The sequence below is a fragment of the Sphingomonas brevis genome (assembly GCF_023516505.1).
Taxonomy (GTDB): Bacteria; Pseudomonadota; Alphaproteobacteria; order Sphingomonadales; family Sphingomonadaceae; genus Sphingomicrobium; species Sphingomicrobium breve.
The window spans coordinates 610,731-666,637 of sequence record NZ_JAMGBB010000001.1 but is presented as its reverse complement, the minus strand read 5'-3'; the positions used below and the strand labels follow the sequence as shown (position 1 = coordinate 666,637).

At 62.5% G+C, this 55,907-nt stretch carries 51 protein-coding genes, 1 tRNA gene and 1 pseudogene (2 of these 53 cut by a window edge); 25 read left to right on the top strand and 28 right to left on the bottom strand.

Annotation, left to right across the window (positions count from 1 at the left end; genetic code table 11):
• Positions 1 to 1,236 carry the final stretch of a transcription-repair coupling factor gene (gene mfd, locus LZ518_RS03485; protein ID WP_249914643.1) on the top strand. The gene continues 2,262 nt to the left of window position 1, outside the view, so only the last 1,236 of its 3,498 coding nucleotides appear in the window; the start codon falls outside the window, past its left edge; the stop codon is at positions 1,234 to 1,236.
• On the opposite strand, the gene LZ518_RS03480 is transcribed toward mfd, so the two are convergent.
• Complete coding sequence (locus tag LZ518_RS03480; RefSeq protein ID WP_249914642.1) at positions 1,233 to 2,072, bottom strand: EAL domain-containing protein; 840 nt, start codon at positions 2,070 to 2,072, stop codon at positions 1,233 to 1,235. The two genes, mfd and LZ518_RS03480, sit on opposite strands and share 4 nt — an antisense overlap.
• A 160-nt stretch (positions 2,073 to 2,232) precedes the next feature.
• Here LZ518_RS03480 and LZ518_RS03475 point away from each other — a divergent pair, with 160 nt between their 5' ends.
• Positions 2,233 to 2,991 (top strand): NAD kinase, encoded by a 759-nt coding sequence (locus LZ518_RS03475; RefSeq protein ID WP_249916489.1) that lies wholly within the window; start codon positions 2,233 to 2,235, stop codon positions 2,989 to 2,991.
• A gap of 87 nt (positions 2,992 to 3,078) precedes the next feature.
• Positions 3,079 to 3,153, top strand: a tRNA-Asn gene (locus tag LZ518_RS03470).
• A gap of 157 nt (positions 3,154 to 3,310) precedes the next feature.
• Here the strand turns inward: LZ518_RS03470 and putA are convergent.
• A complete protein-coding gene (putA, locus tag LZ518_RS03465) occupies positions 3,311 to 6,421 on the bottom strand; it encodes a bifunctional proline dehydrogenase/L-glutamate gamma-semialdehyde dehydrogenase PutA (RefSeq protein WP_249914641.1) in 3,111 nt (1,036 codons plus the stop codon).
• Between the two features lie 101 nt (positions 6,422 to 6,522).
• Between putA and LZ518_RS03460 the strand changes: the two genes are divergently transcribed.
• Complete coding sequence (locus LZ518_RS03460) at positions 6,523 to 7,644, top strand: acyltransferase family protein (RefSeq protein ID WP_249914640.1); 1,122 nt, start codon at positions 6,523 to 6,525, stop codon at positions 7,642 to 7,644.
• Positions 7,645 to 7,647: 3 nt separating this feature from the next.
• Here the strand turns inward: LZ518_RS03460 and secA are convergent, their stop codons facing one another.
• Positions 7,648 to 10,401 carry a preprotein translocase subunit SecA gene (secA, locus tag LZ518_RS03455; protein ID WP_249914639.1) on the bottom strand — a complete coding sequence of 918 codons (2,754 nt, stop codon included), beginning with the start codon at positions 10,399 to 10,401 and terminating at the stop codon, positions 7,648 to 7,650.
• Between the two features lie 143 nt (positions 10,402 to 10,544).
• Here secA and LZ518_RS03450 point away from each other — a divergent pair, with 143 nt between their 5' ends.
• Positions 10,545 to 10,985 carry a GFA family protein gene (locus LZ518_RS03450; protein ID WP_249914638.1) on the top strand — a complete coding sequence of 147 codons (441 nt, stop codon included), beginning with the start codon at positions 10,545 to 10,547 and terminating at the stop codon, positions 10,983 to 10,985.
• Here the strand turns inward: LZ518_RS03450 and trxA are convergent.
• Together trxA and addA are read right to left on the bottom strand one after the other, a co-directional pair.
• Positions 10,982 to 11,311 (bottom strand): thioredoxin TrxA, encoded by a 330-nt coding sequence (gene trxA / locus LZ518_RS03445; protein ID WP_249914637.1) that lies wholly within the window; start codon positions 11,309 to 11,311, stop codon positions 10,982 to 10,984. The genes LZ518_RS03450 and trxA overlap by 4 nt on opposite strands.
• Positions 11,312 to 11,366: 55 nt before the next feature.
• On the bottom strand, positions 11,367 to 14,771 hold the full coding sequence (gene addA / locus LZ518_RS03440; protein ID WP_249914636.1) for a double-strand break repair helicase AddA: 3,405 nt from the start codon (positions 14,769 to 14,771) through the stop codon (positions 11,367 to 11,369).
• Between the two features lie 65 nt (positions 14,772 to 14,836).
• On the opposite strand from addA, the gene LZ518_RS03435 reads away from it, so the two are divergent.
• Positions 14,837 to 14,998 carry a hypothetical protein gene (locus LZ518_RS03435; protein WP_249914635.1) on the top strand — a complete coding sequence of 54 codons (162 nt, stop codon included), beginning with the start codon at positions 14,837 to 14,839 and terminating at the stop codon, positions 14,996 to 14,998.
• 1 nt (position 14,999) lies between these two features.
• Here LZ518_RS03435 and LZ518_RS03430 read toward each other — a convergent pair whose 3' ends face one another.
• The 7 genes from LZ518_RS03430 to ahcY form a co-directional block, all read right to left on the bottom strand.
• Positions 15,000 to 17,912, bottom strand: a complete 2,913-nt coding sequence (locus tag LZ518_RS03430) for a PD-(D/E)XK nuclease family protein (protein ID WP_249914634.1) — start codon at positions 17,910 to 17,912, stop codon at positions 15,000 to 15,002.
• Positions 17,905 to 18,600, bottom strand: coding sequence for a nucleotidyltransferase family protein (locus LZ518_RS03425; protein ID WP_249916488.1), 696 nt, complete (start codon positions 18,598 to 18,600; stop codon positions 17,905 to 17,907). Before LZ518_RS03425 ends, LZ518_RS03430 begins: the two co-directional genes overlap by 8 nt.
• A gap of 62 nt (positions 18,601 to 18,662) precedes the next feature.
• Positions 18,663 to 19,664 (bottom strand): aminoglycoside phosphotransferase family protein, encoded by a 1,002-nt coding sequence (locus LZ518_RS03420; protein ID WP_249914633.1) that lies wholly within the window; start codon positions 19,662 to 19,664, stop codon positions 18,663 to 18,665.
• On the bottom strand, positions 19,649 to 20,086 hold the full coding sequence (gene tsaE / locus LZ518_RS03415; protein ID WP_249914632.1) for a tRNA (adenosine(37)-N6)-threonylcarbamoyltransferase complex ATPase subunit type 1 TsaE: 438 nt from the start codon (positions 20,084 to 20,086) through the stop codon (positions 19,649 to 19,651). The genes LZ518_RS03420 and tsaE overlap by 16 nt, the downstream gene beginning before the upstream one ends.
• Positions 20,083 to 22,434, bottom strand: a complete 2,352-nt coding sequence (locus LZ518_RS03410) for a sensor histidine kinase (RefSeq protein ID WP_249914631.1) — start codon at positions 22,432 to 22,434, stop codon at positions 20,083 to 20,085. The genes tsaE and LZ518_RS03410 overlap by 4 nt, the downstream gene beginning before the upstream one ends.
• Before the next feature lie 108 nt (positions 22,435 to 22,542).
• Positions 22,543 to 25,845 carry a TonB-dependent receptor domain-containing protein gene (locus tag LZ518_RS03405; RefSeq protein ID WP_249914630.1) on the bottom strand — a complete coding sequence of 1,101 codons (3,303 nt, stop codon included), beginning with the start codon at positions 25,843 to 25,845 and terminating at the stop codon, positions 22,543 to 22,545.
• 156 nt (positions 25,846 to 26,001) lie between these two features.
• A complete protein-coding gene (ahcY, locus tag LZ518_RS03400; protein WP_249914629.1) occupies positions 26,002 to 27,411 on the bottom strand; it encodes an adenosylhomocysteinase in 1,410 nt (469 codons plus the stop codon).
• Between the two features lie 128 nt (positions 27,412 to 27,539).
• Here ahcY and LZ518_RS03395 point away from each other — a divergent pair, with 128 nt between their 5' ends.
• The gene (locus LZ518_RS03395) at positions 27,540 to 29,342 is read left to right on the top strand and encodes a sulfotransferase (protein WP_249914628.1); all 1,803 of its coding nucleotides are present in this window, start codon (positions 27,540 to 27,542) and stop codon (positions 29,340 to 29,342) included.
• Positions 29,343 to 29,352: 10 nt separating this feature from the next.
• Here the strand turns inward: LZ518_RS03395 and LZ518_RS03390 are convergent, their stop codons facing one another.
• Positions 29,353 to 29,913, bottom strand: coding sequence for a YqgE/AlgH family protein (locus tag LZ518_RS03390; protein WP_249914627.1), 561 nt, complete (start codon positions 29,911 to 29,913; stop codon positions 29,353 to 29,355).
• Between the two features lie 98 nt (positions 29,914 to 30,011).
• On the opposite strand from LZ518_RS03390, the gene LZ518_RS03385 reads away from it, so the two are divergent.
• Both LZ518_RS03385 and LZ518_RS03380 read left to right on the top strand, forming a co-directional pair.
• Positions 30,012 to 30,491: a peroxiredoxin gene (locus LZ518_RS03385; protein ID WP_249914626.1), complete on the top strand. Its 480-nt coding sequence runs from the start codon at positions 30,012 to 30,014 to the stop codon at positions 30,489 to 30,491.
• Positions 30,492 to 30,584: 93 nt separating this feature from the next.
• Complete coding sequence (locus tag LZ518_RS03380) at positions 30,585 to 30,929, top strand: hypothetical protein (RefSeq protein WP_249914625.1); 345 nt, start codon at positions 30,585 to 30,587, stop codon at positions 30,927 to 30,929.
• A 38-nt stretch (positions 30,930 to 30,967) separates the two neighbouring features.
• Here LZ518_RS03380 and LZ518_RS03375 read toward each other — a convergent pair whose 3' ends face one another.
• From LZ518_RS03375 to LZ518_RS03365, 3 genes are all read right to left on the bottom strand, one after another.
• A complete protein-coding gene (locus LZ518_RS03375; RefSeq protein ID WP_249916487.1) occupies positions 30,968 to 32,842 on the bottom strand; it encodes a M2 family metallopeptidase in 1,875 nt (624 codons plus the stop codon).
• Positions 32,843 to 32,938: 96 nt separating this feature from the next.
• Positions 32,939 to 33,694 carry an alpha/beta fold hydrolase gene (locus tag LZ518_RS03370; protein ID WP_249914624.1) on the bottom strand — a complete coding sequence of 252 codons (756 nt, stop codon included), beginning with the start codon at positions 33,692 to 33,694 and terminating at the stop codon, positions 32,939 to 32,941.
• 197 nt (positions 33,695 to 33,891) lie between these two features.
• Complete coding sequence (locus LZ518_RS03365; protein WP_249914623.1) at positions 33,892 to 35,652, bottom strand: TIR domain-containing protein; 1,761 nt, start codon at positions 35,650 to 35,652, stop codon at positions 33,892 to 33,894.
• A gap of 292 nt (positions 35,653 to 35,944) precedes the next feature.
• Here LZ518_RS03365 and LZ518_RS03360 point away from each other — a divergent pair, with 292 nt between their 5' ends.
• Positions 35,945 to 36,814 (top strand): bestrophin-like domain, encoded by an 870-nt coding sequence (locus LZ518_RS03360; protein WP_249914622.1) that lies wholly within the window; start codon positions 35,945 to 35,947, stop codon positions 36,812 to 36,814.
• An 88-nt stretch (positions 36,815 to 36,902) separates the two neighbouring features.
• Here LZ518_RS03360 and LZ518_RS03355 read toward each other — a convergent pair whose 3' ends face one another.
• From LZ518_RS03355 to trmD, 4 genes are all read right to left on the bottom strand, one after another.
• Entirely contained in the window at positions 36,903 to 37,346 is a 444-nt protein-coding gene (locus LZ518_RS03355) for a GFA family protein (RefSeq protein WP_249914621.1), read from the bottom strand.
• Positions 37,347 to 37,446: 100 nt separating this feature from the next.
• Entirely contained in the window at positions 37,447 to 38,481 is a 1,035-nt protein-coding gene (locus LZ518_RS03350; RefSeq protein ID WP_249914620.1) for an aspartate-semialdehyde dehydrogenase, read from the bottom strand.
• A gap of 131 nt (positions 38,482 to 38,612) precedes the next feature.
• Complete coding sequence (gene rplS, locus LZ518_RS03345; RefSeq protein ID WP_249914619.1) at positions 38,613 to 39,008, bottom strand: 50S ribosomal protein L19; 396 nt, start codon at positions 39,006 to 39,008, stop codon at positions 38,613 to 38,615.
• Positions 39,009 to 39,021: 13 nt separating this feature from the next.
• Positions 39,022 to 39,756 (bottom strand): tRNA (guanosine(37)-N1)-methyltransferase TrmD, encoded by a 735-nt coding sequence (gene trmD / locus LZ518_RS03340; RefSeq protein WP_249914618.1) that lies wholly within the window; start codon positions 39,754 to 39,756, stop codon positions 39,022 to 39,024.
• A gap of 57 nt (positions 39,757 to 39,813) precedes the next feature.
• On the opposite strand from trmD, the gene LZ518_RS03335 reads away from it, so the two are divergent.
• The gene (locus LZ518_RS03335; protein WP_249914617.1) at positions 39,814 to 40,731 is read left to right on the top strand and encodes an NAD(P)/FAD-dependent oxidoreductase; all 918 of its coding nucleotides are present in this window, start codon (positions 39,814 to 39,816) and stop codon (positions 40,729 to 40,731) included.
• A gap of 71 nt (positions 40,732 to 40,802) precedes the next feature.
• Here the strand turns inward: LZ518_RS03335 and rimM are convergent, their stop codons facing one another.
• The 3 genes and pseudogenes from rimM to ffh all read right to left on the bottom strand — a co-directional run bounded on the left by rimM (position 40,803) and on the right by ffh (position 43,654).
• Positions 40,803 to 41,285, bottom strand: a complete 483-nt coding sequence (gene rimM, locus LZ518_RS03330; protein ID WP_249914616.1) for a ribosome maturation factor RimM — start codon at positions 41,283 to 41,285, stop codon at positions 40,803 to 40,805.
• 428 nt (positions 41,286 to 41,713) lie between these two features.
• Positions 41,714 to 42,172: pseudogene (rpsP, locus tag LZ518_RS03325) on the bottom strand (30S ribosomal protein S16); the annotation flags it as partial.
• A 27-nt stretch (positions 42,173 to 42,199) separates the two neighbouring features.
• Entirely contained in the window at positions 42,200 to 43,654 is a 1,455-nt protein-coding gene (gene ffh / locus LZ518_RS03320) for a signal recognition particle protein (protein WP_249914615.1), read from the bottom strand.
• A 346-nt stretch (positions 43,655 to 44,000) separates the two neighbouring features.
• On the opposite strand from ffh, the gene LZ518_RS03315 reads away from it, so the two are divergent.
• Positions 44,001 to 44,264: a DUF2501 domain-containing protein gene (locus LZ518_RS03315; protein ID WP_249914614.1), complete on the top strand. Its 264-nt coding sequence runs from the start codon at positions 44,001 to 44,003 to the stop codon at positions 44,262 to 44,264.
• On the opposite strand, the gene LZ518_RS03310 is transcribed toward LZ518_RS03315, so the two are convergent.
• Both LZ518_RS03310 and LZ518_RS03305 read right to left on the bottom strand, forming a co-directional pair.
• On the bottom strand, positions 44,261 to 44,812 hold the full coding sequence (locus LZ518_RS03310) for a DUF924 family protein (RefSeq protein ID WP_249914613.1): 552 nt from the start codon (positions 44,810 to 44,812) through the stop codon (positions 44,261 to 44,263). The two genes, LZ518_RS03315 and LZ518_RS03310, sit on opposite strands and share 4 nt — an antisense overlap.
• 82 nt (positions 44,813 to 44,894) lie before the next feature.
• Positions 44,895 to 45,317, bottom strand: a complete 423-nt coding sequence (locus LZ518_RS03305) for a hypothetical protein (protein ID WP_249914612.1) — start codon at positions 45,315 to 45,317, stop codon at positions 44,895 to 44,897.
• A 141-nt stretch (positions 45,318 to 45,458) separates the two neighbouring features.
• Here LZ518_RS03305 and dapF point away from each other — a divergent pair, with 141 nt between their 5' ends.
• From dapF to LZ518_RS03275, 6 genes are read left to right on the top strand one after another with little or no spacing between them, the layout of a single operon-like run.
• The gene (gene dapF / locus LZ518_RS03300; RefSeq protein WP_249914611.1) at positions 45,459 to 46,259 is read left to right on the top strand and encodes a diaminopimelate epimerase; all 801 of its coding nucleotides are present in this window, start codon (positions 45,459 to 45,461) and stop codon (positions 46,257 to 46,259) included.
• Positions 46,259 to 47,512 (top strand): MiaB/RimO family radical SAM methylthiotransferase, encoded by a 1,254-nt coding sequence (locus LZ518_RS03295; protein WP_249914610.1) that lies wholly within the window; start codon positions 46,259 to 46,261, stop codon positions 47,510 to 47,512. Before dapF ends, LZ518_RS03295 begins: the two co-directional genes overlap by 1 nt.
• The gene (ftsY, locus tag LZ518_RS03290) at positions 47,509 to 48,423 is read left to right on the top strand and encodes a signal recognition particle-docking protein FtsY (protein ID WP_249914609.1); all 915 of its coding nucleotides are present in this window, start codon (positions 47,509 to 47,511) and stop codon (positions 48,421 to 48,423) included. Before LZ518_RS03295 ends, ftsY begins: the two co-directional genes overlap by 4 nt.
• On the top strand, positions 48,420 to 49,043 hold the full coding sequence (locus tag LZ518_RS03285; RefSeq protein ID WP_249914608.1) for a septation protein A: 624 nt from the start codon (positions 48,420 to 48,422) through the stop codon (positions 49,041 to 49,043). Before ftsY ends, LZ518_RS03285 begins: the two co-directional genes overlap by 4 nt.
• Positions 49,040 to 49,975, top strand: a complete 936-nt coding sequence (locus tag LZ518_RS03280; RefSeq protein ID WP_249914607.1) for an ABC transporter ATP-binding protein — start codon at positions 49,040 to 49,042, stop codon at positions 49,973 to 49,975. The genes LZ518_RS03285 and LZ518_RS03280 overlap by 4 nt, the downstream gene beginning before the upstream one ends.
• A complete protein-coding gene (locus tag LZ518_RS03275) occupies positions 49,972 to 50,733 on the top strand; it encodes an ABC transporter permease (protein WP_249914606.1) in 762 nt (253 codons plus the stop codon). Before LZ518_RS03280 ends, LZ518_RS03275 begins: the two co-directional genes overlap by 4 nt.
• Here the strand turns inward: LZ518_RS03275 and LZ518_RS03270 are convergent.
• Complete coding sequence (locus LZ518_RS03270; protein ID WP_249914605.1) at positions 50,705 to 51,352, bottom strand: superoxide dismutase; 648 nt, start codon at positions 51,350 to 51,352, stop codon at positions 50,705 to 50,707. The genes LZ518_RS03275 and LZ518_RS03270 overlap by 29 nt on opposite strands.
• Before the next feature lie 159 nt (positions 51,353 to 51,511).
• Here LZ518_RS03270 and LZ518_RS03265 point away from each other — a divergent pair, with 159 nt between their 5' ends.
• On the top strand, positions 51,512 to 52,081 hold the full coding sequence (locus tag LZ518_RS03265) for a urate hydroxylase PuuD (RefSeq protein ID WP_249916486.1): 570 nt from the start codon (positions 51,512 to 51,514) through the stop codon (positions 52,079 to 52,081).
• Positions 52,082 to 52,104: 23 nt separating this feature from the next.
• Here the strand turns inward: LZ518_RS03265 and LZ518_RS03260 are convergent, their stop codons facing one another.
• Both LZ518_RS03260 and pspF read right to left on the bottom strand, forming a co-directional pair.
• Entirely contained in the window at positions 52,105 to 52,656 is a 552-nt protein-coding gene (locus LZ518_RS03260; protein WP_249914604.1) for a tetratricopeptide repeat protein, read from the bottom strand.
• Positions 52,657 to 52,713: 57 nt separating this feature from the next.
• Complete coding sequence (pspF, locus tag LZ518_RS03255) at positions 52,714 to 53,760, bottom strand: phage shock protein operon transcriptional activator (RefSeq protein ID WP_249914603.1); 1,047 nt, start codon at positions 53,758 to 53,760, stop codon at positions 52,714 to 52,716.
• A gap of 157 nt (positions 53,761 to 53,917) precedes the next feature.
• Here pspF and pspA point away from each other — a divergent pair, with 157 nt between their 5' ends.
• The 6 genes in view from pspA to LZ518_RS03225 are tightly spaced (at most 24 nt apart) and all read left to right on the top strand, a layout consistent with a single transcriptional unit that may run on beyond the window.
• Positions 53,918 to 54,586, top strand: coding sequence for a phage shock protein PspA (gene pspA, locus LZ518_RS03250; RefSeq protein WP_249914602.1), 669 nt, complete (start codon positions 53,918 to 53,920; stop codon positions 54,584 to 54,586).
• Positions 54,587 to 54,862 carry an envelope stress response membrane protein PspB gene (pspB, locus tag LZ518_RS03245; protein WP_249914601.1) on the top strand — a complete coding sequence of 92 codons (276 nt, stop codon included), beginning with the start codon at positions 54,587 to 54,589 and terminating at the stop codon, positions 54,860 to 54,862.
• Positions 54,859 to 55,248, top strand: a complete 390-nt coding sequence (pspC, locus tag LZ518_RS03240; protein ID WP_249914600.1) for an envelope stress response membrane protein PspC — start codon at positions 54,859 to 54,861, stop codon at positions 55,246 to 55,248. The genes pspB and pspC overlap by 4 nt, the downstream gene beginning before the upstream one ends.
• A gap of 24 nt (positions 55,249 to 55,272) precedes the next feature.
• Positions 55,273 to 55,617, top strand: coding sequence for a hypothetical protein (locus LZ518_RS03235; protein ID WP_249914599.1), 345 nt, complete (start codon positions 55,273 to 55,275; stop codon positions 55,615 to 55,617).
• The gene (locus LZ518_RS03230; RefSeq protein WP_431358208.1) at positions 55,614 to 55,898 is read left to right on the top strand and encodes a hypothetical protein; all 285 of its coding nucleotides are present in this window, start codon (positions 55,614 to 55,616) and stop codon (positions 55,896 to 55,898) included. The genes LZ518_RS03235 and LZ518_RS03230 overlap by 4 nt, the downstream gene beginning before the upstream one ends.
• A protein-coding gene (locus LZ518_RS03225) for a hypothetical protein (RefSeq protein WP_249914598.1) crosses the window boundary here: on the top strand, positions 55,895 to 55,907 show its start. The gene runs 233 nt beyond the window's last position; only the first 13 of its 246 coding nucleotides appear in the window; its start codon is at positions 55,895 to 55,897; its stop codon lies off the right edge, out of view. The genes LZ518_RS03230 and LZ518_RS03225 overlap by 4 nt, the downstream gene beginning before the upstream one ends.

Below are 55,907 nucleotides of genomic sequence, written 5' to 3'. Positions count from 1 at the left end.
TTGAAAGAAGATGTGCACGTCCTCACGCTGACCGCGACACCGATCCCCCGGACCTTGCAGATGGCGATGTCGGGCCTGCGCGAACTGTCGGTCATCCAGACCCCTCCGGTCGACCGCCTGGCGGTCAGGACTTATGTGGCACCCTGGGACGCCGTGGTGATGCGCGAGGCTCTGCTGCGCGAGCATTATCGCGGCGGCCAGAGCTTCCTGGTCGCGCCGCGGATCGCCGATTTGCCCGAGCTGGAGGAATGGCTGCGCGAAGAGGTCCCCGAAGTGAAGGCGGTCACCGCCCACGGGCAAATGGGCGCGGGCGAGGTCGAGGAGCGGATCAGCGCCTTTTACGACCGGAAATATGACGTGTTGCTGTCGACGAGCATCGTCGAGAGCGGGCTCGATATCCCGTCGGCCAATACGCTGATTGTCCATCGCGCCGACCGATTTGGCCTGGCGCAGCTCTACCAGCTGCGAGGCCGCGTCGGCCGCGCGAAGACCCGGGCTTATGCCTATTTGACGACGCCGCCTGACCGGGCGTTGACCGAAGGCGCTGACAAGAGGCTGCAGGTGCTGGCCAATCTCGACAGCTTGGGTGCCGGCTTCCAGCTGGCCAGCCACGACCTGGACATTCGCGGAGCAGGCAATTTGCTTGGCGACGAGCAGTCGGGACACATCAAGGAGGTCGGCTTCGAGCTGTATCAGTCCATGCTGGAGGATGCGATCCTCGAGCAGAAAGCGGGCGCGACGGAGCGGCGCCGCGAGGAATTCACTCCTCAGATCAGTGTCGAGGCGCCGATCCTTATCCCGGAACATTATGTGCCCGACCTTGACCTTCGCATGGGCCTATACCGCCGGCTAGGCGAGCTTGAGGACCGGCAGGGTGTCGAGGCATTCGCGGCGGAGCTGATCGACCGTTTCGGCAAGCTGCCCGAGGAAACTCAGAACTTGCTGCAAATCGTTGAAACCAAGATCAATTGCAGAAAAGCGATGATCGCCAAGCTGGACGTTGGTGCGAAGGGCGCGGTGATCACTTTCGCCCCATCTGGGTTCCCCGATTTGCCCGGGTTGCTCGATTATGTCGCGAAACTGAAGGGCGCGGCTAGACTAAGACCTGATAGCAAGCTGGTAATCAGCCGCGAATGGCCGACCGGCGAATCCCGGCTGCAGGGCGCGCTGCAAATTTCGCGCGGGCTGATGCGGGTGCTAGCGGTGAGTGAGAAGAAGGAACTGGAGCCGGCCTAAGCGGCCGCGGTGCGGGCTGCCGCGGCGACAAAGCGGGTCAATTCCGCTTCGTCGAGCGGCTGGGCGCCCAAAAAGCCCTGGTAAAGGTCGCAGCCCCATTCCTCCAGCAGGTGGAGCTGGGCGATGTTTTCGACGCCCTCGACGATCACCTTGAGGTTCAACTCCTCGGCAAGACGGATCATCGCCTTGACGACGATCCGGTCGCGGGTGCCGCCGACGATGTGGTTGATCAGGCCGCGGTCGATCTTGATCGTGTCGATTGGGAGCGACGTCAAATAAGCCAGGCTGGAGTAGCCGGTACCGAAATCGTCTATGGCGATGCGAACGCCTGCGGCGCGCAAGCGAGACAGCCTGCCAGCGACTTCGAGGCTGTCGGCCATCAGGCTGCTTTCGACAATTTCGACCGTAACTTGTCCCGGCGTGAGGCCGGCTTGGGCGATCTCGCCAAGCAGCCATTGCTCATAACCCGGACGGTCGAGATCGCGCGGGAGGAGGTTGATTGACAACCTCAGCTCGGCGAGCAGGCCGGTCCAGGCGCCGGCGGTACGCAGCGCCTTACGCTGGATCGCCCGTGAGAGGCGCTCGGCGAGACCGGCGGCTTCGGCACGGGCGAACAGTTCCTCGGGACTTTCGGCACCGCTCCAGCGGGCCAGGGCCTCAACGCCGAGGATTCGGCCGCTGGCCGGCTCGATCTGCGGCTGGAAGCGAAGTTCGATGCGATCGCGGCGGATGGCCTGTTCGAGCGCATGGTCGTGCAATGGCGAAGCGGGCGCCGAAATCTTGCGATCCGACACCCGCTTGCCCCCGAACCCTGGCCATTTGAGCCAATTACGCATTCGGCTGGCTTACCCGTGGCCCGTAGGCCGACCAAGGTGTCTGTCGGGCACGTTCCCATTCGGGACAGTGGCACTTTCCCGCCAATCCTCTATTTTGATCCCTGTGAACGTCGCCCGCCCCTCACCCGCTACGCCCGAGCGCGACCTCGCAGCGCATGGCATTGGGCTTGTTGCCTCCCCCGGCGAAGCGGCCAAATCGGCCGAAACAATGCTCCGCCGCCGATATCGCTGGGCCGATGCGGACAAAGCGGAGACACTGGTCGCGCTGGGCGGCGACGGCTTCATGCTGCAGACGCTGCACGCCATGCTCGAGGACGGCGAGGCACGCCCGGTGTTCGGCATGAACCGGGGGACCTTCGGCTTCTTGATGAACGATTGGCGGTTGGACCGGCTGTTCGAGCGAATCCAGGCCGCCAAGCATATCCGCGTCGCCCCGCTAACAATGGAAGCGACCAATATCCGGGGCGACACCTGGGTCCATCCGGCGATCAACGAAGTGTCGCTTCTGCGCGAAACGCGTCAGTCGGCCAAGATCGAGATCAGCGTCAACGGGCGGGTAGTGATGCCGGAGCTTGTCGCCGATGGCGTGCTGGTGGCAACGCCGGCGGGCTCGACCGCCTATAATCTTTCCGCCCATGGCCCAATCCTGCCGCTGGCGGCGAAGATGCTGGCACTGACCTCGATCAGCCCATTCCGGCCAAGACGCTGGTCGGGCGCGATCCTGCCCGATGATGTCGCGATCAGGCTGAAAGTGCTGGAAGCCGACAAGAGGCCGGTGGCGGCGGTCGCCGACCAATTCGAGGTTCGCGAGGTCTGCACGGTTGATATTACGCTCGACCGGGAGCGGTCCCTGACCCTGCTGTTCGACCCCGAACATGCCCTCGACGAGCGCATTGCCATGGAGCAATTCGCCCACTAACCGGGCATTCACATATTTGGTGCTAAAAGCGCGCCTTAGGCGCTTGCAACCCGCGAACAGCGCGTTATAGGCGGCATCGCTTCGTGTTCCCCGATAGCTCAGCGGTAGAGTAGGTGACTGTTAATCACTTGGTCGTTGGTTCGAATCCAACTCGGGGAGCCATCTTCCAGCATCCAAAAGAACGAAGCGGCCAGGCGTTAGCCCGACCGCTTCGGCGAAGTGCGTTCATGTCCCGGGGGACCACCCCGCAGCTTCATCAACAGCAGCAATCCGGCAACGGCACCATAGCCTTGTTTGGCATGTGTCAGCGCGGGACAGCCTATCCCTCAATCGCGGCCATCAGCGACGCATTGCCGCCGGCCGCGGTGGTATCGATGCAGGTCACTCGCTCAGTCGCGAAACGCGGTACATAGTGCGGGCCGCCGGCCTTGGGCCCGGTCCCCGACAGCCCTTCCCCGCCGAATGGCTGGCTTTCGACCACCGCGCCGATCTGGTTGCGGTTGACATAGAGATTGCCGACGCGGGCATGGGCCTCGACATATTGGCGCGTGGTGTCGATCCGGCTCTGGAGGCCGAGCGTCAGGCCGTATCCGGTGGCGTTGATCTGTTCGATTACCTTGTCGAGCGTACCCGACTTCCAGCGGACGACATGAAGGATCGGGCCGAAATGCTCGCGGTCGAGATCCTTGAGGCCCTTTATCTCGTACATCGACGGAACGACGAAATGCCCACGCATTGCTTCTTCCGGAAGCGGCACTTCAGCCAGCAGGCGGCCCTTGGTCTTCAATTGCGCGAGATGGCTATCCAGTGCAGCCTTGGCCTCGGTGTCGATCACCGGGCCGACGTCGGTGGTAAGATCCTCGGGATTTCCGACGGCCAGCGCCTGCATTGCGCCGGCAATCATCTCCAGCATCGTATCCGCGACGTCGTCCTGCATGAACAGCACCCGCAACGCGGAGCAACGCTGACCGGCGCTCTGGAACGCCGAGGCAACGACATCGCGCGTGACCTGCTCCGGCAGTGCGGAGCTATCGACGATCATCGCATTTTGACCGCCCGTCTCGGCGATCAACGGAACGATCGGGCCGTCACGTGTCGCAAGACTGCGGTTGATCGCGCGGGCGGTATCGGTCGAGCCGGTGAAGGCGACGCCGCCAATTAGCGGGTGGCTTGTCAGTGCCGCGCCGGTCCGGCCGTCGCCGGGCGCCATTTGGACTACCGCCTTGGGGATTCCGGCGGCGTGCATCAGCTCGATCGCGCGGGCACCAATCAATGGGGTCTGCTCTGCCGGCTTGGCGATGGCGGCATTGCCGGCCGCCAGCGCCGCAGCGACCGGGCCGATGAAGATCGCCAGCGGGAAATTCCAGGGCGAAATACAGGCGAACACCCCGCGGCCATGGAGCCGCAGTTCGTTCAATTCGCCAGTCGGGCCGGGAAGCGCGGTGACATTGCCGCACAGGCGCACCGCTTCGCTGGCGTAATAGCGGAGGAAGTCGACTGCTTCACGGACCTCCAGCACTGCATCGGGAAGGGTTTTGCCGGCCTCCCTGATGCAGAGCGAGAAAAGCTCTTCAGAATGCCGTTCGAACAGGTCGGCGGCGCGGTTGAGCAATTTGGCGCGACCGTTGCCGCCAAGCTGATCCCACCCGATCTGCGCGGCAAGCCCGGCGCGGACCATGCGGTCGACATCGCCTTCGCTGGCATAGGTGACTCCGCCCACCACCTGGGAGGTGTCATAAGGCGCATAGATCGGAAACTTTTTGCCGCTTCCGCCGCCGGTTGGAGCTGCCGACCAATGCTTGCTGCCGAGCTTGGCCAGCCTCTTCATCAATGGTTCGCGAACCAGCGGGTCGCTTAGATCGACGCCGGCGCTGTTGACCCGGTCCTTCCCGAAGATGGCATTTGGCAGCGGTATCGCCGCGTTGCGTTTGGGGCTCAGCTTCTCCAGCTCGGAGACGGCATCGCGCACCAGTTCATCGACCGGGATTTCATCATCGGCGATGCGATTGACGAAGCTGGAATTGGCGCCGTTCTCCAGAAGCCGGCGGACCAGGTAGGCCAGCAGCTCCTTGTGGCTTCCGACCGGGGCATAGATGCGGACCGGAGTCGGCTTTTCTCCAATAGCTTGTTCGAGCTTGGCCAGCTCCTCATAGAGCCCCTCGCCCATGCCATGCAGCCGCTGGAATTCGAACTGCGCTGCGCCGGCGAGCGCCTTCACTGCGCCGATGGTGTTGGCATTGTGGGTGGCGAATGCCGGGTAAATGCAATCGCTCGCCGCCAGCAGCCGCTTGGCGCAGGCGAGATAAGATACGTCGGTCGCGACCTTGCGGGTGAAAACAGGGTAGTCGTTGAGGCCGGCGACCTGGGCGACCTTGATCTCGCTGTCCCAATAAGCGCCCTTGACCAGGCGGACCATCAGCTTGCGGCCATGCTTGCGGGCCAGCTCGACCGTCCAGTCGACCAAGGGCACCGCGCGCTTGGAATAGGCCTGAATGGCAAGGCCGAACCCGCCCCAGCCGTTTGCAAACAGCGTATCGTCGGCGGCCAGCGCCTCGATCAAATCCATCGATAGTTCGAGACGGTCGGCTTCCTCGGCGTCGATGGTGAAGTGCACGTCGGCCTTGGCGGCCCTAAGCGCCAGGTCGCGAATGACCGGCAGAATGGCTGCCTTGGCCTCCTCGGCATGGCCCCATTCGTAACGCGGATGGAGCGCGCTGAGCTTAACCGAGATACCCGGAGCCGCGCGGAAGCCGCCCTTGGCAACCTTGGCAATGGTATCGAGCGCGCCTGCATAGGCCCTGGCGTAGCGGGCGGCGTCGTCATGGGTCTTGGCCGCCTCTCCCAGCATGTCGAAGCTGTGGCTCCAACCCCTGGCCTGTTCCGGCGTGGCCCTTTTAAGCGCTTCGTCGATCGTTCGGCCGAACACGAATTGCTTGCCGAGAATCTTCATTGCCTGGCTTACGGCAGTGCGGATCACCGGTTCACCGAGGCGGCCGACAGCACGGCCAAGCGCCGAACGCCAATTTTCCGACTTGTCGTTGGCCTCTTCCAGCACCTTGCCAGTCAGCAAAAGCGAAAAGGTCGCCGCATTGACAAAGGTCGAGCGACTGTCGCCGAGCTTCTCCGCCCAGTCGGGGCCGGACAGCTTGTCGGCGATAAGGTCGTCGGCGGTTTCCGCGTCAGGAATGCGCAACAACGCCTCGGCGAGGCACATCAGTGCAATGCCCTCGTCGGAACCCAGATCATAGGCCTGCAGGAACGCATCCAGCCCAGCCGCCTTATGGCTGCGGACTGCCTTGACGAGAGCGCGGGCAATGGCGCTGGCTTCGCCCTGCTGGCTGGCGCCCAATTTGGCCTGCTGCAGCCGTTCCTGAACCACCTCCTCTTCCATGGGGCGGTACGCAAGGCGAAGCGTGGAGCGATCGATCATCTGGTCTTTCCGGGGAAACGCTGTTGCGCGGCCAGATAGGCGGTATGCCCTCCGCTTTCCAGCGGCCATTTTCGTAACCATTTTCCGGTAGGGCGAACGACATGGGATACGCCCGCCCGTTCGCGCTTGAACCAAGCGCACCAATCGTGCGCGAGGAACGCGCATGCGCCGAGTCCGGCAAGCTGCTCGGGCTCGAGCTGCTGCGCTTCGGATCGGCCCTGGCGGTGCTGTTCTTCCACTATCGCCACTTCGCGCATCTACACGGAATGCCTACTGTCCCGCGGGACAGCGTTCCCTTCTACGGATTGCTGTGGCCGCTTTACGAATATGGCCAGTATGGCGTGCAAATTTTTTGGGGGATCAGCGGCTACATTTTCTTCTGGAAATATGGCCCGGCCATTCATGCCAAGTCGGTCGCGGCGCGCGATTTCTTCTGGCTGCGCGTTTCCAGGCTCTATCCGCTGCACATTGCGACGCTGGGCGCAGTAATCGCGCTCGAAGCGATTCACCGGCACCTAACCGGCCAAAATTTCATCTACCGGACGGATGATGGCGGGCTGTTCGTCCGCCAGCTGTTTCTCGCCACCGATTGGGGGCCGCAGGCGCCCTTCAGCTTCAACGGTCCAATCTGGTCAATTTCAGCTGAAGTCGCGGTCTATGCTGCTTTCTTCCTGATTGTCGGCCGGTTTGCGCCGACGATGCGGCTATGTGCGTCGGTTATTCTGGCGGGATTGGCGCTTCAGCTAGCCGGAGTCGACTGGGTATCGGTCGCTTGCGCCACCTATTTCTTCGCGGGTGGACTAGCTGCGCTCTTCCGACCGAAATCGCCGTGGCCAGCAGCCGCCGCCCTGGCGTCGCTGGTAGGTCTGTGCGCCATGTCAGGCATTCTCGGGGATCGCGACAAATTACCCATGGTCCTGCTGCTGGCCGTGCCCTGCCTGCTGGTACTGACTTCGAGAGATTGGCCGCTGCTCAATCGCTGGCAAAATCCAGTACAAGCGGCCGGCAACCTCACCTACTCAAGCTATTTGCTGCACTTCCCGCTTCAATTGCTGCTGGCGATTGTCGTCGCGGCAAGCGGCGTGGTTCCGCCGCTGGCGAGCTCATGGTTCCTTGCCGCCTATCTTGGTGCAACGCTTGCAGCCGCCGTGCTCAGCTACCGTTGGTTTGAGCTTCCCGTGCAACGCTGGATCCGGCAGCGCACGCTGAAGCTTGCTGCCTGAACCTCAGCCCGCCTGGCCGTGGCAATGCTTATATTTGCGCCCTGATCCACAAGGGCAGAGCGCATTACGGCTCGCGGGGGCAACAATCGTTTCACCGTCGGCCGCTTGCTCTGGCATCGGCGGTCGCGGCGCCTGCAGCGGGGGCATGTTCGACAACAATGCTCCACCGGCATCGAAATCGGCGGTGTCGTCGTCGCCTGACAGCGGATCGATGTGGTGCGTGATGAAATCCGGGAGCACCGAAGCGCCGATCGGCATCATCGGTATGTCAGCCGGCTCCTGGATCTCGACGTATGCGCGCATCAGCGCTCGGGTGACATCCTCGCGGATCGCGACCAGCAGCCGTTCGAACAGCAGGAAGGCTTCCTGCTTATATTCGTCGATCGGTTTCTTCTGGGCATAGCTCCGCAGGTGAATGACCTGCCGGAGGGCATCGAGCGTCGCCAGATGCTCCTTCCAGTGATGGTCGAGGGTCTGGATCAGCAGGTTCTTTTCGACCTGGACCCATTGGTCAGCGGTCAGCGCGCCTTTCTTGGCCGCCATCTTGTCGTCGGCCAGCTGCTGCAGCCTTTCGATGACAATCGTCTGCTCGACAGCTTCCTCCTGAAGCCAGCTGTCGAGCGGCGGGTCGAGGTCAAGCACCTCGCCGACATTCTCCTTGAGGCTGTCGACGTCCCATTGCTCGGGATAAGTACCCTCGGGACAGCTCGCCATGACTAGCCCGACGATCGTTTCGACACGGAAATCTTCGACCACGTCCGAAACATGGTCGGCATCCATGATCTCCGCGCGCTGCTCGTAGATCACCTTGCGCTGATCATTCATGACATCGTCGAATTCGACGACTTGCTTGCGGATGTCGTAGTTGCGCGCTTCGACCTTTTTCTGCGCGGTCTCAATCGCCTTCGAGATCCAGGGGGAAATGATCGCTTCGCCGTCCTCCAGATTTTTGTTCATGAGGCGAGCAAAGGCGGTCTGCGGTCCGAAGATGCGCAGCAAATCGTCGTCGAGGCTCAAGTAAAAGCGTGACAGGCCGGGGTCGCCCTGGCGCCCGGAACGGCCACGGAGCTGGTTGTCGATACGGCGGCTTTCGTGGCGCTCAGTGCCGAGAACGAACAGGCCGCCGGCGTCCAGCACCTGCTGCTTTTCGGCCTCGATTTCCGCGGAAATGCGTTCGATCGCCTTGTCGCGCTCGGGCCCTTCGGGGACTTCCTTAAGCTCGTCCTCGACGCGAAATTCCAGGTTGCCGCCCAATTTAATGTCGGTTCCGCGGCCGGCCATGTTGGTAGCGATGGTGACCATGCCGATCCGGCCGGCCTGTGCGACGATATGCGCTTCGCTTTCGTGGAAGCGGGCATTGAGGACCGAGTGCTGGATCTTTTCCTGCTCCAGGAATTCCGACAGCATTTCGGACTTTTCGATCGATACGGTGCCGACCAGGACCGGCTGACCAGTTTCCTGGCGAATACGGATTTCCTTGGCGATTGCCCCGAACTTGTCGTTGATGTTCTTGTAGAATTCGTCGTCCACGTCGCGGCGCTGAACCGGGACGTTGGTCGGGATCGAAACCACATTCATCCGGTAAATGTCGAAGAACTCCGGCGCCTCGGTCGCCGCCGTGCCGGTCATTCCCGACAGCTTCGGATACATGCGGAAATAATTCTGGAAGGTGATCGAGGCGAGCGTCTGGTTCTCCGGCTCGATCTGTACGCCTTCCTTCGCCTCGACGGCCTGGTGAAGGCCATCGGACCAGCGTCGTCCGTCCATCATGCGACCGGTGAACTCGTCGATGATGACGATCTTCCCGTCCTTCTCGATATAATCGATGTCCCGCTTGAACATCTTGTTGGCCTTGAGGGCCTGGTTAAGGTGATGGACGACCTGCGTGTTGGCGATGTCGTAGAGGTTGGTCCCTTCGATCAGGCCCGCGGCTTCAAGCATCCGCTCGGCCTTTTCGGTGCCGTCTTCGGTCAGGACGATGCTTTTCTGCTTTTCGTCCTTCTCGTAATCGCCCTCGACGAACTGCTTCACGATCGCGTCGACGCCCATGTAGAGCTCCGATTTGTCGTCGGTCGGACCAGAGATGATCAGCGGAGTGCGGGCCTCGTCGATCAGGATCGAATCGACCTCATCGACGATCGCATAATGGAAGGGCCGCTGAACCATCTGCTCGCGCGAAAATTTCATATTGTCGCGCAGGTAGTCGAACCCGAGTTCGTTATTCGTGGCGTAGGTGATGTCCGCAAGATAGGCTTCGCGGCGCTCGGGATCGGTCAGGTTCGGCACAATGACGCCGACCGTCATTCCCAGGAATTTATAGACCTGGCCCATCCACTCGGCGTCGCGCTTGGCCAGATAATCGTTGACCGTGACGACATGGACGCCCTTGCCGGCGAGCGCGTTGAGGTAAACCGAAAGGGTCGCAACCAGCGTCTTGCCTTCGCCAGTCCGCATCTCGGCGATCTCGCCGCGGTGCAGCGCGATGCCACCGATCATCTGCACGTCATAGTGGCGCTGCCCGAGCGTGCGCTTGGCCGCCTCGCGGACGGTTGCAAAGGCTTCGGGCAGCAGATCGTCAAGCTTGGTGCCGTCTGCCAGCCGCTGGCGGAAGAGCTCGGTCTGGCCGCGAAGCTCTTCGTCGGTCATCGCCGCGATGGTCGGCTCGAAGCCGTTGATCGTCTCCACAGTCCTGCCGAGCTTGGCAACGTAACGGTCGTTGGCCGAACCGAAAATTCTCTTGGCCACAGTGGCGAGCATGGGACGAACTATTCCTCAAATGGCCCGGGTCAGAAGGGCAGGAAAAAGGGTCGCCCGCGCGCGGGCGATGGTGCGGCGCGATGTAGGGAGCGCACCCGCCCTAGTCAATTGACCGGCCGTAAGGGGCGGCCTAGCGGGTCCCGATGGACGATTGTACTGGCGGATGCCTCTGCGGGACGGTTCGATTCCGGCTGGCGAGCGAACCCTATGATGCCGGCTGGTGCCACTGCCGCACCTGCCAGCTCAACAGCGGATCGCCTGCGATGGTGTTCGCGACCGTCTCGCTAGCGGATTATCGGTTCGACCAGGGTGAAGCTGCCGTCCGGCGTGTCGCTTCCAGCAGCTTTGGTCACCGGGCATTTTGCGGCGAATGCGGCACTCCCCTGTACACCCACGTCAAGCATCAGCCCGACACGATCGATTTCAGCGTTGCGACGCTGGACGAACCGGGACGCGTGCGTCCCGGCTTCCACATTTTCTGGACGAGCAGGCTCCCCTGGATCGAAATTGACGACCGCCTGCCAAAATATGACCGGTTCAGGCCGGATACGGTTGGCCTCGATGGAACCGAGCCCCCGGCTTAGCCGAGTTCGCCCTCAAGCCATTGCTGAATATGGCTGCGCGGCGCGGCGCCAACCTTTTGAGCGACCGCTTCGCCATTCTTGAACAGCAGCATGGTCGGGATACCGCGAACGCCATATTTGCCCGGCGTGTCAGGATTCTCGTCAATGTTGATTTTTGCCACCGTGACCTTGTCGCCAAGCTCCGCGGCAATTTCCTCGAGCGCGGGAGCGATCATCCGGCAGGGACCACACCATTCCGCCCAGAAATCGACGAGTACGGGCTTGTCGGCACTGAGCACATCCGCCTGGAAGCTCTGGTCGGTAACGGTCTTCGTATTCTGGCCCATTTGGGACTCCTTGGATTGCGATTTGCAACCTATGTGGGGAGAGACTCGGCGAACCTCAACCCGGCAGCCTAATCAGCTGCGGCCCGGCTGTGTAGAGCAATGACGCCTCGATCCGCCGGCCCGGGAAAATAATCTTAAGTGCGTCGACATAGGCGTCCATTTGGGCGCGGTGACCGGACGGAACTGCTTCAATGCCAGCTGGAATGGACCGGCCGGTCTTGAAGTCGATCACGCGCACCAGTTCCGGTCCGATGCAAAGCCGATCGACGGTACCCGCAACGACGCGGCCATCGGCGAGTGTTGCGGCTATTGGCGCTTCAGCCAGCGAGTCCGGGCCGAACAAGTCGGCGAATTGGGGATCGCCCACCAGGGCGCAGGCCGCGTCAACGACTTCATTACGTGCGTCGGGCTCGATCCCAACTCGTTCCAGCCAGCGCAGCGCCAGCGATCGGCGATCGTGGGGCGCGACAGCCGGTAATCGCTCGAACAGCGAATGAAGCAATGTCCCTCGCCGGGCAGCGGCGCGCAGTTCGGGCCCGGGAGGAGGCGCACTGTCGCGATCCTCGGCGATCTGGGATGGCGCCAACGGTCGCGGCGGACGCGCTTCCGGCGGCGCTGGCCGCCGTAACAGCTCGGGTACCGCGATCGGCTCCAACGTCGGTTTTGCGGTCTTGCGAGAAATCAGGGCTTTGGCGTCGCCCTCCCAAACCAGGCTGCTGCCCCATCCCTCGACCTCGACCGGCTCCGCTCCGAGCGACTGCATCGCCCGCGACGCCGCGGAGTGCCAACTGCCTTGCGGCACATCTTTTTTCGATTTGACTCCGGCGATCACCAATCGCTCTGCCGCCCGGGTCAGGCCGACATATGCGAGGCGCCAATGCTCTTCCTGGCCGACACGCTTGGCCTCATCGATCAACGCCCGAAAGACCGGCGCGCATTCTTCCTTGCGCGGGCGGATTACCGGGATGGCGCCGACATTTTCGACCGGCACATCGACAATCGGCGAGGTTCCGCCAACCCGGTCCGGATCATGGGTCGCATCGGCGAGTATGACCAGCGGCGCCTCCAGCCCTTTCGCACCGTGAACGGTCATCACTCGCACCGCATTTGAAGGTGCAGCGGGGTCGCGCTTCACTTCGACTTCGCCCTGGCTGAACCAGGCCATGAAGCGGTCGAGCGAGGCGATCTCTTCCTGTTCGAAAAGCATGGCGCTCGACACCAGTTCCTCGATCGGGTCGCGCGCCGCTTCGCCGAGCCGCTTCAACAGCTTTCGCCGACCATCGAGCGGGCCGGAAAGGACAGTTTCGAGGAATTGCGCAGGCGTGACATAGTCCGCCATCGCCAGCCAGTTCGACAGGATGGCGTGGGCTTCCGCCCAATGAGGCTGTTGATCGCGCCGCGCAGCGAGCTCCGTCCATAATTTGCGGGTTCGGCCATGCGCCAGGCCAAAGAGCTGGTCCTGATTCCAGCCGATCAAGGGTGAAACCAGCAGACTGGCGAGGTTGAGATCGTCCAGCGGCTGGACCGCGAAGCCAACCGCAGCCAGCAGATCCTTGACCGCAAGCGGCTTGTGGAGATGCAGCCGATCGATTCCGGCAACGGGAACGCGCTGGGCGTAAAGTCTAGCTACGATCAGCGATGCCAGCTCCGTCCTGCTGCGGACCAGGATCATGATGTCGCCGGGCGAAAGCGGTCGGCCGGTGGTTGCGAGAATAGGCGCTTCTGCAAGCCAGCGCTGGACTTGGCGGGCAATGGCGTCGGCATAGCGGCGCGTCGGCTCGTCGATCCAGCCTTCTTCGCCTTCCTCGAGATCGTCGTCCTCCACGGCAGGGTCGAAGGCGGGCCAGATTTCAACGCGGCCTGGACGATTGGCATGGTGCGCCCGGTGAATATTGGGCCGCTCGCTGAGTCCCATTTCGGAATGGCCCACTTCACCGATCAATGCGTCGACCAGCTGGAGTATCGGGGGCGACGAACGGAAGCTGGCGTCAATCGACAGGTCGCGAAATTCGCGGGCACGAAACTCGGCCTCATCCGCCGCCGCAGTCACTTCGCCGACCCGCCTGGCAACCGTCAGCCTGAACCGCTCGAATTCCCTTGGGTCAGTCCCCTGAAAGCTGAATATTGCCTGCTTGTAATCGCCGACCATAAACAGGGTTCGCCTGCGCCCTTCGGCTTCCGGGCTACCGGAAAAGAATTCCTCGGCCAGCGCGCCGACGATTTCCCACTGGTCGCGGTTGGTATCCTGCGCCTCGTCAACCAGGATGTGGTCGGTGCGCTGGTCGAGCTTGTAACTGACCCATTCGCCCATCCCCGGCTGCCCAAACAAACGGCGAGTCCAGGCAATCAGGTCGTCGAAATCGGCGACCCCGGCGGCGCGCTTGGCCTGCACATAGGCGCGAGCGAAGGCCTGCCCCGCCCGCAGCCCGGCGGCCTGAATTCTGGCAAGTTCCGCGGCACTCACCAGCGTGCGGAGCGATACCCACCAGTCAGCGAAATCGAGCGCCAACTGGTCATATTGCGGGTCGGCTGCCAATTGCTTCGGCTTCACCGCGCAAGGCTCGCCTTTTGCCGTAACCAAGCCGGACCCAAGCCCCGCGAGAAGCGACGATCGCTGTCCCGGCGAATTTAGGAATGCCGTCAGATTGGCGGCGATCCTGTCGCCAGTGGAGGTCGCCCATAGCCTGTTGGCCGCAATCAAACGCTCGAACAGGTCCAAATCGATTTCGTCATCGCTGAGCCGTTGAGCTACCTCGGCCTCTGCATCGCCGCCGTCGATCCCGATCATTGCCATCAGGCGCGCTTCAATCGTCGAGGGTTCGCTTAGCGCTTCCACGGCTTCGTGGGCGCGGGCACAGGCCATCAAATAATTTTCGGCACCCCCTTCGCCGAGGCGGAGGCTTAGCGCCGAAACATCGTCGAGCAGCCGTCGGTCGCCGCCTGCTTCCGCCTGTTCGAGAAGTGACGCCAACGTCCGGCGAACCAGCTCCTGTTCCGCCCTCCCTTCGATCGGGCGAAAGCCGGGCGTAATTTGAGCTTCCACTGGAAAGGACGCGAGCAGCGACTGCGCAAAGCTATGGATGGTCTGGATGCGCAATCCCCCGCCCGGCGCTTCGAGCACTTCGGCGAACAGGCGGCGGGCGCGGTCGAGGGCCGGCGGACTATTGTCTTCGCCCAGCGCAAGCAAATCGTTGCGCAGCGCTTCGGGCGGGATCCGGACCCACTGCGCCAGTCGCTCGCTGATCCGGTTCGCCATCTCGGCCGCGCCGGCCTTGGTGAAAGTGAGGCAGAGGATCGACGATGGCGCCGTCCCGCGCAGCAACAGGCGCAGAACGCGCGCTGTCAAGACGTGGGTCTTGCCCGTTCCGGCCGAAGCCGACAGTGCAGCATGCACCAGCGGATCCGACGCCGCGGCCTGGGCACCTTCAAGCGGATGAAAAGCCCTAAGTCTGCTCTTCATGCGGCGCTTCCCTTGGCCGTCCGAAGCGCATAGTGACGAAGCCGACTGGCTAACGAGAGGATGGCATGAGCGACGACGACAGGCGCGATGAAGAGCGGCGTGCGAAGCTGGTAAAGGCGGGTGTCGCGGTCGGAATCGGATCGGCGGCGATAGTTGCTGCCTTGCTCTATGCCTCCAAGGTCAAAAAGCCCAAGCGCGGCGGATCGCACGGCGAAGGGTCGGACTGAGCTATTCACGGCCGTACCATTCCTCCAGCCGCATCAGCTGGTCGTAATCCTCATAGGGCGCATAAGCGGGGTTGAGCTTGGCCTCGAAGGGCTCGTCGCCAATTAGCCACCTCGCAACTGCGTCGGCGAAATGGGCATAGGCTCGCGCAACGAACGCTTCGGGACCCTCGTCCTTGTCGGGTGAACGCCGATAGCCAATCCGGCCCTTACTATCCTTGGCCAGCGACCAATATTCATGCGCGCCGGCTTCGCCCTTGATGTCGCCAAAGCCCCCATCGCGGGCAATCAACGACAACAGGCCGAGCTGTAGCGCGAAACCTTCTGCAACTGCTTTTTTTGCCGGTGCCTGACCGGTTTTGTAATCGACGATCGCAAACTTGCCGTCAGCCAGCCTGTCGATCCGGTCGACCCGGCCATGCAGAGTGACGCCCGCAATCTCCGCCTCGCCCTTTTGCTCGGCAAGGATCGGCGACCGTCCTTCGATTCGATCACGCTCGGACTCCGCTGCGACCCATTCGATCGCTTCCATCAATCGCGGCGACCAGAGCGCGCGAAGCATGGGATGAATTGCTTCGTCGCCGATCATTGCTTCTGCGCGAGCCTTGAGCTTGGCGGGGTCGCACTTGTCCTGATCGAACCAGGCTTCCAGCACTTCATGAACGGCGGTGCCCTTCCAGGCAGCGCTATGCTCGGCATCGACCGGATCGAGCCGGGGCAGTTTGAGTATGGCCTTGGCATAGAAGGCAAAGGGATCTGCCTTGAGCCGATCGAGATCGGTTACGGCAATCCGCTTTGGCCGGACCTCGATTGGCGGCTGTGGCGCGGGACGCGGCGCGGGTTCGATGACCGCGCTGGCATCCAGCGCCAACGCAAGCCGTTCCAACCGCTGGTCGCGGGTCATTCCGCCCGTCATCGCCTGCAGTCGCAACCACAATCGTGAAGCGATGGTCGGCGAGCGGCCATCGCGCCGGGCCCTGGTCAGCAAAACCTTGGGCGCGCCTAGTGCACTCGCGAAATCATGGGCCGCGAGACCAGTGCGGAACTCGACGCCGGCCAAGCCCAGCGTGCGTCGAATTTGCGGCGCGAGCCAGGGATCGGGGCTGGGAACTGACGGCCATGACCCCTCGTTCATCCCGCCCAGGATCATCAAATTTGCTTTTTGCAACCGCGCTTCGAGCAGACCCCAGATGAAGATGCGCGGATGGCCGCCATAGGGACGCCGAACCGGCAGCTTGTCCATCATGTTGCGCAAGAGCGGAATTACGTCATCGGGCGAGATGGTCAGCAGCGACGCATCTTCCGAAAGTTCGACCTCTGACAACAACTCGGCCGCCAAGCGTCCATCGGGCCCACGCCACGCGGCATCACTCGCCAGTGGCTCGACTGCCGCTCGAAGCAGGGACGCGAACTGGGAGAGTGTCGCCCCCAGCGGCGCATCGAGATGTGCGACCTTCCCGCGAAGCTGGTTCCAGGTCCGACTGGCACCCTCCTCGCTAAAATACTCATCGAGACCGTCGAGACCGGGCCGTGGGCGAGGTCCCCTTAGCCCGAGGTCCAGCGCCCGGACCTCGTCGAGCCAATCCCGCCTTCTCTCTCCCTCCCCGCCGACCAGCGGATGCTTGAGCAGTGCTAGCAATGGCACCGGCGCAAGGCGCTCGGCGACCGCCGCGGCAATCGCCAACAGCAAGGTACCGGCCGCCGTGTGGGAGAGCGGCCGGCCGGCGCTGTCGTCAGCCTCGATACCCCACCGCGCCAGATGAGCGGAGACGCGCGCGGCAAGGCCGCGATCCGGCGTCACCAGAGCGGCGGTTGCGCCAGGTTCGTCAATTGCCTCGCGCAAGGCAATCGCAATAGCCTGGGCTTCACTGGCTGGATCAGGCAGTTCGGCAATGCGGATACCCGTCAGCCGCCTTTCAGCGGTCGCAAGCTGCGTCCATTTCTCGCTAAATCTGGGTGCGACCAATGCAGCCGCAACGGCATGCGAACGTGCCGCCGGCGAAGTCGCGCGCCCGCCTCCTTGCCATGGCTTCACCTCGTCTCGTGCTACGCCAATGCGGTCGAGAAGCCGTTTCAAATGAAATTGCGGATGGCTCTCCTCGCCGCGGCCATCCTCACCGGGACCAAGCGCTTCCCATTCCTTCTTGGGCATCAGCCGATCATCCGCCAAAGCCGGAAGCGCGACCGCACCATTTTCCAACCGGGCAACACGGCCGACCAGTGCCGCAATCGCCGGTGCGGAGGTTGTGATGCCCGCTGCAATTGTGAAACCGTCAGGGGACCTTGCCGCCCATCTCTCGGCCAATGCGTGAAGCAGCCGGCTCCTCCGCTCGGCAAGGTCGATCACGCCGCGGTCGGCAAGCATCGCGGGCCAACGATCCAATATCGCCCGGAACCGCTCGATCGACCTGAGCCAGTGTTCCGCCAGGTCGGGCGTTTCGCTGACGGCATCTACCAGGCGAGTTGCCGGAATCTCTTCAATCGCCAGCGCATCCATCGTTCGCGCCAGTTCGTCAGCCAGGCGCACTGCTTCGGCCGCGCTTTCACCCGCCGCGCGAAGCAGGCGAGCAAGCAGCAATTGCCGTTCGAGCGGATCAATCGCCGGCGGAATGTCGTCGGCCAGTTCAAGCGGATCGAGTGCGCCGCCAATCCTCTCGCCAAGATCGGGATCGCCGATCGCAATCAGGCGCGGCAGGACCAATCCGCCGCCGCTGGCGCGAACAAATGCCTCCGTGACGGTTCGAACTGCACGATTGTTCGGCAACAGGATACGGCCCTTGGCCAGCGATTGCGGCTCACGGCCAAGCGCATTGATCAGCCCGATAGCGAGCGCGTCCGCAAAGCTGCGATGAGCCGGGATCGAATAGACGAGCGGGTCGGACGGATGCCGGCGCTGGAACAGCCGGCCTTCAGCCATCTTGCAGGGCACGCTCCGTGGACTTGATCGCAGCGGGGTTGCCAACATCGAACCACAGCCCCTGGTGAACCGCGCCGAAGCAACGACCCTCCGCGATTGCCCGATCCCACAAAATGTTGGTCGAGAATGGCCCGGCGGGCGCGCCTTTGAGCAGGCGCTTCGAGACCATTTGAATTCCGGTAAAAACGAATGGAGCGACCTTGCCCTTGGCGCGCCGCGTCAGCCGCCCGTCGGCCGCCATGTGAAAATCGCCCGGTCCGCGATGATTGCCGGCCCGCGCCTGCGGAACCACCAGCAGCAGCGCGTCCATATCCCGATCGCGCCACAGAGAAGCGAGCAGGTGAAGAGTATCGGCCGGGCCGTCGACCCAATAATTGTCGCTGTTGACCACCAGGAACGGATCGGCGCCGATCATCGACTCGGCTTGGACCATCCCCCCACCGGTCTCGAGCAGCTGTTTGCGCTCGTCGCTGATTTTGACGTCCATGTCGCCGGCTCGGGCCTTCAAATGGGCTTCCAACGCGTCGGGCAGGTAGTGGACGTTGACCACGACCTTGTGGATGCCCGCGGCGCGCAGCCGATCGAGCGCATGGTCGATCAACGCCTTACCTGCGACCTCGACCAGCGGCTTGGGTCGGGTAGCCGTCAGCGGACGCATACGCTTGCCGAGGCCGGCAGCCATGACCATCGCGGTGTCGGGAACCGCAGCCTCTATTTCAGGGCGGAGGGCCAGGGCGCGCGCTTTGCGATTCACGCCGCTGCCTGCCAGACATCGGCGCGGAAGGATGCCGGGATCTGTGCATCGAACCAGGCTTTGACCGGTTCAAGGCCCGGCTGTGCCAGGTCGCGCTCCAACAAGCCCCACATGCGAGGCTGAAACTGCCTGTAGCGATCTTTGCCGTCCCGCTTCCACAGCCGGCAGAAGACCCCAAGGATGCGCGTATTGCGCTGAGCGGCGAGCGTCCAATAGGCCCGCTCGAACGCATCGCCGACGCCGGTTTTCTGCTGATAACGGTCGATCATCGCACGCTCCAACGCGGGCGAAACGTCGCGCCGCGCGTCTTCAAGGACCGACACCAGATCATAAGCCGGGTGACCGGCCAAGGCATCCTGGAAATCAAGCAAGCCGAACCGTCCAATGCCACCTCTCCCGTCGAGCAACATGACATTCTCGGCATGATAGTCGCGCAGGACGGTTACGGGACCAAGACCATCAGCAGCAACGGGTTGCAGCACGGTGCGCCACGCCTCATCCCATTGGTCTACGTCGATCGACTCAAGTCCAACTGCTGGCGCATACCAATCGGGAAACAGGCGAAGTTCTGTCAGCCATTCCTTCAGCCCGTGCGGCGGCAGCCCGGCCATCGGCGGATGGTCGTGCAGATGGACAAGGACATCGACCGCCGTTTCATAAAGGTCGCGCTCGACCGCTGGATCGGCATCGAGAGTCTCGCGCATCCGGGCATCACCGAAATCGTCGAGCAGCAGCAGCCCCTGATCAAGGTCGGCGGCAAGGATCCTCGGCGCCGCCAGGCCGACACCCCCCAGCCAGTTGGCGATCGCCACGAACGGCCGCGGATCCTCGTGCGGTGGCGGAGCATCCATCAACACCGCCCGGCGGTCGCCGGCCAGGACGCGGAAGTATCGGCGGAAGCTGGCGTCGCCGGCCAGCGGCAGGATCTGTGCTTCGCTCCAACCATGGCGGGCGAGAAATTCAGGTGCAGAATCAGGCGGGATCATCGGAGAGGCCATCGCCCTTCCCATGCCTCCGGGACCTCGGCTGTCAAGGCGCGTGCGCCGTCTTCCAGCGCTTCGAGGGACAGGGCGAGCGCCCGAGGCCATGTCCCGTGACCGGCGTGCTCGGGCCATTCGATCAACAACGCCCCTTCGGCACCGACATCGTCGAGACCGAGTTCCTCCAGGTCCGACGGGTCATCAATCCGGTAAAGATCGACGTGCCAGACGGGAGGATCCAGTTCTTCATAAGGCTGGACGATCGCGAAGCTTGGGCTTGGCACTTCGCCGCGATAGCCGAGTCCCGCCAGCAAGCCGCGAACCATCGTCGTTTTCCCCGCGGACAGCGGACCCGACAGCGTCACGACGTCGCCAGGCCGCAACGCGGTCGCCAGCTTGCGCCCGAAGGCGAGCATGGCCTTTTCGTCCTTGATCCTCATTGTGGCGCACGGGGAATAGTGAGGGTCACGCTGGTCCCCTTCCCAAGCGCCGATTCCAGTTCGATGGTCCCGCCGTGCGCTTCGATGAATTGGCGCGTCAGCGGGAGCCCGAGACCCAGTGCGGCATCGCCGCGAGTGGCGCCCGAGCGATGGAAGCGAGCAAATGCCTGGGCCTGGTCTTCCTTGGCAATGCCCGGGCCGTCGTCGACAATGGTGACGACCGCCTGGTCGTCGTCGCCGCTGGCCTTCAGCCAGACGTGGCCGCCATCCTGGGTGTAAGCGACAGCGTTCCGGAGGATGTGTTCAATCGACTCCCGCAGGCGCCGGGCATCGCCGATCACGCTGCCGGCACTGGGATCCAGAGTAACTTCCAGCTTCTGGCCCTTTTCACCGACGCGTGAACACAGAGCTTCGCTGGCGGCGCGGCACATTCCGGCAATATCGACCCGCTCGCGCTCCAGCACGACGCCCTGGGTGTCGCCCTGAGTCAGGTCGAGCACGTCGTTGATCAGTTTCGACAGTCGTTCGACGGATTCGAGGATCGCTCCGACATAGTCGGATGCCGCCGATGGCAGCTTGCCCGCATAGCCCGCCGCCAGCATCTCGGCGAAGCCGCCGATCGAGGTCAGCGGGGTGCGAAGTTCGTAACTCATGTTGGCGACGAAATCGGTTTTGACCCGGTCGGCTTCCTCCAAGGCAGTGGCGCGCTCGCGCAGCGCAGCCTCAATCCGGCTTGAGTCCGTGACGTCGATCATCGTGAACAGCGCATTGCCGTCGGGCAACGGCACCGCCGCGAAATCAAGGTGGCGACCGTCGGTCAACGAGACGCGGCCCGTCCCCGATTGACGGCCGCTGGTGGTCGAGCGGACCAGCTCACGCACCTGGGCCGCGGCAGTTGGATTGACCAGCCGCTTGGCCATCGCCGGGACGAGCTCATCGACACGTGGGTGTTCTGCCAGCCAGCTCTCGTCGAGGTCCCACAACTCACTGAACCGCCGGTTCCACAGGTAGAGCCGGCCGTCGGAAGCGAACACGCTGATCACTTCGAACAGATTGTCGAACGTCGCGGCGCGCACCCGAAGCAGCGTGTCGCGCGCGGTAGCCAATCGGACCTGTTCGGTGCGGTCTTCGAAGATCAGACGCAGTCCGCCGTCGGGCAGCGGCTGGGCAAGCAGTCGCAAATGGTCGCCATTCGCGAGGATCCAATCCTCCTCGATGGTTTCTTCCGCCGAAGTGAACCAGTCCCGCCTCTCCGCCTTCCACGCCGGAAAATCGCGCACTTCGGGCAGCCGGCCATTTTCGCGCATCCGATCCAGCACGCGGTCAAACTCGGGGCGTTCCAGCAGCCATTCCGGCTCTAGCTGAGCCATGATCGCGAATGGCTGGTTGAAAAAGGCTAGATGGCGCTCGCCATCGAACTGGGCTGCTCCAGCGGCCATTCGGTCGGCCAGCTCGCGCTGCGATTCCTGGTGCCGCGCCAGCTCGATGCGTGCGTCTTCCAAATCCTGAATGTCGACCGCGAAGCCGGCGACGGCGCCGGTTGCCAGCGGTACGTCGACAATCCGCAGCATCCGCCGCTCCTGACCGATCGTTGCTGGCAAAGTGCGTGAATAGGGCCGGCCCGTTTCAAGCGCCTGCTGGGCTCCAGACCGCGCGCCTTCCGGCCCGACCGCATCGATCAGCTCGCTTCCGCGCTCGATCACGTCGGCGGCATCCTGTCCCTGGACCGCGGCGACAAAGGCGGCGTTGACCAGGCCGAGCGTCAGGTCCGGGCCGCGATACCACATCGGGAAGGGCGCGCTCTCGATCAAATGGGTCAGCGCGTCGAGCGCCCCTTCAGTCTGATGTAGGCGTCGGATCAGCTTCATGCGGTCGGCTTCGGCGTCGCTGATGTCGAACAGCCAGACCAGAATGGAACCGGGCTTTGCCGGCGCCGGAGCAAGCGCCGCCCGAAGTTCGACCACCTTGTTCCGTCCGGCAAGGCGAAGCTGTCGTTGTAGCGGCGCTCCACCCAACCGCACGTCGTCGAGCGCGGTAACGAATGCATCGAAGTCTTCACGGTCGAACCCACGCCCATCGGCCGACAGATGCTCAAGCCGATCTGGTGTGGATGTCAGGCCCAGCTCGCGCGCAAGCTTGGAGTCCGCCTCGACATTGCCGTCGCCATCGATCAGCAGAGCTCGCGCCGGCGCCGCGTCGAGCAATGATCGCATGCCACGCGCCGCGCCGAGCACTGCTTGCGCGCGCCTCAGCCGCCGAGCGGAAAGGATCGCCAGCGCAGCAGCGAACGCGACCCACAGGGCGGCGATGACAATGATTGCCGCCGCTGCTTCCGCACCGACGATCATCCGACACTTCCCCCGAACATCATTGGAACGTCATAAGGCGCGTCCCGCCAAAGAAAAAGGGCGGGACACCATTGGTGCCCCGCCCCGTTTGAGTTGCCACTAATCGGCTTAGAGCTTGGCCTTGGCGCTGACGAACAGGCGACGGCCATAATAGTCGTAGTAGCTGCCCAGCAGCGGCACCTGGGCGAACGCCGCGATTGGGGCGCCGACGGTCGAGACCAGCGGCGGCTTCTTGTCGAAAATGTTCGACACGCCGACAAGGAAGGTAAAGCCCTTCGCTGCTTCAATCTCGGCCGACAGGCTGTGATAGGCCACCCGCGGCAGCTTGTAGACCGGACAGTAAGGTCCACCGCGGAGTGCATAGGCCGCGTCAGTGCCCAGACAGTTGCCCGCGGTAAGTGCCGTTCCACCGACATCTTCGAGGTTGTCGATGTCATTGGTCGCGGCGATGACCTGCAAGCCATAGGTGATGGTGAACGGTGCCTTCGCCCAGGTCAGGTTAATGTCGGTGACCCACTTGGGATCGCCGGCCTCGCCGTTGAAGTTGCCTTCAGTGCCCTGGAAGAGGACGAACTTGTCCGACAGCTGGTAGGTCGTCTGACCCAGCAGCGACAGCGTTCCCATGCTGCCCATGTCCTGACGGAACCGAAGCGTGAAATCGAGGCTCTTGTTGTGCTGAGTATCGATATTCAGGAACGGATCGTTCAGCGACACGATGTCAAAGCTGGCGTTCTGGCCCTGGTCGTCGCGGACGAACAGGTCGCACAACGGATCGTCCGGGAAGCTGTCGGACGTATAGCAGCCGTTGAGAATGTTGGCTGACCCAAGTTGGGTGACCTCATCCTTCACCTTGATGTCGATGTAGTCGACAGTCAGGCTGAATTTGCCGCCGTTCCAGAACCAGCCCTGAGGCGTGAAGATGGCGCTAACCGTCCAAGCCTTCGAGGTTTCCGGGTCAAGCAATCCGATGCCGCCGGTCGAGAAACTCTCGAAAGAGCCGCCGCCCGTGTGATTGATCGGAACGCCCGCAGCTGCGCAATTATCCCGTATTTCCTGGCTTTCCGACAGTTCCCAACGAACGCAAGGATCGGCGGACTGGGCGATGAAGCCAGATTCGTTTGCCAGGAACTGCTCGAACAAGGCAGGCGAACGGAATGACGTGCCATAGGTGCCGCGCAGGCGGAGCCAGTCGGTCGTCTGCCAATTGGCGGCCAGCTTGTAAGTCCAGTTACCCTTGTCCGAGTCCTCGGCTCCGTCGAATTCGCAGACGCCTGGCGCCGTGCAAACCGGTCCGGTGCGCTTGGCATAGGTATTGGTCACCCGGGCGGCTGCGCTCAAGGTCAGCGACTTACCGATCGAAGAATTCTCGAACACTGGAACTTCGACTTCGCCAAAGGCTTCCTTGGTGTTCTGGTAGCCCTTGGTGATGCCGGAGCTGGTGCTGGCCCACAGGTTGCCGGTCTGCGTTGCCTCGCCGGGGACATCGTTGATCGAATCCTTCCGGGCGTGCAAGCCGATTGCAACCTTTACTGGGCCAGCCGGCAGTTCGAAGACATCGCCGCCGACGGTAACTTCGCCGCTAAACTGCTTGTAAAGCGTGTTGCCCTTGTCGACTCCGAACAGGAAGGCCCGCTCCTCGGCGGTAAAGTCGCCCATGAGAACGCGCGGATCCGTGTAGTTGATGTCGATGCAGTCCGCCCCGCGAATAGCGGTTTGCGTCCCCTCGCAGAGGTCGGTCCGCCATTCCGCTACGCCGAATTCAATCGAGTCGCGGAAGATGATGTCGCGCTTATAGTCTCCGTCCGATCGGCTATATTGAAGATGGAAGTCCGCGAAGCCATTCGGCAGGACATTGTCCAAATTGGCGCGAAGGCCGACAACGCCGCGGAAATATTTGACGTCAGTGCTGGAACTGGCCGGAGCCTTGATCACCGGTTGCAGCAATCCCGGGAAGGTGAAGCCGGAGTTCAAGGGATCGCCGGCGGCAAACGGATCGCACTGTTCACCTTCGGCGTAATAACCACCCGCGCAGAAATAATATGGAAGGCCGACGACTGAATCACCCGCAAACTGGTAGAAAAACAGTTGGCGAGAACCGTCGGTCTTCGTCTTGCGTTGGTTATAAAGGCCTTCGACATAAAGGTCGACGCGATCGCTCAGCTCGTAGCCAAGTTCGCCGAACAACGTAAAGCGACGCGTGTCGGGAATGACCGAGTCACCATCGACCTGGCTATCGTAGTTTCTGGCCATTGCCAGGCCGGTGGCGTTGTAGGCGCCAACTGGGAAGAAGCCCGCAGGCGCTTGCAGATCAGCGAACGAAACCGGTGCGGCCAGCGGATTCAGAAATTCGTCGAGGCGCGAACCCGGATAGTTGAACTGAATGCTCGTAATCCTTCTACGCGTAGATCCCGGCGCCACCGGTCCGCATGGAGGATTCACTGTATTGGGATTGATTGGAACCGCTGGCCCGCACAAATTAGGCGCACCGAAAAAGTCCGTCAGGAAAATCTGGGCGTTTGGAAAAGCTCCGCAATAGGGCTCCCCGGTACGCGGATCGATTGGATCCGAGCGATTGCCAGTTGCCTCGTTAGTTACGAATTCCTCTTCGCAGCCGAGGAAGGAACGGTCACCCCGCTCCAATTCCTTGTGATGGTACCAGTTGGCGCCGAGCATGATGTTGCCGCGGTCGCCCAGCGGAAGGCCGTAGGTTGCAGATAGGCTGTACTGCTCTCCGCCACCATGTGTCGGTGCGGAAACGAAACCACGAACCTCGAACCCGCGTAGATCCTTCTTGGTGATCACGTTGACCACGCCGGCCACCGCGTCCGAACCGTAAATCGACGAGGCGCCGGTCTTCAGGATGTCGATGGTCTGGATAGCATCGACCGGGATGACGTTAAGGTCGAACGCCGAAACGCCGCCGCGAACGCCCGCGGGGCCGGCTCGGCGTCCGTTGAGCAGGACCAGGGTGCGGTTGGCGCCAAGGCCGCGCAACGAAATCGTTTGCACGCCTTCGCCGCCATTGACCACGAAGTTGGATGAAATGGTCGAGGTAATCTGGGTCGAACCGGCTGCCAGCGGGGAGCTCTGCAGCACTTCGTTCAATCCCAGCTTGCCCTCGCGGTTCTCCATCGACGGATCGATGATCGTTACGGGGTCCGGGCTGTTGCGCTCGTCGCGGCGCAGGCGCGAACCGGTGACGACAATCGTCCCCTCGCTCGCCTGGGTGCTGTCGGCGGCGGGCTGCTCAGCAGCAGTCGCGGCATCGCCAGAGTTGGCGTTGGGGTCGGCCTGTTCGGTCGCTTCCGGTGCCGGAGTATCCTGGGCCAGCGCCGCCCCAGGCGCAAAAGCCGCTGCCAATGCAAATAGCGAAGCGGTCGCCGCCAGGCGACCCGAATTGATCGAGCGCATTCCCTGTTTCCCCAAAATACCAATCCCAAGGCTGAGATTAGCGATTGGAACGCGCTCGTCGATGCTATCAGCGGTTAACTTTCGACTTTCGGATGCGCCTGTAACCTTTCAGCAACAGACGCTGAGCCGACACAACAGCTTAAGTTAACAGCCTTGTTAATAACGATAATGATCAGGCTTGAACGGGCCTTCCGGGGTCACTCCTATGTAGGCCGCCTGCTTGTCGCTGAGCTTGGTCAGCTTGACGCCCAGCTTGTCGAGATGGAGCGCCGCGACCTTCTCATCGAGGTGCTTGGGCAGGACATAGACGTCGTTCTGATAGGCGTCGGACTTGGTCCAAAGCTCGATTTGGGCAAGCACCTGGTTGGTGAAGCTGCTGCTCATCACGAAGCTCGGATGGCCGGTCGCGTTGCCGAGGTTCACCAGGCGGCCCTTGCTCAGAACGATCAGGCGCTTGCCGTCGGGGAAGGTGACTTCGTCGACCTGCGGCTTGATCTCATCCCACTTCATATTGGCCAGCGCGCCGATCTGGATCTCGCTGTCGAAGTGGCCGATGTTGCAGACGATCGCCATGTCCTTCATCTCGCGCATATGGTCGAGCGTGATGACGTCCATGTTGCCGGTGGCGGTGACGAAGATGTCGGCGCGCTTCACCGCCTCTTCCATCGTCACGACTTCATAACCCTCCATCGCCGCTTGCAGCGCGCAGATCGGGTCGACCTCGGTCACCAGCACGCGGGCACCGCCGTTGCGCAGCGACGCTGCAGAGCCCTTGCCGACATCACCAAAGCCGGCGACGGTCGCGACCTTCCCGGCCAGCATGACGTCGGTGGCGCGGCGAATGGCGTCGACCAGGCTTTCCTTGCAGCCGTAGAGGTTATCGAACTTCGACTTTGTGACGCTGTCGTTGACGTTGATGGCCGGGAACGGGAGCTTGCCCTGCTTGGCAAGGTCATACAGCCGGTGAACGCCGGTAGTGGTCTCTTCGCTGACGCCCTTGATCGTCTCGACCGTCTTGGTGAGGTAGCCCGGACGCTCGGCAAGGAAGCGCTTCAAGGTCGCGGCGAAGATTTCCTCTTCCTCATTCTGCGGCGTGAACAGGGTTTCGCCGGCTTCGACCCGCGCGCCCCATAGCGCGAACATGGTGGCGTCGCCGCCATCATCTAGGATCATGTTGCAGGTCTGATCCTGCCCCCAGTCGAATATGCGGGCGGCATAGTCCCAATACTCCTCGAGCGTCTCGCCCTTGATAGCGAACACCGGCACGCCTGACGCGGCGATGGCAGCGGCAGCATGGTCCTGGGTCGAGAAGATATTGCAGGAGGCCCACCGGACCTCGGCCCCGAGCGCGGTGAGCGTCTCGATAAGCACGGCGGTCTGGATCGTCATGTGCAGCGACCCGGTGATCCGCGCGCCTTTCAACGGCTTCGACGCGCCATATTCGCGGCGCAGTGCCATCAGGCCCGGCATTTCTGTCTCGGCGATCTCGATTTCCTTGCGGCCGAATTTGGCGAGAGAAATGTCCTTGACGATATAGTCGCGGGTCAGGGTATCGGCGGTGGCCACGTTAAAATCTCCGGTAAAGCTGCTCAGGCGCCATCGACGGCGCGGTCGGCGTGCCGTTAGCGAGGTGGCGGCTGCTTGGCAATCAGCGGGCGAGTTGTCGACATTTGAGATTGCGTTAAAGAACGGAAATGACTGAACGATCTTCCGCTGTGCAAGTTAAACCCGGTAGCTATGAAGAGGCCCTAGCCAATGGCTTTCGGCTACTAGATCTCGATCCTTCAGCAGCATTGAAGCAGGCGGAAACACTGGTTCGCGTCAAACGCGATCCGAAGACTTTCCGGCTTGCCGCGGCGGCGTATCGTAGACTGGACATGCGGGTCGACGCCGAGGCCGCCGAATTGAGCGCGATCGAGGCCAGCATTCCCGAACCTTCAATGAAGGAAATTGCAGCTGCACTTGGGGAAGGCGAAGTGGTTAAGGCTCGGCAGCTGGCTGCAGCCATAATCGACCGTGACCCAAACGACCTCCTCGCCAAGACTTTCGCGGCAGAAGCCTGCATCAATCTTTGGGACCTGGAACAGGCCGAGCAACTTCTACGATCGGTCCTGTCGCGCGCGCCAGCGTTTCTCCGAGCATCGATGCTGCTGACGACATGCCTTAATAAGCAAGTTCGGCTGCGCGAGGCGATCACCGTGATTGAAGAAGTTGCCGAGCGCAAGCCGCGCAATGTTCCGGCGCTCACTCACCTTTCTCAGTTGCTTGTTGAAGTCGGTGACAACGACAAAGCCGCGCTGGTCCACGAGCGACTGGTCGCACTGGAACCACGCAATGCCGAACGATGGGCAACGCTGGGACATCATTACCGGATCGTTGGGCGCCGCGACGACTCAATTCGGGCCCTTCGACACGCTCTCGGGTTAGATCCGTCCAACGCTTTCGCCTGGTGGAACCTCGCTAACTTCCACCCGGACGAGCTCAAGCCTGTTGACGAAGAGTCTCTCGATTTGGCGCTGACGGCGAAGGCCGGGCGGCCGGAAGAGGGCACTCTGCGTATCTCACTTGGGCTATTGGCGGACCGGCGAGGCGAACATGCGACAGCCTTTGAACATTTCGCGGCCGGCAAAAGCGTCCGACTGTCCAATCATCCCTATGATCCACAGCCCATCTCAACTTCTATCGACAGCGTGATCGAAACGTTCACTTCCGAATTCTACGGGCAGAGGCATTTGCCGAACGCATCCAATAACTCCGCGATTTTCGTCATCGGCATGCCGCGGTCCGGCACGACGATGGTAGAGCGAATTCTGGGTCGGCATTCGGCAATCGAAGGCGCAGGCGAGCTGAGGATTATGGTGAAGCTGGCCGAAGCGGTGCGACATCGAGCGGATAATGATCCCGAACACTACGCCGCATTGTTGGAAAGCATGTCGAAGACTCAATTTTCGTGGGTCGGCGAGCGATATTTGCAAGCTTCCGCGGACTGCCGCCGATCGAACAAGCCATTCTTCATCGATAAGAACAACCTAAACTGGTTGCACATTGGCCTGATCCTGCTGGCGCTGCCCAATGCCAAGATCATCGATCTCCGCCGAAATGCGCTGGACTGCTGTTGGGCGAACTTCAAAATGCTGTTTTCAGGGGGCTTCCCGGCGACCAACGATCTTCGTCACGTCGGCATTATTTACCGCGACTATGTCCGGCTGTTCGACGCCATGAAGATAGCGGCGCCCGGTCGCATCCTGTCCGTACGTTATGAGGAGGTGGTCGACGACATCGAAGGGCAGACGCAGCGAATGTTGGAGTTCCTCGGCCTGGAGTATGAGCCCGAATGCATCGACTTCCACTTGGCCACGGGGGCCGTCGCGACTCCCAGCAGCGAGCAGGTTCGCAAGCCGCTCAACCGCAAGGGAATTGGTTCGGCCGAGCGATATCGCCAGTGGCTCGGGCCGCTAATCGAGGAATTGGGCCCGCTCGCCGACGACCGCGGCTAGGCGCGCAGCGTCAGGCTGCGCCGGCTCCGCTGTCGAGCAGCCGCGGATCTATTCCTTCCGCCTTGAAGGTCGCTTCCCACCGCTCGGCCATCGGCGTTTCGAACAATATTTCCTTGCGCCCGTCGGCGGTGAACCAGCCGGGCCTGGTCATTTCCTCGTCGAGCTGGCCCTCACCCCATCCGGCATAGCCCAGCGCGATCAGATAACGGCTTGGCCCTTTTCCATCGGCAATCGCCTTCAGCACGTCGATGGTTCCGGTCAGTGCGCCAAGGCCGACGACCTGGATCGTGTCCTGCCCGCCCCAATCGTCGCTATGCAGGACAAAACCCCTGCCTGGCTCGACCGGACCGCCGTGAAGCACCGGCCCATCGGGCGCCTTGCCCGGGTCGAGACCCAATTGTTCGAGCAGGCCACGCACGCCAATTCCCGCGCGTTGGTGACCGATGCCGATACCGACCGCGCCATTCTCGTCATGGACGCACATGGCAATCACTGCACGCTCGAAGCGCGGGTCGCCGATACCAGGCATCGCCAGCAACAGCTTCCCGGACAGGAACCGCGGAGTATCCATCAGCCTGAAAATGCGCCTCAGACCGGATGGCCGCAAGTCTTGTGACCGTCATGCGCCGCGCCTATCTCGCGGCCTGACCATTCAAAGGAGATTGACCGATGCCCATCCAAGTTGGCGACCGAATTCCCGACGTCCAGTTGACGCTTGCAACGCCGGAGGGACCGGTGCCGGTCAAGAGCGGCGACTACTTCGCCGGGAAGCGGGTTGCGCTGTTCGCCGTCCCCGGCGCCTACACCCCGACCTGCTCCGCGCGCCACCTGCCCTCCTATGTCGAGAAAGCGGCGGAGCTGAAGGGCAAGGGCGTCGACGAGATTGTCGCCACCAGCGTCAATGACGCCTTCGTGATGGGCGCATGGAACCGCGAGCAGGGTAGCGAGGACATCACCATGCTGGCCGACGGCAATGGCGAATTCGCCGACGCGCTCGGCTTGACCATGGATGCCTCCAAATTCGGCATGGGCAAGCGCAGCCAGCGCTATTCGGCAATCGTCAACGATGGCGTGGTCGAGCAACTCAACGTCGAAGCTCCGGGCGAATATTCGGCCTCAAGTGCGGAGACAATGCTCGGCCAGCTCTGACGCTTCGTCGCATTTCTGTTCATTCCTGCCTTCCGAACGCAACGCCGCCATTGGCTGTGCGTTGCAGGGGAAGGGCTAGAGAAGGAGGCGAAAATGCCAGCAAGAAAAAGAGACTCCAAAGGCCGGTTCAAGGACGCGTCGTTTTTCACCGCCGCCAGGGATAACCCCGGCGCATCCGCGGCGCTGGCGGCCGGTATCGCCGGCGCCGCAGCGGCAGGTGCATTCCTGTGGTCCAGGCGCGAACAAGTGCGCGAGGCCCTGAGCAGCGGCATGGACCGGTTGAGCGAACTCAAGGCCGAGCGGTTCGACAGCGCCAAATCCCAGGAGGAGATCGCCGAGGAGGCACTGACGCTCAAGGAAACCGGAAAGAAATCCAAGGGTCCCCGCGGCCCGGTGGCCCAACAGGACATCAAGGCCGGTTTGGCGTCGGTCGAATAGTCGAAGGGGAGCGGTGGTACCGCTCCCCTCCCACTAAATTACCAACCGCACTGCTTGCCGGCGTTCTGCTTTTCCAGCCACGCCTGCAGCGGCGCGAAATATTCCAGCATCGGCTTGGCCGACATGTCGCGCGAGCCGGTGAACGCCTGAAGCGCGTCCGGCCATGGCTTGCTTAGGCCCATGCTGAGCATCGCGTTCAGCCGCTCGCCAACCTGCTTGTTGCCGTAGAAGCTGCAACGATGCAGCGGGCCCTTCCATCCCGACATGTCGCAGGCCGCCTTGTAGAATTGGAACTGAAGGATGCGCGCCAGGAAGTAGCGGGCGTAAGGCGTGTTGCCGGGAATGTGGAACTTGGCGCCCGGATCGAAATCGCTTTCGCTGCGCGCAACCGGCGGCGTGATACCCTGATACTGGCGCTTAAGATCGACCCAAGCCTGGTTGTAGTTGGCCGGGGTGATCGAACCGTCGAACACGCCCCACCGCCATTTATCGACCAGCAGTCCGAACGGCAGGAAGGCAACCTTGTCCATCGCCTGGCGGAGCAGCAACCCGGTGTCTTTGTCGGCCGACGGGACTTTCGATCGATCGAGAAGGCCGATCTGCACCAGATATTCGGGCGTGATCGACAGGGCGATGAAGTCGCCGATCGCCTCGTGGAAGCCGTCATTGGCCCCGTTCAGATAGAGATAGGGCTGCTGGTTATAGGCCCGCTGATAATAGTTGTGGCCCAGTTCGTGGTGAATGGTGACGAAGTCGTCGGCATTGACCTTGGTGCACATCTTGATGCGCAGATCGTTCTTGTTGTCGAGGTCCCAAGCCGAGGCGTGGCAGATCACGTCACGGTCGCGCGGACGGGTAATCTGGCTGCGCTGCCAGAATGACTCAGGCAGCGGTGCGAAACCGAGCGAGGAGTAGAAACCCTCGCCGATCTTGACCATCGCCACCGGGTCCTTCTTCTTGGCCTCAAGCAGCGCGCCGATGTCATAGCCGACGTCGCCCGAGCCCTTGGGCGCGACAACGTCGTAGATATTGCCCCATTCCTGGGCCCACATATTGCCGAGCAGGTCGGCGCGGATCGGGCCGCTCGCCGGCTGGATGGCATTGCCATATTTCTGATTGAGCTTGGTCCGGGTGTAGCAGTGGAGCTGGTCGTAGAGCGGCTTGGTCTCGGCCCACAGCCGATCGTACATCGCCGAAAATTCTTCCGGCGTCATGTCATACTGCGACCGCCACATGGCGCCGGAGTCGGCATAGCCGAGATCCTTGGCGCCGGCGTTGGCCAGCTCGACCAGCCGCTGATAATCCTGCCGCATCGGGCGGCCGACATTTTCGTGCCAGCTTTGCCATATCTCGGCGAGCTCCGCCGGATTGCGCAGCGTGCCCATCAACGCCTCGGCATCGTCGCCGGTAATAACCTTGCCGTTATGACGGGCGCGCCCCTTGCCGTAAGTCGATTGAAGCTTGGTCGCGAGCGTGTTCAGTTCGGCCGCTGCGCCCGGAGTTCGCGGCGCTGCCAGCACCAGTGCTCCGCGCAGGATGTTGAGCTTCCGCCCGGTGTCGAAATCCAGCCCCGGCACCTGCGCATATTTCGCCGCCTCGGTGGCGTATTTGACACCCTTTTCAGTGCCGATCGTTCCGAAATAGGCGGCCAGCGCGTCGGTATCGTCGTTGATGTAGGTGGCGTTGACCCAGGCCGCTCGTCCACCGATCACGCTAAGCTCGAACAGCTCCTTCTCGACCGCCGCGATGAAGGCGCGAGCGCCATCCGGGGTCATCGGATATTCGGTCTGGGCCGGTGACAAGGCAGCTTCGGGCGACGGCGCAGGCGCGGCGGCTGCAACCGGAGCGGCGGAAGTGGAAGCGCAGGCGGCCAGCGCCAGTGCGGCAAGCGATACGGATGCGGCAAATTTCATCATGAGGCGTCCTCGTCCCTGGAATATTCTTATGTTGTCGCGTGGAGTTAGGGTTGGAACCTGCCTGCCCCCTTCGTCAAGGGCTCTTTGCCGGCGTCAAGCGGACAGAAAGCGCGCGATCGCTTCGCCGAACTCGGGCTTGGTAATGCTGGTCATATGCGTCCCCGGCGTTTCGCGGAAGGTCGCATGGGGCAGCACATTGGCCAGCTCTTCCGCCGAGCCATTGTCGTCGTCCTCGTCGCCGCACACCACCAGGGTGGGCATGGTGAAGGCCTGCAGCCAGTCGATGAAGGCATCCTCGAAACTGTCGAGCAAGTGAGCGGCCGCGACCCGATCGACTTTCTGGCTCTTCATGAACTGGATCGACAGCCAGTGCGGATCGCCGCGCTGGACGCTGTCGAACTTGTCGATCGCCTCGACGAAGAAATTCTTGCGGCGCTCCCAGTTGCGGAGGCCTTCAAGACCGGCGCCCCCGAGGATCGCCCGGCGCGGCCGCATCCCCTCGCCGACCGCCTCGACTATGGTCCGTGACCCAAGCGAAAAGCCGCCAAGATCGAAATCGGTAAGCCCGAGCCGCGCCACCAGTTCGCGCAAATCGCGGGCCAGGATGCCCTTTGGATAATGCTCCGCTCCGTGGGGCTTGGCGCTGAGCCCATGCGCGCGATGATCGGGCATGATCACCCGGAAACCCTCCGCCGCGATACGACCCGCGGTTCCGAACTTGATCCAGTTCATCCCGGCGTCGGAATAGAGGCCATGGAGCAGGATCACCGGCCTGCCCTGCCCCAACTCGCGCCAAGCCAGCTCGACGCCGTCGGACGCGGTCCAATGATGGATGGTGACTTCAGTCATGCCGCCTCAAAAGTCACGAACGTCGCACCCACTGCGCGCGTACCCGCGAGAAACTTCACAAATGTTCACGGTGACCATGGGTTGCTGGAAATGCTCCCGAAGCCTGAAATAAGCCGTATCTGACATATTCCGGGCGCATGTCAGCCGAAGTCCTATTTTGCAATGTCCACTATGGGTGGAAAGCAGCCAGCGGTGCTTCAGCCATTGATGGAGCTCGGCAATCCTACTCGATCGCTGGCAGCGGCGAGCATCTGTTGAAACCGGGGATCATCACGTAGCGGGTCGAGGTTGCGGTCCGCTAACGCCAGGCTGATCAAGTTTCTGCCTGCCTTCGCAAACGCGGGCTCGAGCAGATCGAGCGCAGCCTCCTTGTCCTGAAAGAATGCGATCAGCGGCCACGCCAGATTGTATCGCATGTAGAGATTGTCAGGATCGAGCAGCATTGCGCGGTCGACATACTCGCGGGCGCGATCCAACTGGCCGAGCGCTGCGTAGCTTAGAGCGACAAATGCCAGCGCGGCGCCATTATCGGGATCGCGCACCAGCACCTGTTCGATCAATGGGACCATTTTTTCCGCGCTCGCGCGCACGAGTTGATGGTCGCCCCGAGCAAGATAGGCAGCAGTCAACATTCCCAAGCTATGGAAATCGGAGTCGGCCAGCTCCGTGGCTTTCCTCAACAGGCCTATCGCCTCATCAAGCTTGCCCCGCCGGTAGAAGATGCGGGCAGCCTCCTTATTCGCTTCCCAGCAATCGGGGTTGAGGCGGAGCGCCGTTTCGATTTCCGCATCCGCCTCATCATGCTGTCCGCGGAGTGCCAAATGCCAGGCCCGCGGCAGGTGCGCCTCGGCAATGGATGGATCAAGTGAGAGCGCTCGTTCGGCCGCTACCAGGCCATCGTCCATCCCCTCATTGCCGCTGTAAGCGTAGAAAAGATTGGCCTGCGCGAGGCCCATCAGCGCTAGTGCCTGAGGGTAATCCGGATCGATCTCGAGGGCTCGTTTGGTCAGGCGAATAACACGATCCTCGCGGCGTCGATCCCCGAAGTCGCCCGTGATCCAATATTTCCGCGCCATCAAATAGAGGTTGTACGCGTCGACGTTCAAGGTTCCGCGCTGCTCGATCGCGGTTCTTTCTTCAGGCAAGAGCTTCAGTCTGAGCGCGGCAACAATCGCTTTTGAAATCTCGTCTTGAATCGCGAAAATGTCGGTCAGATCGCGATCGTAACGCTCGGCCCAAACGTGGCTTCCGCTCTTCCCGTCGATCAGCTGGGCCGTAATCCTGACTCGCCCCGCAGCCTTGCGAACGCTGCCCTCCAGCACGTGGCTGACGCCAAGCTTGCGCGCGATCTCACAGACGTCGACGGCCTGTCCCTTGAAGGTGAATGCCGTATTGCGCGCAATTACGGTCAGTGCGGAAATCTTGGAAAGATCGGTCGTGATATCCTCGGATATCCCGTCGCTGAAATACTCCTGTTCCGCATCGCCGCTCATGTTTGCGAACGGCAGGACGCACACGCTGCGTTCGCCTTGGGAGGGCCCCGCGGCGAAATCGTCCGGCCGAACACTGCTTCCCGCCAGTTCGGTCACACTCGCCAGGACTTTTCGCCAGCCCGCACTTTCTGTTTCGCCCTTCCACTTGCTCAAATCCGCGCATTGAACCTGATTGAACGGCATTGGAGGGGTGGTTTGGTCGAGCGTTGCCTGGATGAGTGTGCCCAAACTTCGAGCGGCGTCGGCCTCGGCACGCACCCATTGCGACGTCGCGGACCTGGCCGACCAGAGCACGACAACAGCCTTGGCGTCCTTGAGCCGTTCCTCAATCACCTGGGCATAGGGGCGGTGGGCAGGCAACTCGTCGTCACGCCAAACAGTATACCCGTCGGCTCGAAGAGATTCTGCAACTCGCTCGGCTAGAAGCTCGTCGGGCCGCGCATAAGAGACAAAAACGTCAGCCATTGGCCCCCTTCTCGCGCTGACTATCAGGAGTCCGGCGACAAGTCATCGCGAGCCGTCGATCCAATTCGCGGCGGTGGCCGATATGGGTGGAAAGCGGTCATTGATTTAGTTCACTTGACGTCAGTGGCTATTAATCGTCGTCGAACTGACGCAAATCTGGCCGTAAGGACTCGATGGAGATCGCAGCCGCCATCACAAGCGTGGTCGAGCGGTCGCCGCAGGGAGCCGGACTTTGTTCGGTGGGCCATCGCAAGTATCGTCGTGGGCGCCAGCTGACGAAGGAGTGGAATCGATGGAGGGCGGATTCCCATCCGATTGGTTGTCCGACCTTTCTATTGTCGTGATTGGGATCGGCACCCTTGCCGTGATGCTCATTGCGGCGGGGGCAGGTCACCAAATACGCAAGATTCAGGAACGGCGCTCTCCGAAGAAAGTGCGCGAGTCCGGGGAGTCGGTCGCGCAGGAGGGATACCTGCTCGCGAGCATGCTCGGCTTGCTTGGTCTGCTTCTGGCCTTCAGTTTCGGCATGGTGTTGAACCGGTACGAAGCGCGGCGTGAGCTAGTGACCAGCGAAGCTAATGCAATTGGCACGGCATACCTGCGTGCCCAGTTGCTCGATGAGCCGCATCGTTCGCGTCTCAGCCAGCTGTTAGTAGCCTACACTAGCAACCGCATCGACCTGGCGAATGCAGGTGGCGACAGCCGCGCGCTTCTCGCAAGGAACGACCAACTCCTCACCGATATCTGGGCCGCCGTCCGCGCTTCGCGCGAATCCGCGCTCGCCCACGGCGTCACAACTGCGCTGTTGATGTCCTACAATGAAGTGATTGATCTCGACACCGAACGCAAAGTCGCCTGGGACCTGCGTGTGCCGGTCGAGGTCGGTGCCCTGTTGATCGTCTATATTGCGGTGATGGCGGCGGTCGTTGGCCACCAAGTGGATGGCCCGCGCGGCAGAAGGGCAGCAATTGTCTTTTTCATTGCTGCTGCGCTTTCGATCACTGTCATGACGGACCTCAACCGGCCGATGTCGGGACACGCTCGGGAGTCACAAAAGGCAATGCTGATGCTCCTGCAATCGCTGCGCGCGCAACCGCCGCAGATGTTCGATCGGTTCAACGCTGGTCCGAAAGGGCCGTCGGGCCAGGAGGCAGGCCTGTAAGGCGTGTTTCGCTCCTCAACAATGGCTTTAGGGGCGCTCGTAATAATGACCGCAATGGGTGGAAGGCGGCCACTGGTGGCCGGTCGCCTTATCCCGGGAATTCACCGGTTGCAGTAACCCATTTGTCGACCAGCTTTTGATATTCTTCGGTGCGATATTCTGGCAGGCCTTCGGTATTGATCCACCCGCGATGCATGCTCTCCGCGCCGAAATGATGCTTGGGCTTGAACGGTGACGGATCGTCGAATGCGGCGACGGTCAGGTCCATCTTGTCGGCGTCCTGCCTGAACAGGAAACCGAGCGAAGCGCCGCAGGTCGCGCAGAATGGGCGCGTCGCAATCGGCGAGCTGTCGTACCAGTCCGGCTCGCCGTCCCAGCGAATCTCGTCCAGCTGGGCATTGACGAACGCGATCGAGATGGAGCCGGTTGCCTTCTGGCACATGCGGCAATGGCAGAGATAAGCCTCGGTGGGTTCGACGCTGGCTTCGAACCTCACCTTCCCGCAGGCACAGCCGCCGGTCATGGATCGCATGGAAAGTTTCCTCCGTCATTGCGAGCGTAGCGAAGCAATCCAACGCCGCAACTGGATTGCCGCGTCCCCCGGACCAAGTCCGGGGTCCTCGCAATGACGATCAGGCCGCCTTCTGCAAATGGCGGCGGCCGAGCAGTTCGGCGATCTGCACCGCGTTCAGCGCGGCACCCTTGCGCAGGTTGTCGCTGACCACCCACATCGATAGGCCATATTCGACCGTCGGATCGTCGCGCACCCGGCTGACGTAGGTGGCATATTCGCCGACGCATTCCACCGGCGTGACGTAACCGCCGTCCTCGCGCTTATCGACCAGCATCACGCCCGGCGCCTCGCGCAGGATCGCCTGTGCCTGCTCGGCGCTCAGCTCCTCCTCGAACTCGACATTGATCGCCTCGGAATGGCCGACGAACACCGGAACCCGGACGCAGGTCGCTGTGACCTTGATCGATGGGTCGAGGATCTTCTTGGTCTCGACCACCATCTTCCATTCTTCCTTGGTCGAACCATCGTCGAGGAAGCTGTCGATGTGGGGGATGACGTTGAAGGCGATCTGCTTGGTGAATTTCATCGGCGAATTGGCATCGCCGACGAAAATGTTGCGGCTCTGCTCGAACAGCTCGTCCATTCCCGCCTTCCCGGCGCCCGAAACCGACTGGTAAGTGGCGACCACCACCCGCTTGATCCGCGCAACGTCATGCAGCGGCTTCAAGGCCACGACCATCTGCGCGGTCGAGCAATTGGGATTGGCGATGATGTTCTTGGCGCGATAGCCGGCGATCGCTTCCGGGTTCACTTCCGGCACGATCAGCGGCACGTCCGGATCCATCCGGTAGAGCGAGCTATTGTCGATGACGGTGCAGCCGGCCTCGGCCGCACGGGGCGCGTGCAGCCTGGACACTTCGGAGCCCGCGGCGAACAGGGCGATGTCAAAGCTTCCGAAATCGAAATGATCGATGTTCTGAACCTTGAGCTCCTTACCGCTGTCGCCGAAATCGATGATGTCGCCGGTCGATCGCGGACTTGCGACGGCTGCCACTTCGGCCAGCGGGAATTGCCGCTCCGCGAGGATGTTGAGGATCTCGCGTCCGACATTGCCGGTCGCTCCAACCACTGCAACCCGATAGCCCGATGACATTAATCAAATTCCTTCTGGGCGAAACGGCCCCTCTTGGCGAAACGACCCCTCTTGGCGAAACGACAACGGCCGGACCCTCCATGTGAGAAGGCCCGGCCGATAATCAAGCGCTTTGATGGCGCTTCGAAAGCTTAGCCTTCCTTGGTCTCCGTGCCCTTGGCAGGGCGCGTATCGCGGCGCTCGGCAATACGTGCCGACTTGCCGCGGCGGCCGCGGAGATAATAGAGCTTGGCGCGGCGCACGGCACCGCGGCGCACGACCTCGATCGAATCGATGATCGGCGAATAGAGCGGGAAGACGCGCTCGACGCCCTCGCCGAACGAAATCTTGCGGACGGTGAAGTTCGAATTCACGCCCTTGTTGGCGCGGGCGATGCACACGCCCTCGTACATCTGGACGCGGCTGCGGTCGCCTTCGACGACCTTCACACCGACGCGCAGCGTATCGCCGGGACGGAATTCGGGGATGTTCTTGCCCTCGCTGAGCGCGGCAACCGTCTCCGCCTCGAGCATCTGAATCAGGTTCATTGCTTTAACAGCCTTATTCTTCTCGCTGCGCGCCAGAGGGCGGTGCCTCCCGAGCACCCCCATGGCGCTCGATCAGGTCCGGCCGCCGTAGCCGTGTATCGTCGATCGCGCGCTGCTTTCGCCACGCCGCGATCTTCGCATGATCCCCCGATCGCAACACTTCGGGGATCGTGCGCCCTTCCCAATCAACGGGGCGGGTATAGTGCGGATATTCCAGGAGCCCTTCTTCGAAGCTCTCCTCCTCTCCGCTGGAGGCCGCGCCCATTATCCCGGGAAGCAGCCGAACGCAAGCGTCTAGCAGCACCATCGCGCCAACCTCGCCGCCCGAAAGGACATAGTCGCCGATCGACACCGGTTCGACCTTGCGCGCTTCGAAGATGCGTTCGTCAAATCCTTCGAACCGGCCGCACAGGACGATCGCGCCCTCTCCGCCCGCCAGCTCACGCACCTTTGCCTGCGTTAGAGGCGCGCCGCGCGGGGTCATCGCCAGCATCGGCCGAGGCTTAGGGTCTTCGGCGGCAACCGCATCCAGCGCGGCGGCCAATACATCGACCCGCAGCACCATGCCCGCTCCGCCGCCGGCCGGCGTGTCGTCGACCGTGCGATGCCTGTCGATGGCGTGATCGCGGATGTTGCGCGCCTCGAGGCTCCACAGCCCCTCCGCCAGCCCCCGGCCGGCCAGGCTGGTGCCGAGCGGCCCGGGGAACATCTCCGGGTAGAGTGTCAGCACGGTGGCACGGAACGTCATGGCGCTTGGGTCCTAGCCCAGCGGGAACTTGTGCGGAAGGCTCGGCATTGGGTCCCGATGGACGACAAACCTCTCGACTGCCTGGTCATCGGTGGCGGCCCGGCCGGGCTGACCGCGGCGATCTATCTCGCCCGCTTCCATCTGAACGCACTGGTCGTGGACGGCGGCAAGGGCCGCGCGGCGACCATCCCCTGCACCCGCAATCATGCCGGCTATCCTGACGGAATCTCGGGTGCCGAGCTGATCGAGCTGATGAAGGAACAGGCCCAAAAATATGGCGCGAAGATTGTCGATGGAACGGTGACGAGGCTCGAACATGTGGATCCGCTGTTCGAGGCCGAATGGGGCTCGGGGAAGGTCAGGTCGCGCTCGGTATTGCTCGCCACGGGAGTGACCAATCGCCGCCCGCCGATGGACGAGGACCTGCATGACGAAGCGCTGACGCGTGGACAAATCCGCTACTGCCCCATCTGCGACGGCTACGAGGTGACCGACAAGAAGGTCGGCGTGCTCGGCAGCGGTCACCATGGCGTTGCCGAAGCAGTGTTCCTGCGCGGCTATACCGCCGATGTAACACTGATCGCGCCGCACAAGGCGCTCGACGTGTCCGATGTCGATCGACTGGCGCTGGAAAAAGCCGGGATCGAGACTGTCGACGGACCCGCGGAGGCAGTGGCGATCGGCAAGGATTGCATCACGGTCGACACCGCGGATGGCCATTTCACCTTCGACAGCATTTATCCCGCGCTGGGCAGCGACGTTCACGGCCAATTGGCGAAAATGGTCGGCGCGCGGATGGGCGACGACGGCTGCGTCGGCGTCGACAGCCATATGCGGACCAGCGTCGAGGGCGTTTATGCGGCGGGTGACCTGGTGATCGGCCTCGACCAGATCAGCAGCGCCATGGGCCAGGGCGGCATTGCGGCAACCGCCATCCGCAACGATCTGGCGAAAGAGCAGCCGTTGCTCAGATAATTGTCATTGCGAGGAGCCGAAGGTGACGCGGCAATCCAAGCTGGATTGCTTCGCTCCGCTCGCAATGACGGTTAGGCCAGGAATTCCGGGTCGAGGACGATTTTCTCGCCCTCTAGCCGTGCAATCGGATCGCGGAACGGGATTAGCGAGCGCTTGTTGTTGGGCCGCTCGACCTCCAGCAAGTCGCCAGCGCCGAAATTCTCGACTGCGACGACGGTACCGACCGATTGGCCGGTTTCATCGACGCACGGGAGACCGACCAGGTCGGCATGATAATATTCGCCCTCTTCGAGCGGGGGCAGCAGGTCGCGGTCGATTTCGACCAGTGAGCCGCGCAACGCTTCGGCGGCGGTACGGTCGGAAATGCCCTCGAATCGGGCGATGGCGGTCTTGCCGCCGTCCTTGATGTCCTTGAGCGCCAGCTCGCGCCCGCCGACATGGAAGCGCTGATGGCGAGCGAGGCTGTCGACGCTGTCCGCGAACAGCTTGAGCCTCAGCTCGCCCTTCACCCCATGAGCCCCGGCGACCGCAGCCAGCGCCACGCGGCGGGTCATAGTTCCTCCCCACGCCATCGTGGGGAGGGGAACCAGCGAAGCTGGTGGAGGGGTGGCTGGCGCGACGTCCCTACCCCACCACCACCCTGCGGGTGGTTCCCCTCCCCGAGCTTGCTCGGGGAGGAATTCATTTACTCGGCCTTCTGCTCGGCCTCGTCAGCCGCACCCTCGGCCGGGTCCTGCGCGCTTTCACCGGTGACGGCGTCGGCTTCGTCGCCGGCATCGCTGTTCGGGGTCGCTTCATTGGCCTCGTCAGCGGCCGGAGCTTCTTCCGTTGCTTCGGCAGCAGGAGCCTCTTCAGCAGCAGCTTCTTCAGCGGCCGGAACTTCGGCCTCAACCGCCGGAGTTTCCTCGGCAACTTCCTCGGCGACGGCTTCCGCCTCGACAGTCGGCTCTTCGGTCGCGGCCTCAACCTCGGCGGCGATCATCGCTTCGGCAGTTTCCGCAGCTGACGCTTCCTGATCGGAAGCTGCTTCGGAAACTTCCTGCTTCTCCTCGACGGCCTCTTCAACCGGAGCGGCAGCGGCGGCGTTCTTCGCCTCTTCGGCCTCAACCAGCTTGTTCGCCTTTTCCTCGGCGCGCTCCTTGGCCTTTTCGCCCGGCTCCGCCTTCTGCGGATTGTTGCGCGGGGCACGCTCACGGATGCCGGCGGCATCGAGGAAGCGCATCACGCGGTCAGACGGCTGCGCGCCGACCGACAGCCAATGCGAAATACGCTCGACGTCGAGCTTCACGCGCTCCGGCGAATCCTTCGCCAGCAGCGGGTTGTAGGTACCGACCTTCTCGATGAAGCGGCCGTCACGCGCATTGCGGCTGTCGGCCACGACAACGCGATAGTAAGGGCGCTTCTTGGAGCCACCACGGGCCAGGCGAATTGCAACTGCCATATCTTTAGTCCTTCTAGTAAACTACTGTTATTTCTTTGAAAACTTATCGAAACCGGGCGGGAGGTTGAACGGAGAACTGCCGCCGGGAAGACCGGGCAGCCCGCCGGGGAGCTCGCCGCCGGGAGCAATCCCGGCCAGCGCCTTTTCCATTCCCCCACCGGAAAACATGGACGCGAGCTTGCCGAAGCCGCCGAGCTTCTTCAGCCGCTTCATCGCGTTGGACATCTCAAGGTGCATCTTGAGCAGCTTGTTGACCTCCTGGACGGTGGTCCCGCTGCCCTTGGCGATCCGAATCTTCCGCTTGGCGTTGATGATGTCGGGCCGCGACCGCTCCTTGGCGGTCATCGAGCTCATCATCGCTTCGAGCCGAACCAGCGCCTTGTCGTCGATGTTCGCCGCGCCCTTCATGCCCTTCATTCCGGGGAGCATGTTGGCCAGCGCGCCGAGCCCGCCCATCCGCTTCATCTGCTGGATCTGCATGGCAAGGTCGTCGAGGTCGAACTTGCCCTTTTCCATCTTGCGGGCGAGCGCCTCGGCATCCTCGATCTTGACCGTCTCGGCGGCCCGTTCGACGAGGCTGACGACGTCGCCCATGCCGAGGATCCGGCCGGCAACGCGGTTGGGGTGAAAGGCTTCGAGTGCGTCAATCGCTTCGCCCGTGCCGGCAAACTTGATCGGCTTCCCCGTCACCGCGCGCATCGACAGCGCCGCGCCGCCACGGGCGTCGCCGTCCATCCGGGTCAGGATCACGCCGCTGAGGTCGACTTCGCCGGCAAAACCCTTGGCGACATTGACCGCGTCCTGGCCGGTCAGGCTGTCGACCACCAGCAGGGTCTCGACCGGGTTGGAGGCGGTCGCAACCGCCTTCATCTCGGCCATCAGCTGGTCATCGACGTGAAGGCGGCCCGCCGTGTCGAGCAGCAATATGTCGTAGCCCTGGAGTTTCGCCGACTGCAGCGCGCGCTCGGTGATCTGCACCGGGGTCTGGCCGACGACGATCGGCAGCGTGTCGACATTGGCCTGGCGGCCGAGAATGGCCAGCTGCTCTTGCGCGGCCGGGCGGGCAACGTCGAGCGAGGCCATCAGCACCCGCTTCCGCTCACGCTCGGACAGCCGCTTGGCCAGCTTGGCAGTGGTCGTCGTCTTGCCCGAGCCCTGCAGGCCGACCATCATGATTACGGCCGGTGGATTGACGTCGAGGTGGAGCTCGGCAGTCTCCGATCCAAGCATCTCGACCAGCGCATCGTTGACGATCTTGACGACCATCTGGCCGGGCGTGACCGACCGGATCACCTCCTGGCCGACCGCGCGTTCGGTCACCTTGTCGACGAAATCGCGAGCGACCGGCAGGGCGACATCGGCTTCGAGCAGCGCGACGCGCACCTCGCGCATCGCCGAGCGAACGTCGTCCTCCGACAGCGCTCCGCGGCCGCGGAGCTTGTCGAATACGCCGGACAGGCGATCGCTCAGGCTATCGAACATCCAAAACTCCTCAAATCGAGAAGTCACAAAGCAAACAACGCCGGCGGGCGAAACCTCGCCGGCCAGCGTGTCCCGAGGGACTCCATCGATGTCATGTCCGTTAAGACGGGGCGGCCCCTACGGTAGGGACCCGCAAAGGTCAAGGTTGGTTGGGTCCGTCTTTCAGGATTCGTCCCGATATCTCACTGCCATGGCCGCTGTTAGCCGAGCTGCGGAGAAACCTATGGCAAACCGCACCGCAGCACCCGCGCTAATAGCCCTTTTGACCTGTGCCGTTTCGGCGGCGATCGGCCAAGGGCTTCCATCGTTTCCGGGCACAAACTCGCTGATGAAAGGCGTCCCGAACATGTCTTCGATCAGCCCGGGCAATGCGGCGGGAGTGCTTGGATATTGCGTACAGAACAAGGTTCTGAGCGGCGGCACTGCCAATTCGGCCCTGGGCGGCCTGATGAAGAAGCCCGGGATCACGTCGTCGAGCGGCTATTCCGCCGGCAAGGCCGGCAACATCATTACCGGCCAGGGCCAGAAATTTTCGCTGAACCAGGTTCCGAGCCAGGTGAAATCGCAGGCCTGTAACGCTGTGCTGAAGCAAGCGCCGAAGCTGCTCTAGAAAGTTTCGCCGCGCTCGATCGCTTCCCGCTCCTCGGGTGTTGAGACCCGGCCGAGCGCCTGGTTGCGTCCGGGGAAGCGACCGAAACGCCTGATCTGGTCGCGGTGGGCAAGCGCATATTTGTAATTGAGCGCATCGCGGCCCTGGAACTCTGCCACCGCCCGCTCCTGGTCCTCGATGCTCTCGCTGTGCTGCAGCGGCATCAGGAAGAAAGTCGGCAACGGCCTGGACAGCCTGTCGACCCAGCCCTTGTCGAGCGCCTCCTTGCACAGCTCCAGCGCCAGGCTGTCCGCTTCGAACGCCCTGGCCTTGCCCCGGAACATGTTGCGGCTGAACTGGTCGAGCAGGATAATCGCCGCGACCATCGTTTCCGGCGTGTCGCGCCAGCCCGCTGCCTTGGATCGGAGCACTTCATCGCGAACCTTGCCGAACCGCTCGGCAATGTGCCGGTCGACGCTCGCATCCTTCTTGAAATGTTGCTCCTCGGTCAGCTCGTCGCACCAGAAATGGATGACGGCTTGGGCGAGGTCGACAGGGGAAGTGGTCATCGCCTTTCCTTCGTCATTCCCGCGAAAGCGGGAACCTAGCAAAAACAAAGAAACTGGGTTCCCGCTTTCGCGGGAAAGACGACTAAGGCTTGGGCTTTCTCGGTCCGCCGGGACGGCCGCCGCCGGGACGACCACCGCCCGGTTTGCCACCCGGACCACCCGGCCCTCTCCGCCCAGGTCCCTGGCGGAAATCGCGGCGGTCGGCCGGTGTACGGCGGTCGCGCTCCGGCACCCGGTCCATCGGCCGCGATTGCTGGATCGCCTGCTTGGGCCCGACCGCATAGCCTTCCTTCAAAAGCTGGGTGAAAGCCGCGCGGACGCTCTGTGCAATCGAATCCTGTACCGCTTTGGGCAGGTCGGCAAAGGTAGTGTTGCGGTGCACGCTCTGCAGGTCGCGCAGCATGTTGTTTGGGACGCCGGCCGACGCGGCCTTCATCGCTTCCAGCGCATCGATCACCGCGGACAGCAGGACGGATTGCATGACATCGGATGCGGCTCGTTGCATTCAGATTCTCCTCGGTTCGTCATTGCGAGGAGCGCAGCGACGAAGCAATCCAGAAATAAGCGCAAAGCTGGATTGCTTCGCTCCGCTCGCAATGACGCTGCGAGGTGGACACTCTGACTACTCGTCCCTAATTCGGCGCGCGTGACGCGGCAATTCCACAAGATGCACGGGCTTGGAAACGACTTTGTCGTGATCGATGCGCGTGAACAGCCGGTGACGATGACTCCCGCGCTGGCCAAGGCGCTGGCCGACCGTCACCTCGGCATCGGCTGCGACCAGTTGATCCTGCTGGAACCCAGCACCACCGCCGATGTGAAGATGCGCATCTGGAATCATGACGGCGGCGAAGTGGAAAGCTGCGGCAATGCATCGCGCTGCGTAGTCGCCCTGACCGGCGCCAAGAGCCTGGAGACCGGCGGCGGCAAGGTAGAGGGTGGGACATTCGGAGCCGAAGTCGAGGTCAGCCTGCCCCCGCCCCACTTCGCGTGGGACGAGGTTCCGCTCACCTATCCGATGGACACCGCCCGGCTGCCGCTGGCCTGGGGGCCGCTCGAACATCCGATGGCGCTAAGCGTCGGCAATCCGCACCTGGTATTTTTCGTCGACGATGAGCGGACGATAGAACTCACCAGCCTTGGCCCGTCAATCGAGCATGACCCAGCCTTTCCCGAGCGGATCAACGTCAATGTCGCCAGCGTGCGTGACGGCGACATTCACCTCCGCACGTGGGAGCGCGGCTCGGGGCTGACCCTGGCGTGCGGCACCGGTGCCTGCGCCACCGCAGTCGCGGCGATCGCGCAGAAGAAAACCAATTCGCCGGTCAAGGTGCATATGCGAGGCGGTGTGCTGACCGTGACCTGGGCGCCGGGCGATCCGATCCGCATGCGCGGAACGGCAACGCATGTTTTCACCGGCGAAATCGACCTGGCGGCCTTCGCCTGATGACGGGGCGGACGATCACCCTCGGTTGCCGGCTCAATTTCGCCGAGAGCGAGGCGATGCGTGGCTTTGCCGGCGACGATGCGATCATCGTCAACAGCTGCGCGGTGACCAATGAAGCGGTCCGGCAGACGCGCCAGGCGATCCGCCGCGCCCATCGCGACGCGCCCGAGAAGCGCATCATCGTCACCGGCTGCGCCGCCCAGCTCGATCCGGCAAGCTTCGCGGCAATGCCCGAAGTGAGCCGGGTCGTGGGGAATGCCGAGAAGTATAAGGCGGAGTCTTTCCTATTCCCGTTCGTGTCGAGCGAAGTCGAGACACGCCCCTCGACGTCGCTCGGGGCGAACGGCGAGGGTAAGATTCTGATGACTGACGTCATGACTGCACCGGCGCCGCCGGTCGCGGCTGGCTTCCTGGCGCGGGTACGGAGTTTCGTCGCAGTCCAGACCGGCTGCGACCATCGCTGCACCTTCTGTTCGATATGGCAGGCTCGTGGGGCGAGCCGGTCGCTTCCGTACGAGGCAGTGCGCGATGCCGTGACACGGGAGCTCGAGGCTGGCGCGATGGAAATCGTCCTGACCGGCGTCGACATCACCAGCTATGCAGGGGGACTTGGTCCGCTTTGCCAGAGGCTTCTGACCGATTTGCCGAAACTGAAGCGCCTGCGCCTGTCGTCGCTCGACAGCATCGAGATTGACGATGCGCTGATGGAGCTGGTGGCGGGCGAACCCCGGCTCCTCCCCCATTTTCATCTGTCGCTGCAAGCTGGCGACGATCTGATCCTCAAGCGGATGAAGCGACGTCACAGCCGCGCGCAGGCGGTGGCAACGGTCGAGCGGCTAAAGTCGGCTCGGGGCGATGTCACCATCGGCGCCGACTTGATTGCCGGCTTCCCGACCGAGAGCGAGGAAGCCGCTCTGAACTCGCTGAAGCTGCTCGACGATTGCGACATCGTCGCCGCTCATGTCTTCCCTTTTTCGCCCCGCCCGGACACGCCGGCGGCGAGAATGCCGCAGCTGGAGCGCGAACTGGTCAAGGCACGTGCGGCTCGGCTACGGCAGGCGGCGGAAGAGCGCCGCCTGCGCTGGCTGGTTGGCCTGGCCGGCGCTCGGCAGACGGTGCTGATCGAGAATAGCGAGAAGGGTCATAGCGACGGCTTCGCGCCGGTCCGCATCGCCGGATCGAAGCGCGGCGACCTTGGCACAGCCCGGATCGTTGGCCGCGATCACGACATTTTAATCGGGATTTTTGAATGAGTTGGCTCGAACGCCTGACAGGCGGTTTCAAGAAAACGGCGGACCGCCTGGGCGAGAATATTTCGGGCCTGGTCAAAGAACAGGCGCTCGACACGGCGACTCTCGACGATATCGAGGAGGCGCTGATCGCGTCCGACCTGGGCCCCGAGGCGTCGAAGCGGATCCGGGAAGGCATTGCCGCGCGTCGGTATGAGCAGCTGGACGAGCGCGGGCTTCGCACGATCCTGGCCGAGGAGATTGAGAAGATATTGGCGCCGGTGGCCAAGCCGCTCGAAATCTGGGGATTTCCTCGCCCGCACGTCATCCTGGTGATCGGCGTCAATGGCAGCGGCAAGACCACCACGATCGGCAAGCTCGGCCACCTGCTGAAGGAACAGGATTATGGCGTGCTGCTGGCAGCCGGCGACACATTCCGTGCCGCGGCGATCGAACAGCTCAAAATCTGGGGCGACCGGATCAATGCGCCGGTCATCTCCGGCAAGGAGGGCGGCGACGCGGCCGGGATCGTCTTCGACGGCGTCAAGCAAGCCACCGCGACCGGCATCGACGCACTGATCGTCGACACTGCCGGGCGGCTGCAGAACAAGGCGCATCTGATGGAAGAACTGTCCAAGGTCCGCCGCGTGCTGGGCCGCTTGAATCCGGAAGCGCCGCATGACGTGATCCTGGTGCTCGACGCGACCACCGGCCAGAACGCCCTGAACCAGATCGAGGTATTTGCGCGCGATGCCGGGGTGACCGGCCTTGTCATGACCAAGCTGGATGGTACTGCGCGCGGCGGCGTGCTGGTCGCGGCGGCTGAGAAATTTGGAATGCCGATCCATGCGATCGGGGTTGGTGAAGGAGTGGATGATTTGCGGCCATTCGATCCGCGCGCGGTGGCGCGCGCCATTGCGGGGCTACCGGCATGAGCGAAGTTCAACCTCGCGAGCCCGCCGGAGTCGCCCGGCTGGCGATCGATATCGGCCCGCTGCTGGTATTCTTCCTTGTCAATTTCTTTGCGCCGGTCGCCGGCCCGCTCAAGATCTTCGTGGCTACCGGCGCATTCATGGCGGCGATGGTCGCGGCGCTGTGCTTTGCCGCCATTCGATATCGTTACGTCTCGCCCCTGCTGCTGTTTTCGGCGGTGATGGTGGTGGTGCTCGGCGGCCTCACCATCTGGCTGCACAATGAGACATTCATCAAGATCAAGCCGACCATCTATTACGCCCTGGTCGCCGGCCTGCTCGCCTTCGGGCTGGCGACGAAGCGGCCGCTTTTGAAGCTGGTGCTCGGGAGCACCTATCCCGGGCTCGATGAGGAAGGCTGGCGCAAGCTGACCCGCAACTGGGCGATCTTCTTTGCATTGATGGCGGTGGTCAACGAAGCGGTGTGGCGCAACTCGACCACCGACTTCTGGATCGCGTTCAAGCTGTGGGGAGCAATTCCCGCAACCCTGCTCTTTGCCGTTGCCAACGTCCCCATGTTGATGCGCCACGGACTTGCCGCCGAGGACCAGGCCAAGCCAGCGGAACCGGGACCGATCGAATGAGCGAAGCGATCATCCGCATCGAGGGACTCAAAAAGGCCTATGCCAATGGCGTCGTGGCGCTGAAGGGCGTCGACCTCGATATCCGGCGCGGCGAGATACTCGCCCTGCTCGGGCCGAACGGCGCCGGCAAGACGACGCTGATCAACATCGTCTGCGGAATCGTCACGGCGACCGGCGGCGAAGTGCGGGTCGAGGGCCAGAATTGGCTGCAGGACTTCCGGCGCGTCCGAACCCGTATCGGCCTGGTGCCCCAGGAACTGACCACCGATGCGTTTGAAAGCGTTTGGGCCACGGTCAGCTTCTCTCGCGGCCTGTTCGGCAAGCCTCGGGACGACGGGAAAATCGAAGAGATCCTCAAGCGGCTCACCCTGTGGGACAAGCGCAAGTCGGAGATGCGCGAACTGTCCGGAGGAATGAAGCGCCGGGTGATGATCGCCAAGGCGCTGGCCCATGAACCCGACATATTGTTCCTCGACGAGCCGACCGCGGGCGTCGACGTCGAGCTGAGGCGTGACATGTGGGAATTGGTGCGCAAGCTTCGCGCCGACGGCACCACGATCATCCTTACGACCCACTATATCGAAGAGGCCGAGGAAATGGCCGACCGGGTCGGCGTGATCCGCAAGGGCGAACTGGTCGCGCTGGGCGACAAGAAAGCGCTGATGGCGCAGATGGGCCAGCGGACGCTCAAGATCACGCTCGACGATGAGCTAAAGGAAATCCCCGAAGGCCTCGCCGAATGGGGCCTGGCGCTCGAGGATGAGGGCCATGCGCTCTGTTATCGGTTCGACAGCCATGCCGACCACACGGGCATTCCCGGGCTGATGCGGCGACTGGACGAGCTCCACATCGGCTACAAGGACCTCGCCACGCACCAGTCGAGCCTCGAGGATATCTTCGTCAGCCTGGTCCATGAGGAAAAAGCGGCATGAATGTCCACGGCGTCAAGGCGATCTATCGCTTCGAAATGGCGCGCTGGGGCCGCACCCTGTGGCAGAGCCTCGTCACGCCGGTCATCACCACCGCGCTCTATTTTCTGGTGTTCGGCTCGGCGATCGGCAGCCGGATGAGCGACATGGCCGGAATTCCGTTCGGCAGCTTCATCGTACCCGGCCTCATCCTGCTGTCGGTGCTGACCCAGGCGCTGATGAACGCCAGCTTCGGCATTTTCTTCCCCAAGTTCACCGGCACCATCTACGAGATTTTGTCGGCTCCGCTGTCGCCGCTGGAAACCGTGACGGCTTACGTCGGCGCCGCGGCGACCAAGGCGGTGATCCTGGCGATCGTCACGCTCGCCACCGCCACTTTGTTTGTCGACGTATGGGTCGCCCATCCGCTGCTGATGCTGCTGTTCCTGGTCGCGATCGCGGTCGGATTCTGCCTGTTGGGTTTCGCGATCGGCATTTGGGCCAAGAATTTCGAGCAATTACAGGTAATTCCGCTGCTCGTGGTGACTCCCCTCACCTTCCTCGGCGGGGTCTTCTATTCGATCGGATCGATTGCCGAGCCATGGCGCACGGTCACGCTTTTGAACCCCGTACTTTATCTCGTGGCGGGCTATCGCTGGACCTTCTTCGGGGTCAGCGACGTGCCGCTATGGGCAAGCGTCGCGATGATGGCGGCGGTGATCCTCGTCCCGCTCGCGGCGATCATCTGGATCTTCAAGTCAGGTTATCGGCTGAAATCCTAGCGTTCTGATCTGCCCGGGATGTGCCCTGGCCGTCGAGGTTCTCCGCGACGAAATCCCAGCTGATAATGTGTTCGAGCACTGATTTCACATAGCGCGGCCGTTCGTTTCGGTAATCGATGTAGTAGGCGTGCTCCCACACATCGACGGTCAGAAGCGGGGTCATTCCATGGGCAACCGGGGTGTCCGCATCGTGGAGCGAGGTCACCTCCAGCTTGCCGTTGTTGAGCACCAGCCAGCCCCAACCGCTGGCGAAATGGTTGACGCTTTCTGCCGCAAGCTTGTCGAGCAAGGCCTGCTCGCCGCCGAAATCGGCGGCAATCATGTCGCGCAGCTTGCCCGACGGGCGGGTTGAGCCGGCCGGCGCCAGGCACTGCCAGAAGAAGCTGTGATTCCAGATCTGGGCGGAGTTGTTGAACAACTTCTTGTCGTGGCGCTCATGGGCGGCGCGGATCACCTCGACCAGCGATGCGCCTTCAAGGTCAGTGTCGCCGAGCAGCTCATTGACCTTGGTGACATAGGCCCGGTGGTGCTTGCCATGGTGATAGTCGAGCGTTTCGGCGGACATATGAGGCGCGAGGACCTGTGTGTCGAACGGCAGGTCAGGAAGGGTGAAAGCCATGATCGTCTCCCGGCAGACTCAAAGAGGAAGCCCCATCTCCCAACGCGGCTCAGCGCATCCTGCTCCCCAATCTGCCGTCAATATCTTGCCCCCTGGCCCTACACGGTCGTAACAGCAGCACATTGAAGCGGCGCAATCCGCCAACCCGAGGGGGAAATGATGGGGAAGATTCTCGAAAATCTGAACACGGTGCTGCTGATCGGCCTGGTACTCGCGATCGGCTTGATGATGGGCTTCCATGCCGATGCGATCACGGAATCCGTCGTGCTGCGCTGGCTGCACGTCTTCTTCGGCATCACCTGGATCGGCCTGCTCTATTATTTCAATTTCGTGCAGATCCCGACCATGCCCTCCATCCCCGCCGAGCTGAAGCCGGGCGTGTCCAAATATATCGCGCCCAAGGCACTGTTCTATTTCCGCTGGGCGGCGGCGATGACCATGCTGATCGGCCTGCTGTTGGCCTGGTCGAACGGCTATCTGGTCGAAGCCTTGACCTTCAAGCCCGGCTTCCAGTTGATCGGAACCGGCATGTGGCTGGGTCTGATCATGGGCTTCAACGTGTGGGGCGTGATCTGGCCGAACCAGAAGAAGGCCCTGGGCCTGGTTGAAGCGGACGATGCGACCAAGGCCAAGTCGGCGCGCGTTGCAATGCTGGCCAGCCGCACGAACACCTTGCTGTCGATCCCGATGCTTTACGCGATGGCCAGCTTCCAGTCGCTGCCGCGCTAAGCTTACGCGAACCAGTCCGCCGGCTAGGGCTGGCGGACCTGGTAGCGCGCCAACTCGATTGCCGGTTGCCGCCAATTGGGCTCGAGCGCCCTGGCGTGCTGGAGATCGTCATAGGCGGCCCGCAGATTGCCGCGCTCCTCATGGATCAGCCCACGAACGAAATAGGCAACCGCGGGACGGCGGGTCTTCAGGTCGATTGCCTTTTCGATCATCGGCATGGCTTCGGCGCTATGCCCATATTGGACAAGCATGACGGCCTTGTTGAGCCAGGCGTCAGGTTCCGCCGGATCTAGCGCCAGCGCACGGTCGAAATCGGCCGTCGCTTGGGGAACCGCCGCCTGGCGGAAATAGATAATCCCGCGATTGACATAGGTCGCCACCCGATCCTCCCGGGTCAGCGGCTCGTCGGCCAAAGCGCGGTTGCATGACTCAAGCGCGTCGCGGCCCAGGTTTTTCGCCTCCGCGGCAAGATAGCAGCTTCGGGCCATATTGCCGCCGACAACCAGGATGGACGCAGGAGCGGACGCGGCACTGCCCGCGAACAACAGCGCAATGGCGAGAGATAGTCTCATCATAGGACCTCCCGACTCCGTGAATCGGACACCCGCGACGACCTATAGCATGATTCAAGCCTAAGCGGGTGAGGATAGCGCCAGCTGGTGCCGCTTCATCGCATGCCGCAACTGGTCGTAGCTGAGCCCGAGAGCCGCCGCTGTCGACCGCTGGTTGTAGCGATGGCGGGCCAAGGCCTCTTCCAGCAGCGCTTTCTCATAAGCGTTAACCGCGCCGCGAAGATCGTCGGTGGTGGGCGCCGGCATCGCTGCCACGGACTCCGGCGGAGCCGCGGCGGGTTGTGCCGAATAGGCCGCAACCTCGACCGCGCCCGCCGGGTCGGGACTGAGCACCCAGGGCGATGCGAACGGATCGAACTGGATGGCGTCGATCTGCCGTTCCGGGTCTTCGGCCCGATAGACCGCCCGCTCGATCGCGTTGCGCAGTTCGCGAACGTTGCCGGGCCAGCCATAGGCTTCCATCTCGGCTACCGCCCGGTCCGAAAAGCCCGGCCAATTGGACCAGTCGAGCTCGACGGCCATGCGGCGGCCGAAATGTTCGGCAAGCAATGGAATGTCGCCCTTGCGGGCGCGGAGCGGCGGCAGCGTCACCACCTCGAACGACAGCCGGTCGAGCAAGTCGGCGCGGAACCGTCCCTGGTCGACCAGCTTCGGCAAATGCTCGTTGGTCGCCGCCACGATGCGGACGTCTACGGATATTGGCTTGGACGCGCCGATCCGGGTAATCTCGCCATATTCGACCGCGCGCAGCAGCCGGTCCTGAGCCGGTGACGACAAGGTCGCCAGCTCGTCCAGGAACAGCGTTCCGCCGTCCGCTTCCTCGAACCGCCCATGCCGGGTTTTTGCGGCGCCGGTAAAGCTCCCCGCTTCATGCCCAAACAACTCCGCCTCGATCAGATTTTCGGGCAAGGCGGCGCAGTTCATCGTCACCAGCGGGCCAGCCCAGCGCGAAGAAAGATGGTGCAGGCGCTCCGCAATCAGCTCCTTGCCCGTCCCGCGCTCCCCGATTACGAGGACGGGTCGATTGAGCGGCGCGGCACGGCTTGCCCGCTCGACCGCGTCGAGGAAGGCCAGGCTTTGACCGACGAACTGATTGGCCCGTTCCATGCGCCAACATGTGGTGGTAAATCCCACCATGTGGCAAGATGTTTCGCGCAATTTTCTGCCAATTTCTATCCATTTTGGCAGAATTTTAGGTGAACTTTAGTTTTGGCACATTGCCTGCATAGCGAATTTCGACAGGGCTTGTCGTTGGAGTGACTTGATGGGCATTTTTTCCCGGACACGGGATATCTTCGCAGCCAATTTTACCGAGCTGCTCGATCGGGCCGAGGATCCGGCGCGCATGATCCGCATGATCATCCTCGAAATGGAAGAGACTTTGGTCGAGGTTCGCGCTTCGGCGGCGCGGTGCATTGCCGACCGCAAGGAGATGGATCGCGCGCTGCTCCGGCTCAACCAGCTTCAGGCAAGCTGGACCGAGAAAGCCGAGCTGGCACTTTCGAAGGATCGGGAGGATTTGGCCAAGCAGGCGCTGATCGAGCGGCAGAAGGCGGCCGACATGGCGGAGGGCCTGGAGCTTGAGCTCAAGTCGATCGAAGACACGCTGAAGGGCTACGAGGCCGACATCGCCAAGTTGCAGGGCAAGCTGCGCGAAGCCCGTGCTCGCCAGAATGCCATCGCTACCCGGATCGAAAGCGCCGTGACACGCGCACGGGCAAGTGAAGTCCTGCATGGCAACCGGACCGAAGATGCATTTTCGCGCTTCGATCAGCTGGAACGGCGCGCGGATTTCGCCGAGGGCCGGGCCGATGCACTGGGAATGACCGGGCCGAAGAGCCTGGAAGAGGAAATTGCCGAGCTTCGCGCGACCGACAAGGTGGATGCCGAATTGGAAGCGATGAAGGCGGCCATGAAGGCCAAGGGGGCGTAAGTGGAAGAAATTATTCCGGTAATTGCAATTGTCACCCTGTTCATTGGACTACCCTGGCTGGTCTTCCACTACATCACCAAATGGAAGACGGCGGCGACTCTGACCGGTTCGGACGAAAAGCTGCTGGACGAGCTGCATGACGCCGCGCGGCGGCTTGACGACCGGCTGAACACGATCGAGCGGATTATGACCGCTGAAAACCCGAGCTGGCGTCAGAATGTCCTGCCGGAAGCCGACCGCCAACGCCTGTTGACCGACGAGGATTCAGTACGATGAGCACGCAGCCTCCGAGCCGCACCAAATTCTATCTCGACAAGCGCGGTGGCAAGTTCATGGGCGTCTGTTCGGGAATTGCCGACTATACCGGGCTCGATATCACCCTCGTCCGGATTATGTTCGTCAGCGCGGTGTTCATGAGTGGCGGAAGCGTCCTGCCACTCTACTTCATCGCCGGCTTCATCGCGGACGACAAGCCGAGCGAGCTGGTGCTTGAGGATAACGAGCATCAGCAATTCTGGCAGGGCGTCAGGCAGTCCCCGCGGCGCAGTGCCCGCGACATCCGCAGCCGGATGCGCGACATCGACCGCCGCCTGGCCGACATTGAAAGCTATGTAACGACCGAAAACCGCAGCCTTGCCCACGAAATCGAACAGCTGCGCTGATCAATTACTCTACTGGGGAACATCATGGATCCTGAGACTGTGCTTTGGTTCGACCGGGCCACCGAGCTGTTGCCCTATCTGATTGCAATTCTGGGGATCAGTATCGGCGGGTGGGTCATGAACACCTGGCTGCGCATCAAACATGGCTATCCGCTAGACGGAGCCTGGGGCCAGGCGATCCATCCGCATACCGACAAGGAATCGCGGGAACGGATCAAGCTGCTCACCTCCGAGAACGCTCAGCTGCGGGCCGAGCTTGGATCGGTCAAGGATCGGCTTGAGACGATCGAGCGGATCGTTACCGACCAGCCGCTTCGGCTCGCCAAGGAAATCGACCAGCTGGCAATCGACAAGGGAGGTCACGCATGATGGGTCCCGGCGAAGTGATGATTGCCCTGATCGTCATCGGCTTGCCGACGATCATGCTGTTCTACGGATTTCACCGGTTCTTCCGGTTTCGTGAAAAGCAGCTTGAAGTCGATGCCATGCTGACCGCCGAAAAGGCCGCGCAATATGCGGCATCGAACGCGGAGCTTGAAGCGCGGGTCAGAGTGCTTGAAAAGATCGTCACGGACGGCGGAATCGAAACCGCCGCGCAAATCGAGGCGCTGCGCACGCCGCGCCTCGGCAATGGAGACAAGGTCCAGTGAATCCTTTTG

Excerpts from the sequence above, each read along its gene's own strand:
- LZ518_RS03480 (WP_249914642.1), bottom strand. The coding sequence starts at position 2,072 with ATGCGTAATTGGCTCAAATGGCCAGGGTTCGGGGGCAAGCGGGTGTCG.
- putA (WP_249914641.1), bottom strand. The coding sequence starts at position 6,421 with ATGATCGATCGCTCCACGCTTCGCCTTGCGTACCGCCCCATGGAAGAG.
- LZ518_RS03460 (WP_249914640.1), top strand. The coding sequence starts at position 6,523 with ATGGGATACGCCCGCCCGTTCGCGCTTGAACCAAGCGCACCAATCGTG.
- secA (WP_249914639.1), bottom strand. The coding sequence starts at position 10,401 with ATGCTCGCCACTGTGGCCAAGAGAATTTTCGGTTCGGCCAACGACCGT.
- LZ518_RS03450 (WP_249914638.1), top strand. The coding sequence starts at position 10,545 with ATGGACGATTGTACTGGCGGATGCCTCTGCGGGACGGTTCGATTCCGG.
- trxA (WP_249914637.1), bottom strand. The coding sequence starts at position 11,311 with ATGGGCCAGAATACGAAGACCGTTACCGACCAGAGCTTCCAGGCGGAT.
- addA (WP_249914636.1), bottom strand. The coding sequence starts at position 14,771 with ATGAAGAGCAGACTTAGGGCTTTTCATCCGCTTGAAGGTGCCCAGGCC.
- LZ518_RS03435 (WP_249914635.1), top strand. The coding sequence starts at position 14,837 with ATGAGCGACGACGACAGGCGCGATGAAGAGCGGCGTGCGAAGCTGGTA.
- LZ518_RS03430 (WP_249914634.1), bottom strand. The coding sequence starts at position 17,912 with ATGGCTGAAGGCCGGCTGTTCCAGCGCCGGCATCCGTCCGACCCGCTC.
- LZ518_RS03425 (WP_249916488.1), bottom strand. The coding sequence starts at position 18,600 with ATGGTCATGGCTGCCGGCCTCGGCAAGCGTATGCGTCCGCTGACGGCT.
- LZ518_RS03420 (WP_249914633.1), bottom strand. The coding sequence starts at position 19,664 with ATGGCCTCTCCGATGATCCCGCCTGATTCTGCACCTGAATTTCTCGCC.
- tsaE (WP_249914632.1), bottom strand. The coding sequence starts at position 20,086 with ATGAGGATCAAGGACGAAAAGGCCATGCTCGCCTTCGGGCGCAAGCTG.
- LZ518_RS03410 (WP_249914631.1), bottom strand. The coding sequence starts at position 22,434 with ATGATCGTCGGTGCGGAAGCAGCGGCGGCAATCATTGTCATCGCCGCC.
- LZ518_RS03405 (WP_249914630.1), bottom strand. The coding sequence starts at position 25,845 with ATGCGCTCGATCAATTCGGGTCGCCTGGCGGCGACCGCTTCGCTATTT.
- LZ518_RS03395 (WP_249914628.1), top strand. The coding sequence starts at position 27,540 with ATGACTGAACGATCTTCCGCTGTGCAAGTTAAACCCGGTAGCTATGAA.
- LZ518_RS03390 (WP_249914627.1), bottom strand. The coding sequence starts at position 29,913 with ATGGATACTCCGCGGTTCCTGTCCGGGAAGCTGTTGCTGGCGATGCCT.
- LZ518_RS03385 (WP_249914626.1), top strand. The coding sequence starts at position 30,012 with ATGCCCATCCAAGTTGGCGACCGAATTCCCGACGTCCAGTTGACGCTT.
- LZ518_RS03380 (WP_249914625.1), top strand. The coding sequence starts at position 30,585 with ATGCCAGCAAGAAAAAGAGACTCCAAAGGCCGGTTCAAGGACGCGTCG.
- LZ518_RS03375 (WP_249916487.1), bottom strand. The coding sequence starts at position 32,842 with ATGAAATTTGCCGCATCCGTATCGCTTGCCGCACTGGCGCTGGCCGCC.
- LZ518_RS03370 (WP_249914624.1), bottom strand. The coding sequence starts at position 33,694 with ATGACTGAAGTCACCATCCATCATTGGACCGCGTCCGACGGCGTCGAG.
- LZ518_RS03365 (WP_249914623.1), bottom strand. The coding sequence starts at position 35,652 with ATGGCTGACGTTTTTGTCTCTTATGCGCGGCCCGACGAGCTTCTAGCC.
- LZ518_RS03360 (WP_249914622.1), top strand. The coding sequence starts at position 35,945 with ATGGAGGGCGGATTCCCATCCGATTGGTTGTCCGACCTTTCTATTGTC.
- LZ518_RS03355 (WP_249914621.1), bottom strand. The coding sequence starts at position 37,346 with ATGCGATCCATGACCGGCGGCTGTGCCTGCGGGAAGGTGAGGTTCGAA.
- LZ518_RS03350 (WP_249914620.1), bottom strand. The coding sequence starts at position 38,481 with ATGTCATCGGGCTATCGGGTTGCAGTGGTTGGAGCGACCGGCAATGTC.
- rplS (WP_249914619.1), bottom strand. The coding sequence starts at position 39,008 with ATGAACCTGATTCAGATGCTCGAGGCGGAGACGGTTGCCGCGCTCAGC.
- trmD (WP_249914618.1), bottom strand. The coding sequence starts at position 39,756 with ATGACGTTCCGTGCCACCGTGCTGACACTCTACCCGGAGATGTTCCCC.
- LZ518_RS03335 (WP_249914617.1), top strand. The coding sequence starts at position 39,814 with ATGGACGACAAACCTCTCGACTGCCTGGTCATCGGTGGCGGCCCGGCC.
- rimM (WP_249914616.1), bottom strand. The coding sequence starts at position 41,285 with ATGACCCGCCGCGTGGCGCTGGCTGCGGTCGCCGGGGCTCATGGGGTG.
- ffh (WP_249914615.1), bottom strand. The coding sequence starts at position 43,654 with ATGTTCGATAGCCTGAGCGATCGCCTGTCCGGCGTATTCGACAAGCTC.
- LZ518_RS03315 (WP_249914614.1), top strand. The coding sequence starts at position 44,001 with ATGTCTTCGATCAGCCCGGGCAATGCGGCGGGAGTGCTTGGATATTGC.
- LZ518_RS03310 (WP_249914613.1), bottom strand. The coding sequence starts at position 44,812 with ATGACCACTTCCCCTGTCGACCTCGCCCAAGCCGTCATCCATTTCTGG.
- LZ518_RS03305 (WP_249914612.1), bottom strand. The coding sequence starts at position 45,317 with ATGCAACGAGCCGCATCCGATGTCATGCAATCCGTCCTGCTGTCCGCG.
- LZ518_RS03295 (WP_249914610.1), top strand. The coding sequence starts at position 46,259 with ATGACGGGGCGGACGATCACCCTCGGTTGCCGGCTCAATTTCGCCGAG.
- ftsY (WP_249914609.1), top strand. The coding sequence starts at position 47,509 with ATGAGTTGGCTCGAACGCCTGACAGGCGGTTTCAAGAAAACGGCGGAC.
- LZ518_RS03285 (WP_249914608.1), top strand. The coding sequence starts at position 48,420 with ATGAGCGAAGTTCAACCTCGCGAGCCCGCCGGAGTCGCCCGGCTGGCG.
- LZ518_RS03280 (WP_249914607.1), top strand. The coding sequence starts at position 49,040 with ATGAGCGAAGCGATCATCCGCATCGAGGGACTCAAAAAGGCCTATGCC.
- LZ518_RS03275 (WP_249914606.1), top strand. The coding sequence starts at position 49,972 with ATGAATGTCCACGGCGTCAAGGCGATCTATCGCTTCGAAATGGCGCGC.
- LZ518_RS03270 (WP_249914605.1), bottom strand. The coding sequence starts at position 51,352 with ATGGCTTTCACCCTTCCTGACCTGCCGTTCGACACACAGGTCCTCGCG.
- LZ518_RS03265 (WP_249916486.1), top strand. The coding sequence starts at position 51,512 with ATGGGGAAGATTCTCGAAAATCTGAACACGGTGCTGCTGATCGGCCTG.
- LZ518_RS03260 (WP_249914604.1), bottom strand. The coding sequence starts at position 52,656 with ATGATGAGACTATCTCTCGCCATTGCGCTGTTGTTCGCGGGCAGTGCC.
- pspF (WP_249914603.1), bottom strand. The coding sequence starts at position 53,760 with ATGGAACGGGCCAATCAGTTCGTCGGTCAAAGCCTGGCCTTCCTCGAC.
- pspA (WP_249914602.1), top strand. The coding sequence starts at position 53,918 with ATGGGCATTTTTTCCCGGACACGGGATATCTTCGCAGCCAATTTTACC.
- pspC (WP_249914600.1), top strand. The coding sequence starts at position 54,859 with ATGAGCACGCAGCCTCCGAGCCGCACCAAATTCTATCTCGACAAGCGC.
- LZ518_RS03235 (WP_249914599.1), top strand. The coding sequence starts at position 55,273 with ATGGATCCTGAGACTGTGCTTTGGTTCGACCGGGCCACCGAGCTGTTG.
- LZ518_RS03230 (WP_431358208.1), top strand. The coding sequence starts at position 55,614 with ATGATGGGTCCCGGCGAAGTGATGATTGCCCTGATCGTCATCGGCTTG.